At 35.5% G+C, this 57,671-nt stretch carries 49 protein-coding genes and 2 tRNA genes (2 of these 51 cut by a window edge); 24 read left to right on the forward strand and 27 right to left on the reverse strand.

The features are described 5' to 3' along the window. On the reverse strand, window positions 1–348 hold the 5' portion of the coding sequence (locus tag ACJJVT_RS11665; protein ID WP_405398847.1) for a DUF1599 domain-containing protein. 198 nt of this gene lie to the left of the window's left edge; only the first 348 of its 546 coding nucleotides appear in the window; the start codon lies at window positions 346–348; its stop codon lies off the left edge, out of view. Between the two features lie 103 nt (window positions 349–451). Here ACJJVT_RS11665 and folP point away from each other — a divergent pair, with 103 nt between their 5' ends. Genes folP through ACJJVT_RS11680 form a run of 3 tightly spaced genes read left to right on the forward strand, consistent with a single transcriptional unit; the run spans window position 452 to window position 2,913 of the window. Continuing rightward, entirely contained in the window at window positions 452–1,276 is an 825-nt protein-coding gene (folP, locus tag ACJJVT_RS11670; RefSeq protein ID WP_405398849.1) for a dihydropteroate synthase, read from the forward strand. Window positions 1,277–1,330: 54 nt separating this feature from the next. Beyond that, the gene (locus tag ACJJVT_RS11675) at window positions 1,331–2,116 is read left to right on the forward strand and encodes a diadenylate cyclase (protein ID WP_405398850.1); all 786 of its coding nucleotides are present in this window, start codon (window positions 1,331–1,333) and stop codon (window positions 2,114–2,116) included. After that, window positions 2,116–2,913 carry a DUF3667 domain-containing protein gene (locus tag ACJJVT_RS11680; RefSeq protein ID WP_405398851.1) on the forward strand — a complete coding sequence of 266 codons (798 nt, stop codon included), beginning with the start codon at window positions 2,116–2,118 and terminating at the stop codon, window positions 2,911–2,913. Before ACJJVT_RS11675 ends, ACJJVT_RS11680 begins: the two co-directional genes overlap by 1 nt. On the opposite strand, the gene ACJJVT_RS11685 is transcribed toward ACJJVT_RS11680, so the two are convergent. Beyond that, window positions 2,914–4,680, reverse strand: a complete 1,767-nt coding sequence (locus ACJJVT_RS11685) for an ABC transporter ATP-binding protein (RefSeq protein ID WP_405398853.1) — start codon at window positions 4,678–4,680, stop codon at window positions 2,914–2,916. It lies immediately after the preceding gene. After that, complete coding sequence (gene truA / locus ACJJVT_RS11690) at window positions 4,673–5,422, reverse strand: tRNA pseudouridine(38-40) synthase TruA (protein WP_405398855.1); 750 nt, start codon at window positions 5,420–5,422, stop codon at window positions 4,673–4,675. Before truA ends, ACJJVT_RS11685 begins: the two co-directional genes overlap by 8 nt. A 135-nt stretch (window positions 5,423–5,557) precedes the next feature. On the opposite strand from truA, the gene ACJJVT_RS11695 reads away from it, so the two are divergent. Beyond that, window positions 5,558–6,052 carry a metallophosphoesterase family protein gene (locus tag ACJJVT_RS11695; protein WP_405398857.1) on the forward strand — a complete coding sequence of 165 codons (495 nt, stop codon included), beginning with the start codon at window positions 5,558–5,560 and terminating at the stop codon, window positions 6,050–6,052. A gap of 43 nt (window positions 6,053–6,095) precedes the next feature. Here ACJJVT_RS11695 and ACJJVT_RS11700 read toward each other — a convergent pair whose 3' ends face one another. From ACJJVT_RS11700 to ACJJVT_RS11710, 3 genes are all read right to left on the reverse strand, one after another. Continuing rightward, window positions 6,096–6,956: a hypothetical protein gene (locus tag ACJJVT_RS11700; protein WP_405398859.1), complete on the reverse strand. Its 861-nt coding sequence runs from the start codon at window positions 6,954–6,956 to the stop codon at window positions 6,096–6,098. A 118-nt stretch (window positions 6,957–7,074) separates the two neighbouring features. After that, window positions 7,075–7,572 carry a hypothetical protein gene (locus tag ACJJVT_RS11705; protein ID WP_405398860.1) on the reverse strand — a complete coding sequence of 166 codons (498 nt, stop codon included), beginning with the start codon at window positions 7,570–7,572 and terminating at the stop codon, window positions 7,075–7,077. Between the two features lie 264 nt (window positions 7,573–7,836). Further along, window positions 7,837–8,247, reverse strand: coding sequence for a DUF4293 domain-containing protein (locus tag ACJJVT_RS11710; protein WP_133686632.1), 411 nt, complete (start codon window positions 8,245–8,247; stop codon window positions 7,837–7,839). A 195-nt stretch (window positions 8,248–8,442) separates the two neighbouring features. On the opposite strand from ACJJVT_RS11710, the gene rho reads away from it, so the two are divergent. The 3 genes from rho to ACJJVT_RS11725 all read left to right on the forward strand — a co-directional run bounded on the left by rho (window position 8,443) and on the right by ACJJVT_RS11725 (window position 11,695). Beyond that, window positions 8,443–10,089, forward strand: coding sequence for a transcription termination factor Rho (gene rho, locus ACJJVT_RS11715; protein ID WP_405398862.1), 1,647 nt, complete (start codon window positions 8,443–8,445; stop codon window positions 10,087–10,089). Window positions 10,090–10,276: 187 nt separating this feature from the next. Next, window positions 10,277–10,978 (forward strand): hypothetical protein, encoded by a 702-nt coding sequence (locus tag ACJJVT_RS11720; RefSeq protein WP_405398864.1) that lies wholly within the window; start codon window positions 10,277–10,279, stop codon window positions 10,976–10,978. Window positions 10,979–11,134: 156 nt separating this feature from the next. Further along, window positions 11,135–11,695 carry a hypothetical protein gene (locus ACJJVT_RS11725; protein WP_405398865.1) on the forward strand — a complete coding sequence of 187 codons (561 nt, stop codon included), beginning with the start codon at window positions 11,135–11,137 and terminating at the stop codon, window positions 11,693–11,695. A gap of 82 nt (window positions 11,696–11,777) precedes the next feature. Here ACJJVT_RS11725 and rpsT read toward each other — a convergent pair whose 3' ends face one another. From rpsT to proS, 4 genes are all read right to left on the reverse strand, one after another. Further along, complete coding sequence (gene rpsT / locus ACJJVT_RS11730) at window positions 11,778–12,029, reverse strand: 30S ribosomal protein S20 (protein WP_405398866.1); 252 nt, start codon at window positions 12,027–12,029, stop codon at window positions 11,778–11,780. A gap of 48 nt (window positions 12,030–12,077) precedes the next feature. After that, window positions 12,078–12,149: transfer RNA gene (locus ACJJVT_RS11735), tRNA-Glu, on the reverse strand. A gap of 41 nt (window positions 12,150–12,190) precedes the next feature. After that, window positions 12,191–12,262, reverse strand: a tRNA-Glu gene (locus ACJJVT_RS11740). Between the two features lie 78 nt (window positions 12,263–12,340). Further along, complete coding sequence (gene proS, locus ACJJVT_RS11745) at window positions 12,341–13,816, reverse strand: proline--tRNA ligase (RefSeq protein ID WP_405398868.1); 1,476 nt, start codon at window positions 13,814–13,816, stop codon at window positions 12,341–12,343. Window positions 13,817–13,954: 138 nt separating this feature from the next. On the opposite strand from proS, the gene ACJJVT_RS11750 reads away from it, so the two are divergent. Both ACJJVT_RS11750 and ACJJVT_RS11755 read left to right on the forward strand, forming a co-directional pair. Beyond that, a complete protein-coding gene (locus ACJJVT_RS11750) occupies window positions 13,955–15,232 on the forward strand; it encodes a hypothetical protein (protein WP_405398869.1) in 1,278 nt (425 codons plus the stop codon). Window positions 15,233–15,264: 32 nt separating this feature from the next. Next, the gene (locus tag ACJJVT_RS11755; RefSeq protein ID WP_405398871.1) at window positions 15,265–16,770 is read left to right on the forward strand and encodes an OmpP1/FadL family transporter; all 1,506 of its coding nucleotides are present in this window, start codon (window positions 15,265–15,267) and stop codon (window positions 16,768–16,770) included. A 53-nt stretch (window positions 16,771–16,823) separates the two neighbouring features. Here ACJJVT_RS11755 and ACJJVT_RS11760 read toward each other — a convergent pair whose 3' ends face one another. Both ACJJVT_RS11760 and ACJJVT_RS11765 read right to left on the reverse strand, forming a co-directional pair. After that, window positions 16,824–18,260, reverse strand: a complete 1,437-nt coding sequence (locus tag ACJJVT_RS11760) for a T9SS type B sorting domain-containing protein (protein ID WP_405398872.1) — start codon at window positions 18,258–18,260, stop codon at window positions 16,824–16,826. A 124-nt stretch (window positions 18,261–18,384) separates the two neighbouring features. Next, window positions 18,385–20,184, reverse strand: coding sequence for a T9SS type B sorting domain-containing protein (locus ACJJVT_RS11765; protein ID WP_405398874.1), 1,800 nt, complete (start codon window positions 20,182–20,184; stop codon window positions 18,385–18,387). 134 nt (window positions 20,185–20,318) lie between these two features. Between ACJJVT_RS11765 and folE the strand changes: the two genes are divergently transcribed. Both folE and cysS read left to right on the forward strand, forming a co-directional pair. Continuing rightward, complete coding sequence (folE, locus tag ACJJVT_RS11770) at window positions 20,319–20,999, forward strand: GTP cyclohydrolase I FolE (protein ID WP_405398875.1); 681 nt, start codon at window positions 20,319–20,321, stop codon at window positions 20,997–20,999. 14 nt (window positions 21,000–21,013) lie between these two features. Further along, window positions 21,014–22,492, forward strand: a complete 1,479-nt coding sequence (gene cysS, locus ACJJVT_RS11775) for a cysteine--tRNA ligase (protein ID WP_405398877.1) — start codon at window positions 21,014–21,016, stop codon at window positions 22,490–22,492. 2 nt (window positions 22,493–22,494) lie between these two features. On the opposite strand, the gene ACJJVT_RS11780 is transcribed toward cysS, so the two are convergent. After that, window positions 22,495–23,418, reverse strand: coding sequence for an AraC family transcriptional regulator (locus ACJJVT_RS11780; protein WP_405398878.1), 924 nt, complete (start codon window positions 23,416–23,418; stop codon window positions 22,495–22,497). A gap of 199 nt (window positions 23,419–23,617) precedes the next feature. Between ACJJVT_RS11780 and ACJJVT_RS11785 the strand changes: the two genes are divergently transcribed. The 7 genes from ACJJVT_RS11785 (at window position 23,618) to ACJJVT_RS11815 (ending at window position 29,395) form a co-directional block, all read left to right on the forward strand. Then, window positions 23,618–25,141, forward strand: coding sequence for an aldehyde dehydrogenase family protein (locus tag ACJJVT_RS11785; protein WP_405398879.1), 1,524 nt, complete (start codon window positions 23,618–23,620; stop codon window positions 25,139–25,141). Window positions 25,142–25,153: 12 nt separating this feature from the next. Next, on the forward strand, window positions 25,154–25,528 hold the full coding sequence (locus tag ACJJVT_RS11790) for a DUF779 domain-containing protein (RefSeq protein ID WP_405398881.1): 375 nt from the start codon (window positions 25,154–25,156) through the stop codon (window positions 25,526–25,528). A 114-nt stretch (window positions 25,529–25,642) separates the two neighbouring features. Then, complete coding sequence (gene yidD, locus ACJJVT_RS11795; protein ID WP_405398882.1) at window positions 25,643–25,864, forward strand: membrane protein insertion efficiency factor YidD; 222 nt, start codon at window positions 25,643–25,645, stop codon at window positions 25,862–25,864. A gap of 293 nt (window positions 25,865–26,157) precedes the next feature. Further along, a complete protein-coding gene (gene lgt / locus ACJJVT_RS11800) occupies window positions 26,158–27,120 on the forward strand; it encodes a prolipoprotein diacylglyceryl transferase (protein WP_405398884.1) in 963 nt (320 codons plus the stop codon). 2 nt (window positions 27,121–27,122) lie between these two features. Beyond that, window positions 27,123–27,614 (forward strand): DUF192 domain-containing protein, encoded by a 492-nt coding sequence (locus ACJJVT_RS11805; protein ID WP_405398885.1) that lies wholly within the window; start codon window positions 27,123–27,125, stop codon window positions 27,612–27,614. 33 nt (window positions 27,615–27,647) lie between these two features. Next, window positions 27,648–28,172 carry a GNAT family N-acetyltransferase gene (locus ACJJVT_RS11810; RefSeq protein ID WP_405398887.1) on the forward strand — a complete coding sequence of 175 codons (525 nt, stop codon included), beginning with the start codon at window positions 27,648–27,650 and terminating at the stop codon, window positions 28,170–28,172. Further along, entirely contained in the window at window positions 28,169–29,395 is a 1,227-nt protein-coding gene (locus tag ACJJVT_RS11815) for an ATP-binding cassette domain-containing protein (protein ID WP_405398889.1), read from the forward strand. Before ACJJVT_RS11810 ends, ACJJVT_RS11815 begins: the two co-directional genes overlap by 4 nt. Before the next feature lie 72 nt (window positions 29,396–29,467). Here the strand turns inward: ACJJVT_RS11815 and secDF are convergent, their stop codons facing one another. The 3 genes from secDF to ACJJVT_RS11830 all read right to left on the reverse strand — a co-directional run bounded on the left by secDF (window position 29,468) and on the right by ACJJVT_RS11830 (window position 34,244). Next, complete coding sequence (gene secDF, locus ACJJVT_RS11820; protein WP_405398890.1) at window positions 29,468–32,452, reverse strand: protein translocase subunit SecDF; 2,985 nt, start codon at window positions 32,450–32,452, stop codon at window positions 29,468–29,470. A gap of 109 nt (window positions 32,453–32,561) precedes the next feature. Continuing rightward, complete coding sequence (locus tag ACJJVT_RS11825; RefSeq protein ID WP_405398892.1) at window positions 32,562–33,179, reverse strand: hypothetical protein; 618 nt, start codon at window positions 33,177–33,179, stop codon at window positions 32,562–32,564. Between the two features lie 138 nt (window positions 33,180–33,317). Further along, the gene (locus ACJJVT_RS11830; RefSeq protein WP_405398893.1) at window positions 33,318–34,244 is read right to left on the reverse strand and encodes a malate dehydrogenase; all 927 of its coding nucleotides are present in this window, start codon (window positions 34,242–34,244) and stop codon (window positions 33,318–33,320) included. Window positions 34,245–34,534: 290 nt separating this feature from the next. On the opposite strand from ACJJVT_RS11830, the gene ACJJVT_RS11835 reads away from it, so the two are divergent. After that, window positions 34,535–34,912, forward strand: coding sequence for a hypothetical protein (locus tag ACJJVT_RS11835; RefSeq protein ID WP_303597907.1), 378 nt, complete (start codon window positions 34,535–34,537; stop codon window positions 34,910–34,912). Between the two features lie 183 nt (window positions 34,913–35,095). Here the strand turns inward: ACJJVT_RS11835 and ACJJVT_RS11840 are convergent, their stop codons facing one another. After that, complete coding sequence (locus tag ACJJVT_RS11840) at window positions 35,096–36,112, reverse strand: DUF6588 family protein (protein WP_405398895.1); 1,017 nt, start codon at window positions 36,110–36,112, stop codon at window positions 35,096–35,098. 71 nt (window positions 36,113–36,183) lie between these two features. Then, window positions 36,184–38,124 carry a DNA topoisomerase (ATP-hydrolyzing) subunit B gene (gyrB, locus tag ACJJVT_RS11845; protein ID WP_405398896.1) on the reverse strand — a complete coding sequence of 647 codons (1,941 nt, stop codon included), beginning with the start codon at window positions 38,122–38,124 and terminating at the stop codon, window positions 36,184–36,186. A 395-nt stretch (window positions 38,125–38,519) separates the two neighbouring features. Between gyrB and ACJJVT_RS11850 the strand changes: the two genes are divergently transcribed. After that, window positions 38,520–38,705, forward strand: a complete 186-nt coding sequence (locus ACJJVT_RS11850; RefSeq protein WP_073242819.1) for a CsbD family protein — start codon at window positions 38,520–38,522, stop codon at window positions 38,703–38,705. 83 nt (window positions 38,706–38,788) lie between these two features. Here ACJJVT_RS11850 and asnB read toward each other — a convergent pair whose 3' ends face one another. Further along, a complete protein-coding gene (asnB, locus tag ACJJVT_RS11855; RefSeq protein ID WP_405398897.1) occupies window positions 38,789–40,462 on the reverse strand; it encodes an asparagine synthase B in 1,674 nt (557 codons plus the stop codon). 245 nt (window positions 40,463–40,707) lie between these two features. On the opposite strand from asnB, the gene ACJJVT_RS11860 reads away from it, so the two are divergent. Then, window positions 40,708–41,247, forward strand: coding sequence for a DUF2911 domain-containing protein (locus tag ACJJVT_RS11860; protein WP_405398898.1), 540 nt, complete (start codon window positions 40,708–40,710; stop codon window positions 41,245–41,247). Window positions 41,248–41,318: 71 nt separating this feature from the next. Here the strand turns inward: ACJJVT_RS11860 and ACJJVT_RS11865 are convergent, their stop codons facing one another. From ACJJVT_RS11865 to ACJJVT_RS11880, 4 genes are all read right to left on the reverse strand, one after another. Continuing rightward, on the reverse strand, window positions 41,319–42,944 hold the full coding sequence (locus ACJJVT_RS11865; protein WP_405398900.1) for an amidohydrolase: 1,626 nt from the start codon (window positions 42,942–42,944) through the stop codon (window positions 41,319–41,321). A gap of 99 nt (window positions 42,945–43,043) precedes the next feature. Beyond that, on the reverse strand, window positions 43,044–43,421 hold the full coding sequence (locus ACJJVT_RS11870; RefSeq protein ID WP_405398902.1) for a hypothetical protein: 378 nt from the start codon (window positions 43,419–43,421) through the stop codon (window positions 43,044–43,046). A 128-nt stretch (window positions 43,422–43,549) separates the two neighbouring features. Beyond that, a complete protein-coding gene (locus ACJJVT_RS11875; RefSeq protein WP_405398904.1) occupies window positions 43,550–45,373 on the reverse strand; it encodes a DUF885 domain-containing protein in 1,824 nt (607 codons plus the stop codon). Window positions 45,374–45,450: 77 nt separating this feature from the next. After that, a complete protein-coding gene (locus ACJJVT_RS11880; protein ID WP_405398906.1) occupies window positions 45,451–46,212 on the reverse strand; it encodes an NYN domain-containing protein in 762 nt (253 codons plus the stop codon). 315 nt (window positions 46,213–46,527) lie between these two features. Between ACJJVT_RS11880 and ACJJVT_RS11885 the strand changes: the two genes are divergently transcribed. Next, window positions 46,528–47,310 (forward strand): NIPSNAP family protein, encoded by a 783-nt coding sequence (locus tag ACJJVT_RS11885; protein WP_405398907.1) that lies wholly within the window; start codon window positions 46,528–46,530, stop codon window positions 47,308–47,310. On the opposite strand, the gene ACJJVT_RS11890 is transcribed toward ACJJVT_RS11885, so the two are convergent. The 4 genes from ACJJVT_RS11890 to ACJJVT_RS11905 all read right to left on the reverse strand — a co-directional run bounded on the left by ACJJVT_RS11890 (window position 47,307) and on the right by ACJJVT_RS11905 (window position 55,505). Continuing rightward, window positions 47,307–48,413 carry an OmpA family protein gene (locus tag ACJJVT_RS11890; RefSeq protein ID WP_405398908.1) on the reverse strand — a complete coding sequence of 369 codons (1,107 nt, stop codon included), beginning with the start codon at window positions 48,411–48,413 and terminating at the stop codon, window positions 47,307–47,309. The genes ACJJVT_RS11885 and ACJJVT_RS11890 overlap by 4 nt on opposite strands. Before the next feature lie 131 nt (window positions 48,414–48,544). Beyond that, window positions 48,545–50,557: a YncE family protein gene (locus ACJJVT_RS11895; protein ID WP_405398909.1), complete on the reverse strand. Its 2,013-nt coding sequence runs from the start codon at window positions 50,555–50,557 to the stop codon at window positions 48,545–48,547. Window positions 50,558–50,703: 146 nt separating this feature from the next. Then, a complete protein-coding gene (locus ACJJVT_RS11900) occupies window positions 50,704–52,458 on the reverse strand; it encodes a TonB-dependent receptor (protein ID WP_405398911.1) in 1,755 nt (584 codons plus the stop codon). Between the two features lie 29 nt (window positions 52,459–52,487). Next, entirely contained in the window at window positions 52,488–55,505 is a 3,018-nt protein-coding gene (locus tag ACJJVT_RS11905; protein WP_405398912.1) for a tetratricopeptide repeat protein, read from the reverse strand. A 155-nt stretch (window positions 55,506–55,660) separates the two neighbouring features. On the opposite strand from ACJJVT_RS11905, the gene ACJJVT_RS11910 reads away from it, so the two are divergent. Then, entirely contained in the window at window positions 55,661–56,344 is a 684-nt protein-coding gene (locus ACJJVT_RS11910) for a cell division ATP-binding protein FtsE (RefSeq protein ID WP_303597894.1), read from the forward strand. A 38-nt stretch (window positions 56,345–56,382) separates the two neighbouring features. Further along, window positions 56,383–57,671, forward strand: the 5' portion of a protein-coding gene (locus ACJJVT_RS11915) for a HEPN domain-containing protein (RefSeq protein ID WP_405398913.1). Its footprint extends 22 nt past the window's final position; 1,289 of the gene's 1,311 nt are visible here — the first part of the coding sequence; its start codon is at window positions 56,383–56,385; the stop codon falls past the right edge of the window.

Consider the following 57,671-nt stretch of genomic DNA (forward strand, 5'->3'; position numbering starts at 1 on the left):
ATTCTTGTTCAACATCAATTCTTTGGTAACCTTAATATGCTTTGCATATAATTCTACCGCTTTTTGGGTATTTAAATCGGGCTGATCTGCAACACCAAGTTCTAATTGAATTAATGCCATTACCGAATAATTGATGATACCGATAAACTCTGAACGTTCACCTTCATCAACCTTACGAACATCGTTCTCTTGAAGACTACGTATACGTTGTGCCTTAATAAATATTTGATCTGTTAGCGATGGCAATCTTAAAATTCGCCATGCGCTACCATAATCTGTCATTTTTTTCTCGTACAGATTTAAACAAACCTCAATAACCTCATCGTATTCCTTTGCCGTATCTAGCATGTAATTCTATCTAATTTGTGTAAATTTCGCTTAAAAAATTGGAACCATCAAGATTGACGGTTTAAACTTGGAAAATGCCACAAATTCCTTTTAAAAATTGATAATGACCATAAATTGCAACGGTAAACTTTTATCATTAGAACAGCCCAAGGTAATGGGTATTTTGAATGTTACTCCTGATTCCTTTTTCGATGGCGGAAAATACAAAGACGAAAAGAGTGTTCTAAATCAGGTTGAAAAAATGCTGAACGAAGGAGCTTGTTTTATTGACATTGGCGCTTATAGTTCAAGACCAGGTGCTTTAGAAGTTGATGAAGCTACCGAGTTAAAACGGATAGTACCAATTGTCAGCTTAATTCTTAAGAATTTTCCAGAAACCATACTATCTATAGATACGTTTAGAAGTAGTGTTGCAAAAGCATGTATTGAAAATGGCGCTGCCATAATTAATGATATTTCTGCGGGATTGCAGGATGATAAAATGCTAAGCACTGTTGCAAAATTACATGTGCCTTACATTATGATGCATATGCGTGGCACACCACAAAACATGCAGCAACAAACAGATTACAAAGATATTTTGAAAGAGGTTCTTTCATTTTTTTCTGAAAGATTGGTGGCTGCTAAAGCATTAGGAATAAAAGATATTATCATTGACCCAGGTTTTGGCTTTGCAAAGAATTTAGAACAAAACTATGAGCTTTTGAATCATATGGAAGTCATGAATATCATTGAACACCCAATATTAGCAGGCATTAGCAGAAAATCAATGATTTACAAAACATTGGACACCACTGCTAGCCAAGCATTAAATGGCACAACAGCATTACATATGGTCTGCTTACAAAAAGGAGCAAAAATAGTACGAGTTCATGATGTTAAAGAAGCCATGGAATGTGTAAAACTCTATGAACAATTAAATGCCTAAGTTTATATTAATTTGTTGTCATCAATTTTCTTAATTTTACTAAAACGGTACTGATTGGATTTTTTAAATTTTATTGACTTTAGGATTACAGATGTTTTAGACATCATATTTGTTGCCGTACTACTATACTACATCTACAAACTAGTTAGAGGATCGGTTGCCATCAATATTTTTATCGGTATTGTTATCGTATGGGCTTTTTGGAAACTGACCGAATTGCTAGACATGCAAATGATCAGTAGTATGGTCGGTGCATTTATGCAAGTCGGACTTATTGCACTAATTATAGTTTTTCAGCAAGAGATTAGAAAGTTCCTATTAATGATAGGCTCTACCAATTTCGCGAACAAGAGAAATTTTGTGAAGCATTTTAAATTCTTAAAGCAAGAAGGCTTATCGACAGACACAGATGTTGATGCCATATTAAAAGCATGCGAGAAAATGGCGAGTACCAAAACAGGTGCTATTTTGGTTATCGAACGTAGCAACTCCTTAGATTTTATAAAGAGTACAGGTGATCGCATGAATATTGAGATTAACCAACCTATTCTTGAGAGTATCTTTTACAAGAACAGTACACTACATGATGGTGCGGCTGTTATTGTTGGGAATTATATTGTTGCTACAAGAGTAATTTTACCAGTTTCTAACGAGCGTAATATTCCGCTGCGTTTCGGGTTACGACATAGAGCTGCAGTAGGAATAAGTGAAAAGACCGATGCATTAAGTATTGTAGTTAGTGAAGAAACCGGATTAATCTCTTATATAAAAAACGGAGAATTTGTGCTGTACGACTCCATCACCCAATTAGGGAATATGCTTAAACAAGATTTGATATAGTGGAATGCAAAAACTGCCATACCAACCTAAGAACCGATTTCAGTTATTGTCCCGATTGTGGTGCTAAGGTAATTCGCAATAGACTTACAGTAAAAAATCTTTGGTATGATGCTACTGAGCGTTTTTTCAATATAGACAACACTTTTCTAATAACATTCAAACACCTTTTCACAAAACCTGAGGAAGTAATTGGCGGTTATATAAATGGTGTTAGAAAGAAATACCTAAACCCCATTAGCTATTTTACTATAGCCATTACCCTTGGAGGGTTATTTGCTTATGTATATTCTGAGTTTTTCCCAAATGCTCTAGATTTTGATTTTCTATATAAATCTGGAGATTCAATTACCGAAGCAGAAAAATTAGGACAGGATTTTCAAAAACAATGGAATGCTTACCTAATAAAATATCAAAGTCTCTTTTACATGGCTATGCTGCCATTTTTGGCATTAATTTCTAGACTTGTGTTTATCAATAAAAAGCAATTTAATTTAAGTGAGCATTTTGTAATTAACATTTATGCTTACTCACATTTATCTATAATTATAAATATTGCCTACTTACTGACCATTTGGAACTCTAAAATTATTTATTATGTTTCTATGGGTAATATGATATTCCAAATAGGATTCTTTACTTGGGTATTTTACAAACTATTTAATCTGACCATAAAGCAAACCATATTAAAACTATTTCTGTTCCTAATTTTAATAGGTACCTTATTTACAATTATTACAATTGGTATAGGCATTTATTTAGCTTTTTTCACTGACACCTTTCAGAAAATGGCTCCATAATTAAGCTACTTCCTCAGCTAAGAACTGAGCTTCATAAAGATTACTGTAGTAACCACCTTTTTTAAGCAGTTGTTTGTGTGTACCTGTCTCTACAATATTACCGGCATCCATCACAATAATTTTATCGGCTTTTTTAATAGTAGCTAAACGGTGGGCAATAACTATTGAAGTTCTTCCTTGCGTAATTTTATCAGTCGCCGACTGAATTAACTGCTCAGAATACGTGTCTACAGATGATGTAGCCTCATCTAAAATTAGAATACTAGGATTACTCACATAAGCCCGTAAAAATGCAATTAACTGACGCTGACCACTTGAAAGCATGGTACCTCTCTCTTTTACATTATACTGATAACCGCCTGGTAAACTCGTTATAAACTCATCTACACCAATAGCTTTAGCTGCATTTTCAATATCAGAAACACTTATTGCTGGGTTTTTTAAAGAAATATTATTTGCAATCGTATCTGCAAACAAAAAAACATCTTGCAATACCACCGCGATATGCGAACGTAATAAAGATAAATTGTACTCTTTAATATCTACACCATCAACCAAAATAGAACCAGAGTTAATCTCGTAAAACCTATTCAATAAATTAATTATCGTACTCTTACCTGCACCTGTAGCACCTACAATAGCAACTGTTTCTCCTGCCTTTACATCAAATGAAATTCCGTGTAAAACCTCTTCATCTTCCAAGTACCCAAAATGAACATTATCAAATTTGATATCGCCATTAACTATATCTTTCTCAAAAGAACCTATATTTTGAATATGACTATCGGTATCTAAAATTTTAAAAACTCTGTTGGCGGCAACCATCCCCATTTGTAGGGTATTAAACTTATCTGCAATTTGACGAAGTGGTCTAAAAAGCAAATCGATCAACATAATAAAAGCGAAAATTGTACCAGCTATATCCGTAGATATATTAGCAACATTTTGCAATCCGCCATACCAAACAATTAACCCCACGGTAAGTGAAGAAACAATTTCAGCAATCGGGAAGAAAATGGAGTTATACCAAACCGTTTTCAGCCAAGCTTTTTTATGCTTTTCGTTAATTTCCCTAAACTTATCGCTCTCAATTTTTTCACGAGTAAATAGCTGAACTATTTTCATACCCGTTATACGCTCTTGTACAAAAGAATTTAGATTAGAAACCTCTGCCCTAACTTCTGTAAAAGCCACTTTCATAGCCTTTTGAAACCATCTTGTAGCGTACATTATTATAGGTAATAACGCAAAAACTATTAAAGCGAGTTTCCAATTTATGAATAGCATAACAATGGCAGCAACTACCATTTTCAGCAAGTCTGCCACAATAACGAAAAAACCTTGACTAAATATCTCGCCAATTCGTTGCATATCTGCAACAGCTCTCGTTACCAATACGCCTAACGAAGAATTATCGAAATACTTCATTTTAAAAGAGAGCATTTTCTTGAAGAGACTTATACGAACATCTTTAATGACAGATTCGCCTAACCAGTTTGCGTAATAATTAAAAGCCAGCTGACAAATTACTTGACCAAGCAACACCACCAACATAGCAATGGTTAAGTAAAGCAACATTTCTGCATTGCTTTCTTTTATGGCTTCATCAATAATTTTCTTGACAATTAAGGGAGTAAGAATCGCAAAACAAGACAATAATATGGCAGCCAAAGCAACGCCATAAAAAGTAATTTTGTACGGTTTTGTGTAGGCGAGTAAGCGTTTAAAAAGACGAGTGTCAAATGCTTTGCCAGAATCCTTATCCATTCTTTAAAATAGTATTGGGGTAAACAATAGAGGTCAAATATAATCCTTTTGCAGGAACAGAAACGCCTGCTTTTGTTCTATCCTTGCTTTTTAGTATGGTATTAACATAGTCTGCGGGGTATTTTCCCAATCCTACATTAATTAATGTTCCGACAATGGCTCTAACCATATTACGCAGAAATCGATCTGCTGTAATCGTAAAAACAAGTTTATCATTTTTTAGCTCCCATTTTGCCTCTCTTAGGTCGCAAATATTAGTGTACACATCTGTATTCGATTTTGAAAAACATTCAAAATCTTTTTTACCCAACAACAACGCTGCAGCACTATTCATTTGAGCTATATCTAAGTCCTTCTTTACGAAATGAGCTAAATCTGTAGAAAAAGGATCTTTCTTTTTATCGATATGATATTCATAAGTTCTTGCCGTAGCATGAAAGCGTGCGTGTGCATCATCTTCTACTTCAAAAATTCGATCAACCGCAATATCGTTTGGTAAGAAAGAATTTAATCTAAAAATATATTCAGGAATATTCTCAAGAACATCAACATCAAAATGGGCGTACATTTCTTTGGCATGAACACCAGTATCTGTGCGACCTGCACCCATAAGCGAAACAGGCAAATTTAAGAGTTTAGACATGCCGTTCTCAAGCACTTCTTGAACAGTTATGGCATTAGGCTGATTTTGCCAGCCATGATAAGCTTTACCGAAGTATGAAAATTGAATGAAGAATCTCAAAAGTATGTGCTAGTTTTGTACTTCGCAAAGGTATTAAAAAGGATACGTTTTAACATTCGATCCAGCAAAGTCAAATAAGAATATTAGTTGTTCTATAAAACGAATCTATTTCCCCAATCAAATTGAAATCTAAAAATGACCAAAATCCTCTTACTTTCTGATACTCATTCTCATATTGACGATGCCATATTAAAGCATGTAAAATGGGCAGATGAAGTATGGCATGCCGGTGATATAGGGTCTTTAGACGTTACAGATGCCATTGCGAAATTAAAACCTTTAAAAGGAGTGCATGGTAATATTGACGACCATATAATTCAAAAAGAATTTCCTGAGAATAACCGTTTTTTTTGTGAAGGCGTAGATGTTTTTATAACTCATATAGGAGGATACCCACCTAAGTATAATATGAGAACTCGAGATATGATTAGAGAAAATCCGCCGAAATTATTCATTTGCGGGCATTCACATATTCTAAAAGTAATGATGGATAAGAAATTAGGAGTATTACATATGAACCCAGGTGCATGTGGGAAACATGGTTTTCACCAAGTACGTACCATGTTACGTTTTGTTATAGAAGGTGATAATATTAAAAACCTAGAAGTTATAGAGCTAGGAAAAAGATAAAATACAGGATGTTCTTCTCTATCCACATCCTGTATTCAGCTAATTAATATTCAAACGAAACGCCTAAAGAAAATGTACCGCCATCATAAATATTCTTACGATCAACTAAAAAGCCGGCATAATCAGAATATTGGGCGACCACATTAAAATGATCAGTCACTTTGTACATAGAAGTGACACCATAATTGGTAAAAGCAGTACCCTCGCCAAACAAGAACGATCCGCTTTGTACATTGTTTTCTGAAGATAATCGCTCTTGAATTTTTAGCTTACCGATTAGATAGAGTTTGTCAAAAAACAAATGACCCAGTTCTACCCCAGCCTGAAATTGATTACTAAAATCTTCTGTTCTAAAATTAACACTTGAGAAAGCAGAAGCGTAAGTTTTACCATTTTTAAAGCCGTGCGAAGCCGCAAGGGTTGTCCACACATTAAACTCCCCATCAGAAATTGGCAGGTTAATTTCATCAAACTCACCAAGTGCATTCGCATTCTTAGATTGTGCAAAATTACTACCATCGTTAGTGGGTATATCTAATGCTACTTGTAAAGACAACGGGAAGCTTTTTAATAATTTATACTTTACCCCTAATTGTATATTACCTACACCGCCAACAGTTTCCGTCGTACTAAAACTGTTTAAACGCACCAATGGCAAATCAACAATCGCCGTAAACCTATCTGAAATACCGTATTCACCATAAATTAATAGTGCACTCGTATTAAAAGTACTTCCTTGATCAGCCAATCTACCTTCTGTAGTATAATACTTATTTGACGAGAAATGTGCCGCCGATGCCTGAAGGTAAAATCCTTTAGCCTCTCTTGTCCAGCCACTTTGCGCTTGGGCATAAAAAGTGAAGACGCAACAGCATATAAATATGATGTTTTTTATTTTTTTCATAATTCTGTTATATTAAAGTAAAGCGGGTTGTTTTAAACCACATAATAAAAAAAGCCTTTGGGAGACATAGAAAAACAGAATCATGTGTCTCTATTCCCAAAGGCAGTAAAAAATTATATTAGTTTAAAGCAACATTACCAAATGGTATGTTAGCTGTAGCACACCAAAGAACAATGTGTGTATATTTAGCATCGGGTGTTTCGCTCAATTTAATAAACATCTCACCGTTATCGGCTACATTACCAATAAGCATTAAATCTGGATTTCCGTTAGCTGGATCTGGCGTAAAAACTTCAGAAGTCGATAAAAAGATACCAACCGTACCAGTACCTAATTCAGTAGTAAAGTCATCTGCAAAACGAACAAAACTTGTATCATCGGTATCGACACCTACCTCTACTAAGCCTTGTGTTGGTGTACCACTCTCTGCAACCAGGTTACCACTTAAGGTTACCATTAAATCGCCGACAGGTAATGACGAATCTACTTCTACCGTTTCTGTTTCAACTACAGTTTCTGTAACTGTCACTACTTCACCATCATCATCTGAACAACTAATAAAGAAAGTTGTCATAACACTAGCCAATAATACAAGAGTAAATTTTCTGTTTTTCATAATCGTAATTTTTAAAATGTTTAGTTTATAAAACAGTGTAACTAACGACTATCGTTAGCCTTGCTGTTTCTTGGGACAAACATAGAAATGTGGTATCACGAAGAATTCAAGAAAAAGTAAAGAGTGTATCACAGCAGATAGAAAAACTGCGATGTTTTTGTGATAATTAAAGAAAGGAGTGTTTTGAATTTAAAAAGTAAGGACATAAAAAAACCCGGAAACTACCCCGGGTTTTAACGCACTAATACTACTAAGATTATAGGTTTAACGCAAGCGATCAACAGATTTTACAAGATCTTCATCCTTTTTTATAGCCTTGTTAGCAAGAACCAAAAAAATGATAGAAAATACTGGAATCAGCATCCCAATACCCTTCTCAGAGACCAAAGTCTCTCCGGATAAGTTTAGTGATCGGTAAACGAAAAATCCTAATAAAAAAACATTCAATATCATGTTCAGCCTGTTTATGACAAACTGAGATTTTCTATTTTTAAATTGTACCATAGCCCATATTGCTAGAACAGTACTTACATAAAAGGCAATAGAAATAAGCATTTCATTATTTGCAAATACTTCAGTACCATCGACATGTATCCATAGGTTAAAGAAGAACGGTAGAATACCCGTAAGTATTGCTACAACTATCAAATAAAGGCTCTGTATTCTTTGAATCATAAATCAATTACCACTTTACACTGCAAAAATACATGTCTTTTCAAAAAATATAACCCTTTTATTCAAAATAATTTGTAATATTGCTACGTTATCACGTCATAACGCCTACCAGTAAGGAAATTATCTCCTTTAGATTATCCAAATAAAATATTTACTTCTTACAATACAAACTCTTATAATTTATTCTACTACTTAATGTTTGAGATTTCAGATTTAAAATCAAAAAAGCTACCTGAATTACAGGAAATTGCGAAAGGACTTAAGGTTCCTAAATTCAAAACCTTAAAAAAACTAGATTTAGTTTATCAGATTTTGGACTTACAAGCCGCTAATCCGAAGGTTGCCGCAGCGATAGCTCCAGCTACTACTGAAGAAGTTAGCAAGCCTGCAGAAGTAAAGCCAAAACCGAAGCCAAAGCCAAGACCTAGACCTCGTGTTGAAAAAAATACGAACAAAGAAACTAATGCTCCAGAGAAAGTGGCAGCAGAAAAGGTGGCACCTGCAAAGGCTAATGTAGCTAAAACAGAAAATTCTCAAGAAAGTGTTTCTAAGGAACCTGTTGAGCAAAAAAGGCCAAGACCAAGACCAAAAGCTGCAAACCAACCTAACAAAAAGAATTCGCCTCAGAACAACAATCATAAAAATAAACCTAATCCGAGACCTACTCACGACAAAAGTAATTTTGACAAAGATCTAAAGAATAGGTACAAAGAACCTGAGTATGAGTTTGACTCTATTATCGCCAGTGAAGGTGTTTTAGATATCATGCAAGATGGATACGGATTTTTACGCTCATCTGATTACAACTACTTATCATCACCTGATGATATTTATGTTTCTCAATCGCAAATACGTCTTTTCGGATTAAAAACAGGAGATACCGTATTAGGTAACGTAAGACCACCAAAAGAAGGAGAAAAGTATTTTCCACTTATTAAGGTGAATAAAATTAACGGGATAGACCCACAAATAGTTCGCGACCGTGTGTCATTCGAGCATTTGACTCCGTTATTCCCACAAGAAAAATTTAATTTGGCAGAACGCCAAAGCTCAATATCGACGCGTATTATCGATTTGTTCTCCCCAATCGGAAAAGGACAAAGAGGTATGATCGTATCTCAACCAAAGTCTGGTAAAACCATGCTTTTAAAAGATATTGCCAATGGTATTGCTGCAAATCACCCAGAAGTTTATCAAATTATATTATTAATTGATGAACGACCTGAGGAGGTTACCGACATGCAACGTAATGTACGTGGCGAGGTTGTCGCTTCAACTTTTGACAAAGAACCAACAGAACACGTACGTGTAGCCAATATTGTTTTAGAAAAAGCTAAGCGCTTAGTAGAATGTGGTCATGATGTTGTAATTCTTTTAGATTCGATTACACGTTTGGCAAGAGCATACAACACAGTGCAACCAGCATCTGGTAAAGTATTAAGTGGTGGTGTTGATGCCAATGCTTTACACAAGCCTAAGAGATTCTTTGGTGCTGCCCGAAATATTGAAAATGGCGGATCCCTTACCATAATTGCTACCGCATTAACAGAAACTGGATCTAAAATGGACGAGGTTATTTTTGAAGAATTCAAAGGTACCGGTAACATGGAACTTCAATTGGATCGTAAGATTGCGAACAGAAGAATTTTCCCTGCCATTGACCTTACATCTTCTAGTACACGTAGAGACGACATATTATTAGATGAAGCGACACTACAACGTATGTGGATCATGCGTAAGTACCTTGCAGACATGAACCCAGTAGAAGCGATGGAATTTATCGAACAACGCTTTAAACAAACTAAAAACAACGAAGAGTTCTTAATGACGATGAATCAGTAGAGCAATTCTAACCTATATTTTAAAATCCCGATTTCATATAGAAATCGGGATTTTTTATACCCTATAAATTCTGGCTTTATATAAAAATAGACGACTATTATTCTTTTTAATATCTTTAACACATTACAAAAGAACTCTCCCCCAGTCTTTTACCAATTTTCGTATTAATAATTTTAATTCTAAGAAAATGAAAAGACCAACCACCTTAAGTATCAAAATCGCCCTATTCTTCGCCCTAACAGCTATCGTTAGTTGCAATCAACCGCAAAAAGAAAATGATCCCAAAAATGAAAAACCAACAGTAGTTAAAGCACCTGCACAACTTATTGCCATACCTGAAGCTCAGAATATGTATGATTCTTATAGCAAAAGAAGAGTGCCATTAATTCAACACTACGAAGATTCTATAAATAGAACTCTTAAAAAGGACAAAGAATTTGATGTTGGTAGATTTGTATACTATGACTACAAAACAATCAAGCAATACTTAGCTTTTATAGAACAAGAGGCTGCAGATGCCGATGTAGAAATTTCGACTTTAAGGTTCTATTTCTCTAATTATCCAGATGAAGTTGTTTTTAAGAATACAAAAGATTCCATTAAACACCCTAGGCAGAATTCTATAATGCTTTCCCCTACCTACAATGATGGAAAACGAGATTACCTTTTCTACATTGCACAAGGTGCAAAAGGCAAGCAAGCAGTACCACTAACAAATGACTTTGAAGATATAAAGGGCTACAGCACTAGTATGCAAGAAAGAAACAAAGTTTACGCATCTATTGTGCCTAGCTCAAATTCAACAACCGTAGCACCGTTTAATCTACAAGGATCACAAAGTTTAACCCTAAATAGAGGATCAGGCGTTCCTCCACCAAAGAACCAATAATTTTACAAAAATAAGGTTGAAATTATGCTAGCGTACCTTTTGGACAATTACTACATGCCACTCTATTTTATAGCATTGGTGTTATGTATACTAAAATATCAATTATACTACGATACAGTTTTAAGGTATTTTCCAATACTACTAACCTATACCTTCATGTCAGAAGTATTAGGGCTAATAGTAAGAGACGTAGATGACATTCAATTAGTGTACAGACAAGAATATTACAATTACAACACCATAATTTTCAATATATATGATATTATTTTCTTTCTATATTTCTTTTTCGTCTATTATCAGTTGAGCGATAGTAGACTCACTAAAAATTTAATTAAATATGGCGGAGTAACTTTTTCACTAACGTGTATTGGCAATCTATTTCTTCAAGACTTTTTTACAGAGCCTCAAAATTTTGCCATCATTGTTGGATCGATAATTTTAATATACACAGCATCGACCTATTTATATAAACTAATAATTACCAAACATAGATTACCTATTTATAGAAATCTTTTATTTTGGCTATGTATTGGTATTTTATTTTTTTATATATGTTACCCTATAAGCATGTATATCTTATCTTTTGAATACGACTTTTTCATCCTCAATAATTTATCTAAATACCATTACATTTCTATAGGTGTATTTTACGCGTGCATTATCATTGGTCTTATATTAATGAAAAGGCTCAGAATAGCAAACGAAGTACTTCAATAAGATAGGCTATTTACAAAAAAGATAGAACAAAAAAAGCCTTCCTAATTAAAGGAAGGCTCTAAATTTTTACTTTAAAGCTAAATTATAGTGCAGATACGTGCTTAGCTAACTTGCTTTTTAAGTTGGCAGCTTTATTATCATGTATGATATTACGTTTTGCTAAACGATCGATCATACTAACAACACTTGGAAAAAGAGCCTCTGCATCTTTCTTAGATTCTTCTGAACGTAATCTTTTAATAGCATTACGTGTAGTTTTATGCTGATATCTATTTCTTAAACGAACTGCTTCGTTTCTTCTGATTCTCTTTAATGCCGACTTGTGATTTGCCATTTTATAATTTATTATAATTTCTTCGGATTCTCATCCATTCAATTTTTGTAGTCCGTAGGGGAATCGAACCCCTGTTACCAGGATGAAAACCTGGCGTCCTAACCCCTAGACGAACGGACCATTATGTCAATACTTGGAAATACATCCAACGGTTTAATTAGTAGTCCGTAGGGGAATCGAACCCCTGTTACCAGGATGAAAACCTGGCGTCCTAACCCCTAGACGAACGGACCATACTTTGCGCAATTGCGGATGCAAAAATACAAATATTTTTTACTATCACAACACCTACTTATTATTTTTTGAAAAAATTAATAAGCTTTAGCAAATAACACTCTTTTATTCGACGGTTTACCCGTTACCATACAAGTACCTTCTTCTTCTTTTGCATCTATGGGAATGCAACGTATAGTTGCCTTCGTCTCATTTTTAACACGTTCTTCAGTCTCTTTACTACCGTCCCAATGTGCAGAAATAAATCCACCTTTTTCTTTTAAAACTTTTTTAAATTCATCGTAAGAATTTACTTCAGTAATATGATTAGTTCTATAATCAAGTGCTTTTTGATACATATTCTGCTGAATATCTTCCATCAAAAACTCAATTTTAGCAACAACATCTGTTGCCGCAACGGTCTCTTTTTGCAATGTATCTCTTCTTGCCAACTCATAAGTACCATTTTCAAGGTCTCTTGGCCCAATTGCCAACCTTACCGGTACTCCGCGAAGCTCATACTCATTAAATTTAAAACCAGGCTTGTGCGTATCTCTATTATCGAATTTTACAGAAATACCCTTAGCTCTTAATTCTTTCACTAAAGGATTAACAGTCTCAGAAATTTGATCCAACTGGTCTAATCCTTTATAAATTGGTACAATAACAACTTGTATAGGTGCTAATTTCGGAGGAATCACCAATCCATTATCATCACTATGTGTCATAATCAATGCTCCCATTAATCGTGTTGAAACTCCCCAAGAGGTAGCCCAAACATATTCTTTACTACCTTCTTTAGTTGCAAATTTAACATCAAAGGCTTTTGCGAAATTCTGACCTAAAAAGTGAGAAGTACCAGCTTGTAACGCCTTACCATCTTGCATTAAAGCTTCAATACAATAGGTTTCAATAGCACCTGCAAAACGTTCGCTTTCTGTTTTAGTACCTTTTATGACAGGTACCGCCATATGGTTTTCTGCAAAATCGGCATAAACGTTCATCATTTGTTCTGCCTCTTCAATTGCTTCTTTTTCGGTTGCATGCGCCGTATGGCCTTCTTGCCATAAAAACTCTGCCGTTCTTAAAAACAATCTTGTACGCATTTCCCAGCGAACAACATTTGCCCATTGATTAATAAGCAATGGTAAATCTCTATAAGACTGTATCCATTTTTTATAGGTATCCCAAATGATGGTTTCAGAAGTAGGCCTAACAATTAGTTCTTCCTCTAATTTAGCATCTGGATCTACGATTATACCGCTTCCATCTTCAGCATTTTTTAACCTATAATGCGTAACTACAGCACATTCTTTAGCAAAACCCTCAACATGGCTTGCCTCTTTACTTAAATATGATTTAGGTATAAATAACGGGAAATAGGCATTCTCATGACCAGTTTCTTTAAACATCTTATCTAAACCTGCTTGCATTTTCTCCCAAATACCGTAACCATATGGTTTAATTACCATGCAGCCTCGTACACCAGAGTTTTCGGCTAAATCTGCCTTAACCACTAATTCGTTATACCATTTGGAATAATCCTCGCTTCTCTTCGTCAAATTTTTACTCATTATCTGGACTTTGGCACAAATTTTGTGAATATTAGTATATAATAATTGAGTAAAACTAGTTATTTTTAATATGTTCAACAATATAATTTTGATCCGATGATATATTCTATACCCCACAACAAACTTCGAAACATAACAATGTTGGTAACCTTAGCTGTCATAACAGCTTCCTGCGGTTCATATCAACAATCATCTTACTACGATAATGATGGTATTTATTCCGATGATGTTTCAACGACGGTCGAAAGACAACCTCAACAAAGAAATTACACACAGAATAATCCTGAAACGGATACGTACACCAACTATTTTGGTGAAAAAGCTGACCAATATGGCGAAATATTAGATGAAGAAATTTTTACTGATGTAGATTCTTATTCTAGTAATGATTTAAATCAAGATGTTCCAGAAGAACAATTAACAGATTATTACGCTACTGCAAATGACTATGAAGGTTATGGCAGCTGGGGAAGTAATAATGCTGATGTAAGCATTTACATTCATAACAACGGATGGAATAACTGGAACAATGGTGGTCTTTACGGATGGGGCTGGAACAATGTCGGTTATGCAGGTTTCTATGGTAGTGGCTGGGGTCAACCATGGGGCTGGAACAGATGGAATAGATGGAACAATTGGGGTTATGGCGGATTCGGATTCGGTTGGAACAACTGGGGATACGGATGGAACAGACCTTATTACGGTAACAATTTCGGATATGCATATGGCTACGGTTATGGCAACAGATACTACAGTCGCAACAATAGATATTCTAACAGAAACTATGCATTAAACAATTCTAGAAGAGGAAACTACACAAGACAAACGTCTAATAATAGTGGGCTTTCTTCAACAGCAGCAAGAGGTCGTTCAAATGTGAACACTAGAGGTAATTCTTCTAGATATAGAACTACTACCGGCAGAGCATCAACAGCTAGAAGTTCTGCAAACACTCGTAGTTCAAGAACCTATTCAGGTAATACATCGGCAAGAAGATCTGTTGGCGTTGATCAGAATAGAGCTTATAGAACAAGTAGAAGCACTAGAGCAACACCTAGATACAGCAGTAGCTCTTCAAGAAACTACAGTAGTAGATACAGTAACAGCCCTAGAACATCTAGTTCTAGCACCGCAAGATCAAGCAGTAGGGTTGCAGTACCTAGAACTTCGACATATAGAAATTCTGGTTCTAGCTCTAGAAGTTATTCTTCAGGTAGAAGTTCTGGCAGCAGTTCTAGAAGCAGTAACTATAACTCTGGTAGAAGTAGTTCTAGAAGTAGCAATTATAGCTCTGGCAGAAGCAGTTCAAGCGGTAGTTCTTACAGAAGCTCAGGTAGCAGCTCTAGAAGTTCAAGCAGTGGGTCTTCATCTAGATCTTCTGGCTCGTCTAGAAGTAGTAGTGGCCGAAGAAACTAAAATCAAACATTTATCACCTTTGAATTATTGATATGAAAAGATATTTAACTTTCGTAATACTAATGGCATGTGCCGTTATTAGCGCACAAAATATAAATGAAGCTTTACGTTACGGTACTGAAAACCTACAAGGCACAGCTCGCTTTCAAGCGATGGGCGGAGCGTTTGGCGCATTAGGTGGAGATTTGTCATCTCTAAATATTAACCCTGCGGGATCAGCTGTTTTTAACAACAGCCTCTTTACCATTAGTGGATCTAACTACCACACCAATAATGATGCACGTTATTTTGGCGATGCATTGATCACCAAAAACAATAACATTCAACTAAATCAAATTGGTGGTGCGTTTGTTTTTAAAAATACAGATTCTAATTCTGACTGGAAAAAATTTACTTTAGCTTTCAATTACGATTTGGTGAACAATTTCGATAACGAATATTATGTTTCAGGAAGCGCTACTGAAGGTATCGATACTTATTTTCTAGAATATGCAGGCGGCACTCCTTTTGGTTCTATTCTTTTACAAAATGGCGAGTTTTTAGAAGAAGCATATCTAGATATTGGCTCAGCACAAGGATTTAGAGATCAACAAACTTTCTTAGGATACTATGGCGGAATTCTTGATCCAGAAACCGAAGATGACAACAACACCAATTACATCAGCAATTCCCTTTATGATTTTATTGATCAAGATTTTTTAAGAAGAACCACTGGCTACAATAGTAAGTTTACTGTTAATGTTGCTTCTCAATATAAAGAGAACCTTTATGTTGGTGCCTCATTAAATTTTCATAGCGTACTATACACTCAGTTTGATCAATTTACTGAAGATGGATACGAACCTAATTCAGAAATTCGAAGAACAACTTTTGATAATTATTTAGAAACAGAAGGTAACGGCTTCTCTTTTACATTAGGCGCTATTGCTAAACTAAATGAAACTGTTCGTTTAGGTGGTAGCTACCAATCTCCTACTTGGTATCGTTTAGAAGACAATACTTCTCAACGTGTAAATTCAGATTTAGCAGATGAAGATATTAATTTCATCAATTTTAATGTGGTGAATTTATTCGAGAAATACACTGTAAAGACCCCTGGTAAACTAACAGGTAGTTTAGCTGTAATTTTTGCAAAAGACGGATTATTAAGTTTTGATTACGGATATCAAGATTTTTCTCAATCGGAATTACGCCCTACCAACGACCCAAGTTTTCAGACTGTAAATTCTCAAATTGCAAGTGATTTAGGTGCTGTTTCTACATTTAGACTTGGTGGTGAGTATAGAATTCAACAAGTAAGCCTTAGAGCGGGGTATCGCTTTGAACAGAGTCCGTATGCAAACGGAAATACAATCGGTGATCTAAACGCCGTTTCTGGTGGTATTGGTTATAACTTCGGTGGCAGTAAATTAGATTTCGCGCTTAGCCGTTCTCAACAAGATGTTAGCGAAAGACTTTTTAATGCCGGTATTACAACACCTGCTATGATTGATAGAGGTATTATGAATGCAACATTGAGTTATACGATCAATTTCTAAAGGATATAAAATTAAATCATAAAAAAGGGGAGCAATTTGCTCCCCTTTTTTGTTTATCTCTTTAATGAAAAATGTGTCTTTCGGGTTTTTGCTACGAGTAGCCCCTCTTCCATATCACCATATTCAAACCTGAACCAGTAATCTGTAGAAGTCATTTGCTGTCCGTTGTAATTTCCGTCCCAGCTATCATTCGCCCCAAGCTGCTTCAACAACTTACCGTATCTATCAAAAATAAATACCACAGGGTTATTTAAAGTTTCAATTCCCTCCACATTCCAATCATCATTTATTCCATCACCATTTGGAGTAAAGAATTTCGGATAACCAACAACTAAAAATTCTATAGGGTTTGTAATTCCGCATCCATTTTTATCATTGATAACAACTGTATTCACACCCGGAGGCACATTCATAAAAACAGGATTGTCTTGAAATACGCCGTCGTTAATCGCATATTCATAATCCCCATCACCTTCAACAAAAAATTCAATATTATTTTGATCAGGATCAATAGACAGGTTACTATCTAATGTTTCAACACGGTCTAATATAGGTGTTCCAAAAAAGGTTATCAATACTCCGCTCTCATCAGCCACTGTTGGCGGTGTGCCCGTTATGGTAGTAATTGTAGCAAAATAGCGTCCGGTATTCGGGCTAGCTACTACCAATTCAGCACCAAAATCTCCAGAACCGGTAAGCGTATCATCAACCACACCGTCATCTTCATAATCTACCGTCCACTCTACATTGGCAATATCTGCACCTGCAGGTGAATTCAATGCACTAATAGTTATTGGGTCATCGCCCTCACAAGCAATAATATCCAATCCTAAAAACTCATCTCTTAATGTACAATCTAATGCAGTATCTTGACTATCACTTACAGAACTACCCGTAAACGTCAACATAAAAGGCTCAGGATCTCCAGTAAAATTATCTGCAAAATTATTTATCAATATGTAATAAATCTCTCCGGGAATAACATCTAGATACTCATCATAAGTATTTTGACTACCCGTTAAAGATGCACGACCTTCTTCACCGCTTTCTGGGTTAACCCCTAGTCCCGTAAAATTAGTATCGTTTACTTCATAATTACAACGAATAGGTTGTGCTGTACCATTACTTATATCGGCACAATCAACATCTGGACCATAAACAGCAAAATCCCACTCGGCAGTTGGCGTAGAACCTGAAGTCGCCAATGCCTCAATATCAAAACCAACCTGACCACCTGTGCCCGCTCTAAAAACGAACCAAGAAGTATTGAATTCAATATTTGCAGAAGAAAGACTACCTTTTTCTAAACACCCCGTTTGAAGTATTACGTCTGGGTCAAAATCATCAACATCACCTGTTCCGCCGGCAAGACCCATAATAGGTCGATCGGCACAAACTGGTATAGCCGTTCTACAATCGGCTGAATTCTGTGCAGTTAGGTTCCAATAAAAAAGAAACAAACAACATATAGAACAAAGAAGTGTTCTCATAAAAGTGTAGCTTATTAGTATACGTGATGTATATTATAACTACACATGACTTGCTTTAGTATCTTACAACGGATATTCTTGCGTTTAATCGATAAAATGCACTAATTAAGCCTAAACAACAGAGTTAACGCTTTAAAGTAAAATGATTATTAATGTAAGATGCGTCTGTATCTTCACCTAAAGAATTGGTGTAAGATAGCTTGAACCAATAGTCAGATTCCGGCAATAACGTACCATTAAAAGAACCGTTCCAACCACTAGAGTTTTCAAATATCTGATGCAATAATTTACCGTAACGATCATAAATAGTAATTACAGGATTATCTAAAGCAGATAGACCATCAACTTTCCAAACATCATTTACGTTATCTCCATTGGGAGTAAAGAACTTTGGAAAACCAACTACTACAATATCCCTAGTATCAGATCCACAACCATTAATATCACGGACCGTAATGGTATGCTCTCCAGGAAACAAATTATTGAACACCCCACTACTCTGTGGCGCATCATTATCTACTTGAAACTCAAAATCGCCGCTTTCTTCCAAGAAAACATTGACCACATTAGAAGCATCATTTTCATATTCTATAGTAATATCTGAAATTACCGGCGGACTAGAAAAAACCACAGTAACAGAACGCACGGTAATACATTGTATCAACCCTCCTATGTTCGTTACAGATAACGTATACACACCAGGCTCTGCAACGGTAATTAATGATGATGTTTGACCAGAGCTCCATTCATATGTAAAATCATTATCGGGTATACGTTGCCCAATAGTTACAATCGGCTCATCGCCACAAATAAATACCTCTGTTTCAAAATCTAGAACAGGAAGTTCAATTCCGTTAATATCAAAGGTTTCAGAAGCATCAAAACATATAGAATTTTCTATAGATGTCGTTCTTACATAAATGGTTTCTAAAACTTCTGTTGGTATAAATTCTTTTGAAAGTGCGTTTGCACCGTCAATTGCATCTTCAAAACTTTCATGATAAGAAACACGAAACTCCATAGGACTCTGCCCTCCTAACGCTTCAGCATCCTTTACATTTAAATCGATAGCTGTACCATCTAAACATGCCGTTTCATCTTCTAAAGAAAATGTTTCTGGCGATGGAGCATATGCAACTTGGGTTTCGCTTGTTAAAGGATTACCTGAATTTCGCACTATTATTACACGATACATGCCAGAAACGGCAATAGAGAGTTCTGGGTCATTTTCACCTGGTATCCGTTGGTAACCTGCTCCAGCATCCAATTCCCATTGATAATTTTTGGCATCTACAGTAGTTGCATCTAAAACCACAGTATCGTTATCACATGCTATTATTGGCGGACCTAATAAATTATCTATAATATTACAATCTAGCGCAGAGTTTGGGAACTCCACAAATATGTTACCTGAAAACTGAATAGAAAATCCTGTATTGTTGTTACTGAAATTATTGATCATGAGAAGATATTCTTCTCCCGGTTCAACATCTAACCAATCATCATATTGTATATTATCTATACCTGTAGGGTCCTCTCCTACCCCAATAAAACTACTACCATCATCATTATCAAAGTAATTACACCGCACAGGGTCACCTAAAGCACTGCAGTCGTTTGTTTTGTATAAGGCAAAATCCCAATCTTCGCTTGTATCAAATCCGATATTAAAACCTAACTGACCTATTTCACCAATCTTAAACTTATACCAAGCAGAATTAGTTTCTATAGTAGAACTACCAATTATACAACCAGAAATAAATGTACCGTTGAAATCGTCAATACCATAACCATCAGTACCACCATTTACTGGGGTATTATAGCAAATAGGAACCGCATTGGCGCAATCTGCCGACACCTGTGCAAAACAAGTGAAGATGCTAAAAAAGCAAATTAATAAAATGGATATACCATACTTGATCATAGAGGCCTTCTCATTTGAAAAATTAAAATTAACTAGACCTTAACGTTATGGCTAATTTATGTTGTGTAATGCCCGTATTTGGTTATAAAGTGGCACATATTGTATATCTTTGCAGCTTCTAAAAGATAGATAAAATGAAAATTGAGGATACACTGGAAGATCAATTTGATGAATTAGGAAACGATCATATTTCTACATCAGAGGATACTCCTTTACGTTCAGATGCCTTTGATTTGGATGATGCCGAAAAGATTGAACGCATTCGCGAAAACGTACGCGAAATTATGCTAACCTTAGGTTTAGATTTAACCGACGATAGCCTAAAAGGCACTCCGAACCGAGTTGCTAAAATGTATGTAAACGAAATATTCGGTGGCTTAAGCCCTGCAAGAAAACCTAAGGCTTCTACTTTTGATAATAAGTACAAGTATGGTGAAATGTTGGTTGAAAAGAATATTACTCTTTACTCTACTTGCGAACATCATTTACTACCCATTGTAGGTCGCGCACATGTTGCCTATATTTCTAATGGTACCGTTGTTGGTCTTTCTAAGATGAATCGTATTGTAGACTATTATGCTAAACGTCCACAAGTTCAAGAGCGCTTAAATATTCAAATCGTAAGAGAATTACAAAAAGCTTTAGGCACGGAGGATGTTGCTTGTGTTATAGATGCAAAACATCTTTGTGTAAATTCTAGAGGAATTCGCGATATTGACAGTAGCACCGTAACTGCAGAATATGGTGGTAAGTTTAAAGAAGAATTAGTACGCCGCGAGTTTTTGAACTACCTTAATTTAGATACCCATTTTTAATAGCATATAGCTTCATGCAATTATACGAAAGTCAAGAAATCAAAGTATATAATTCCCTAACCGGAAAAAAAGAAGTTTTCAAACCCATAAACGAAGGCCACATAGGCATGTATGTTTGTGGACCAACAGTGTATAGCAATGTACATTTAGGAAACTGTAGAACTTTCATGTCTTTTGATATGATTTTCAGATACTTTAAACACCTAGGTTACAAAGTACGTTATGTTCGTAATATTACAGATGCCGGTCACTTAGTTGATGATGCGGAAGATGGTGAAGATAAAATTGCTAAAAAAGCACGATTAGAAAAGCTAGAACCGATGGAGGTTGTACAGCGATATACTGTAGATTTTCATAATATTTTAGAGAAATTCAATTTTCTACCTCCAAGTATTGAGCCCACAGCTACTGGACATATTATAGAACAAATTGAAATTATTAAGGATATTCTTAAAAAAGGATTTGCCTATGAAACTAATGGTTCTGTTTATTTTGACGTTGCAAAGTTCAACCAAGAACATGAGTACGGTAAATTAAGTGGCCGTAAGCTTGAAGACATGATAGCTAACACTCGTGATCTTGCCGCTCAAGACGATAAGCATAATCCGCAAGATTTTGCTTTATGGAAAAAAGCTGAACCACAACATATCATGAGGTGGCCTTCGCCATGGGGCGACGGTTTCCCAGGGTGGCATTTAGAATGTACTGCGATGAGCACAAAATACTTAGGCGAGACATTTGATATTCACGGAGGCGGAATGGATCTTAAATTCCCACACCATGAATGTGAAATAGCTCAGGCTGAAGCTTGTAATGGTCAAAGTCCTGTAAACTATTGGTTACATGCCAATATGCTGACCTTGAACGGAAGAAAAATGGCTAAATCAACGGGTAACAGTATTTTACCTGGTGAGATATTTTCTGGTGAAAACGAGATTCTTAGCAAGCCCTTCTCCCCTTCTATGGTGCGTTTCTTTATGATGCAGGCACATTACACCAGTATTTTAGATATAAGTAATGATGCTTTACTAGCATCTGAAAAAGGATTCAATAAATTGATGGAGGCAATCAATTCAATTAAATCTTTAAATACCGGTAAGACTACCGATTTTGATGTTACAGCTTGGAAAACATCTTGCTATGCAGCCATGAACGATGATTTTAATTCGCCTATCTTAATTGCAAAACTGTTTGATGCCGTTAAGCACATCAACCTTATTAAAGAAGGTGCTGAATCTATTACTGAAGAAGATAAACTTGAGTTGGAGAACACCATACACGGTTTCGTTTTTGATGTTTTAGGCTTAGAGAACAAAAGTAGTTCTGATGCCGATACCGAAAAACTAGGTGGTGTTGTAGAGTTATTGATTGAATTACGTAAATCAGCGAGAGAAAATAAAGATTTTGCCACATCTGATCAAATACGTGATCAATTATCAGTATTAGGTATTCAATTAAAAGACGGTAAAGAAGGTACTACATATAGCCTGTAATCTTAATCTAAAAATCTAGATTTCTGTATTTTAGACTGGTATTCTCCAGGAGCTACTTGTTGCCTTGTTTTGAAAACTCTATTAAAATAAGACCTACTTTCAAACCCGCAATCGAGATATACATCTTTTATGCTTCGCTTAGGATCTTGCAGTAAGCCAACGGCTAATTTTATACGTTCGTTATTAATAAACTCAACAGGAGAAATACCCAACTCCAATTTAAAAGTCCTATAAAAATGTGAAGGACTCATACAAGCTATCTTACTAAGCGCATCTACCGTTAATGATTTATGCACATTATCTCTAATGTAACGTATAACTTCTGTCAGCCTACTTTCTTTTTTAACCGATAAAGTAGCATTACTATAAATTTTTCGTTCATTAGTCTGTAGAATTCTAATGATAAGTTCACGCAACATATTATCTACAAATACATCTTTAGATGGGTGATCTTCAGAAAACAAGAACAAAAGCCGTTGTATAATTTGAAATATGCCTCTATCATTTACAAAGTGAAAATTGTAGTCCATTAATCCCCATGCATCCTTATTACTTTTAGGCATGTTCTCATTCATGAATTGCAATACCTTATTTATTTTATCCTCAGAAATAGCCATTGCCAAACATCTAGTCGGGTTTTTCGCCATTGCCTCTGGAAAATCAATACACATACCTTCATTCGCAGGTAAAACCAAAGATTCACCAGGTAAAAAATCAAAAGACTCATAATCGCGCAAGTGCATAATCTTCTTCCCTTGAATCATACTGGCCAAAACAGGCTGTTCAAATTTCAAAAGAACACTTGCAGCTTGCTCATGCGTTTCAAAAACATGCATAGCCGCATTATTCATCGTATAAGAGGTTTGGTTCTCTACCATAGTCTCTAGACGTCTTCCTTTTAAGAAACTCTCAGCTAAACGAATCACACTTATATTGATTTAATTTTAAGAAATTTACAAAAAAATATACTTAAAAAAATCATAATATCATTAAATGATAGAATAGTTCACACTATTCATAGAATCGGTCAGACAATCTAAGAAAGTGGTAGTTACATTTAGAACAACAAACAAAACATGCTCCCACTTAGGAGTTCTAAATCTATTAATACTTAAATCATATATTATGAGCACAACAGCAACTGTAGAAAAAGATGTACTTCAAAAACCGAAGTTTAAAAACCAATATGAAAATTTTATTGGGGGCAAGTGGGTAGCACCAAGTAAGGGAGAATATTTTGACAATATTTCACCTGTAGACGGTAAGTCTTTCACAAAAATACCTAGATCAACAGCGGAAGATATAGAAAAGGCTATAGATGCCTCGTGGGAAGCTGCTAAATCATGGAATGCATCTTCAGCGACCGAAAGAAGTAATATGCTTTTAAAAATTGCCGATAGAATAGAACAAAACATTGAGGTATTGGCGAGAGCTGAAACGTGGGACAATGGCAAAGCCATTCGTGAAACTATGGCTGCAGATCTACCATTAGCAGTCGATCACTTTAGATATTTTGCAGGTGTTATTAGAGCAGAAGAAGGATCGGTCAGTGAGTTAGATTCTAATACAGTTGCCCTAAACGTCACCGAACCATTAGGCGTCGTGGGTCAAATTATACCATGGAACTTTCCCTTATTGATGGCTACTTGGAAATTAGCCCCAGCATTGGCTGCAGGTAACTGTGTTGTTCTAAAACCGGCAGAACAAACCCCGGTTGCAATTTTAATATTAATGGAAATTATTGAAGGTATTCTACCTGATGGTGTTCTTAACGTGGTAAACGGTTTTGGTGCAGAAGCTGGCAAGCCATTGGCATCTAGCCCAAGAATTGACAAAATTGCCTTTACCGGAGAAACTACAACCGGACAATTAATTATGCAATATGCATCTAAAAATATTACTCCCGTTACATTAGAACTTGGTGGTAAATCTCCGAATGTATTCTTTGAGAGTATTATGGATGCCGATGATGAGTTCTTTGACAAGTGCTTAGAAGGGGCAAATATGTTCGCATTAAACCAAGGCGAAGTTTGTACTTGTCCGTCACGTATGCTAGTTCAAGAAAGTATTTATGACAAGTTTATAGAACGTGTAATCGAACGTACCAAGGCAATTAAAATGGGACACCCATTAGACCCCAATACTATGATGGGCGCACAGGCTTCTAACGATCAATTTGAAAAAATTCTTAACTACATACAAATAGGTAAAGAAGAAGGTTGTGAAGTACTTACTGGTGGTGAGCAAGCATATAACGAAGGTTTAGAAGGTGGCTACTATGTTCAGCCGACGATTCTAAAAGGAAATAATAAAATGCGCGTTTTTCAAGAAGAAATATTTGGACCTGTACTCTGTGTAACTACTTTCAAAGATGAAGCAGAAGCTATTGAAATTGCCAACGACACATTGTATGGCTTAGGTGCCGGAGTTTGGACACGTGATACACACCAAGCATATCAAATTTCTAGAGCTATTAAAGCAGGTAGAGTTTGGGTAAACTGTTATCACTTATACCCTGCACATGCACCTTTCGGTGGATACAAAAAATCAGGTATCGGTAGAGAAAACCATAAAATGATGTTAGCTCATTATCGTCAAACGAAAAATATGCTAATCTCTTATGACAAGAAGAAAATGGGATTCTTTTAATAGCCAAAAAACATGAAAACTAAACGAGTATTAGTTACCGAAAAAGCAGCTGCTGTAATAGCAGAACTTAAACAAAAGCATGGCGAACTCATGTTTCACCAAAGCGGCGGTTGCTGTGATGGCTCTGCGCCTATGTGCTTTGAGAAAGGTGATTTAATGCTAGATGATAACGATGTCTGGTTAGGAAATATTGAAGGGTGCGATTTTCATATGTCGCGAGACCAATTTGAATATTGGAAACATACTCAACTCACCCTTGATGTGACACCAGGTATTGGTTCAAGTTTTTCATTAGAAATACCCATGGGTATTCGATTCTTAATCAAATCTAGACTATACTCTGAAGAAGAGGCCGAACATTTAGAACCGATTAGAATAGGTGCTTAAAAACTAATTTATTTGATAGAAGTCCGGATGTAACTCATCCGGCCTTCTTCTTTTAACCAAGTTGACACTTTTGTAGTAAATTTGCACTATCAATTTATAGCTGTGAAAATTTCATTGAAAAAAATACTGATTGCCCCTTTTGTATTTCTAGTTCGTTTTTATCAAGTGGCAATATCTCCATATACTCCTGCAACCTGCAGATACTCCCCCACATGTTCTCAATACACATTAGAAGCGTTAAAAAAACACGGCTTATTTAAAGGAGGATGGATGGCGATTAAACGTATTTTCAGCTGCAACCCTTGGGGTGGAAAAGGATATGACCCAGTTCCTTAAATAAAGTTCAAGTTGAAAACTCAAGTTCAAGTTCAAGCTCAAGACGCAAGTTCAAGTCAAAAAAACGTTAGTTAAAATTAAAAGTTCAGTTGAAAAAAACTTTTGACATAGTCAAATAAAAAAATCTCTTTTCTAATATCTAATTTCTCTACTCTATATTCTATTCTCTTTTTTCTATCTTCTCGTTCACCTATAATCTTAACCCTCTTTTAACTAAATGCAAAACCGATTTTCCTATTCTAAAGCCTAGGGAGATTTCTATTTTATTATCTTAGCCTTTCAAAATTCAACACATGCATTTCTTAGGAATTACTTGGAATCCGAATGAGACACTTTTCAACATCGGATTCATACAAATAAAGTACTACAATCTTCTTTGGATCACCGCCTTTGCTTTAGGTTGGTTTATCATGAAAAAGATATTCCTTAACGAGAAAAAATCTGTCGAGCAACTAGACTCCCTTTTCATATACACTGTTTTAAGTACCATGTTAGGTGCCAGATTAGGTCATGTTTTCTTTTACGATTGGGCTTACTATTCTAATCACCTTATAGAAATTTTGATTCCTGTTCGCGAAAGTGCATCAGGCAGTCTATTGTTTGGTTTAATAGACGGGTATGAATTTACAGGATTTGCCGGTTTAGCTAGTCACGGTGCTACAATTGGTATTATTATAGGCACCTATTTATACACTAGAAAATTCCCTGAATTCAAAATGCTCTGGATATTTGACAGAATGGTCATACCTGTTGCTATTGGTTGTTTTTGTGTACGTTTAGGAAACTTTTTCAATTCTGAAATCAATGGTAAAATTGTAGATGAGAATTTCATATTCGCTACCAAATTCATTCGCGACTCAGACGACTTACATCCATCAAAAGCACTGGGCATTACACAAGAAAAAACTTTAAATGCCGCTTACGCTGCAATTGAGAACAATCCGCAGTTTTCGCAATACTTAGCTGAAATACCATATCGTCATCCGGCACAATTATACGAAGGTATAGGCTACCTTTTAATATTTGTTCTACTATACTTTCTGTACTGGAAAACTGATAAAAAGAATAAGCCAGGGTATTTATTTGGATTGTTTTTTGTGTTATTATGGACCGTTCGTTTCTTAGTTGAATTCGTAAAGAAAAGTCAGGGCGGATTCGAAGAATCTTTAGGGCTACTATCAACCGGTCAATGGTTAAGTATTCCTTTTATCCTAGTTGGATTATACTTCATGTTCAAAAAAACTAAAACTGCATAATATTGAAAACAATACATAAAGGTTCGGTTATTCTAATAGTTGTAGCACTGCTACTTTTCTCTTGTAAAGAAGCGTCAAAAAAAACTATAGCTACGCAAAGTATAGATTTCACTCATGAAGGAGACTTATCTGTCTTTTTAAATTCAAGTGACACGTTAAAAACCAAATTCAATATTGAGTTTGCAGAAACTGATTACGAGACCCAAACCGGACTCATGTACCGAAAGGGAATGGATAGTAACCAAGGAATGTTATTTATTTTCCCTGATGAGCGAGTACATTCTTTTTACATGAAGAATACAGAGTTTCCCTTAGATATTATTTACATAAAAGAAGATTTAAGAATTGCCAGTTTTCAAGAAAATGCACAGCCACTTAATGAGTCTGGGCTAACATCTCAAGTGCCTATCAAATATGTACTTGAAATCAACGGAGGTTTAGCACAAGAATTAGGGTTATCTATAGGCGACAGCATTAGCTTCAGCAGAAAATAGAGCTCTTGCCCTTTTATATTTTATAGTAATACAATGCCAGTACACGTACTATTTAACGAAGAATCTAAACGGTTACTTTTTAAAGAAGTACAGCCATCAGATTTCGAAACCTGGCTATCTTTTCATGAAGAACCTTTAAGTAGTCAATATTGGGTAGGATTACCACAAGATCCAAAAGAAGCCTGTCAACAACAGTTTAATAGAATTTTCGAGCGCTACAATGACAACTTGGGCGGCATGAATGCACTATACCTAAAAAGCACAAATACTTTAGTAGGTCTTTGTGGTTTGCTGATACAAGAAGTAAATGGTAAAAAAGAATTAGAAATAGGGTATTCTATACTGCCAAAGTACTGGCGACAAGGCTTTGCGTTTGAAGCAGCCCAAAAATGTAAGCAAGTAGCTTTTGCAAAAGAATGGACAACTAGTTTAATATCCATCATTCAAGTTGATAATGTTCCTTCGCAAAAAACAGCTTTAAAAAACGGTATGTTTTTAGATTTTACGACTACCTACCACAACAATACAGTTCATATTTTTAGAATAAATGCATCATGAATCATTGGGTAATTTACTTAGATAATAATTCTGATAAAAAAGGCTTTTTAAAAGATTTTCAAAAAGGGAGCATACCACAAGAACTACAGGAGTTTGAAAATAAAACCGGAAGCTTATTTTCTCCTTTCACCTTAGAAAAATTAATTGATGAAGAAGATAAGCACGATAAAAAAATTATCAGTGCTGAGCATCAAGCACTAGAAACTATGTCTAGTGGTGAGCAAAAGAGAGCCTTACTATATTACTTACTGAACGAAGAACCAGATTATATTATTCTAGATAATCCTTTTGATAATTTAGATATCGCCTTTCAAGAAGCAATAAAAACGATACTTAAAGATCACTCTAAACACATTTCATTTATTCAGTTAGCAAGCCGAAAGTCAGACACGCTATCATTCATAAATTGTTTTGGGAATTTGAATAAGAATATATTCGCAATCACCGAGAGTACATCCTCAAATGATAACGAAATCCACAGTGCTTTCAATGCCATTCGTATTCCACAATCTAACACAACCTACCCAAATATTGAATCTCCATTAATAGATTTCAAAGATGTCAGCATATCCTACGAAAGTAAAAAAATATTAAATGCTATTAACTGGACCATAAAGAAGGGAGATTTTTGGCAATTATCGGGCACCAACGGAAGTGGAAAATCAACTATACTCTCCATGATATTTGGGGATAACCCTAAAGCATTCGGTCAGGAAATCTATCTATTCGGGAATAAAAAAGGAAGTGGCGAGAGCGTTTGGGATATAAAACAAAAAATAGGCTATTACGCCCCTGCAATGACACTTAAATTCAATGGCAGACATTCTATTGAAAACATGTTGATCTCAGGTTTAAACGATTCTGTAGGGCTTTATACCATCCCAACAGAGCTACAAAAGAGAATCATTAAACAATGGCTGCTCTTGTTAGATCTCTATCCTATAAAAAATAAGTATTTCAATACGCTGTCAACAGGTCAGCAACGTTTAATAATGACAGCGCGTGCCATGGTCAAAAGACCACCAATTCTAATTTTAGATGAGCCTACGGCAGGCATGGATGACGAATCTGCTAGCTTATTGGTTTCTTTAGTGAATAAATTTGCAGAAGAAACCGATACCGCAATAATTTTCGTTTCACATAGAAAAGAAAAAGGTCTAAAACCCAAACGGACTTTAGACCTTATACCCAGTGAGCATGGCTCATCGGGAATCATTAAATGATTACAAACTTTTATAAAGCAAAAAAGCCGTTCATTTCTGAACGGCTTTTTCTATTTGAGTTAGTTGTATTATCTACTCTTCAATTTTTACTTCAGCTTCACCAGAAGTAACTTTCTTACTCAATGCATCGAACATTACAGGAGTTGCAATAAATACAGATGAGTATGTACCCACAACAACACCAACAATCATTGCGAACATGAATCCTCTTAACGACTCACCTCCAAAAATGAAGATTGCCAATAATACTACCAAAGTAGTTAATGAAGTATTCAATGTTCTACTTAACGTACTATTAATAGCATAGTTAATGTTAGAACCGCCTTTCCAGCCGCGTTCTGCCAAAGTCTCACGAATACGGTCAAATACTACCACGGTATCATTCAACGAGTAACCAATTACTGTCAAAATCGCTGCAATAAAAGCTTGATCAATTTCCATGCTAAAAGGCATTAGTTTTCCGAATATTGAGAATACACCAAGTACAATCAATACATCATGGAATACTGCAGTTACAGCACCCAATGAGAATTGCCATCTTCTAAATCTAATTAAGATATAAAGGAACACTACAAGTAATGAACCTAAAATTGCTAAGAATGCATTTTTCTGAATATCATCTGCAATCGTTGGTCCAACCTTTACAGATGCTAAAATACCAACGGCTTCTTCATCTACACCACCTAATACAAAAGCTTCTTTACTAAAACCATCTGGTAAGTATTTTTGAAGCGAAGTATATAATTTATCTTGAATTTCAGTATCTACTTCGATACCTTCTACATCTACTTTATAAGGAGTTGTAATTTTTACTTGGTTAGACTCACCGTATGTTTTCACATTAGTTCCGCTACCAAATACAGTATTCAATTCTGATGTTATTTCAGAAGGATTTACAGGGTGCTCGAAACGTACAGTATACGAACGTCCACCAATGAAATCTACACCTTTCTGTAATCCTGGACCTGCTAACAATGAGAATAAACCAATTGCTATTAAAATTCCAGATATTACATAAGCAATCTTTCTTTTCGCCAAGAAATCAACATTGATTCCCTTGAAAAGGTTTTTAGTGATGCCAGTAGAGAAATCTAAGCTTCTACCTTTTCCACTAATATACCAGTCGATTAATAAACGAGTAATGAATATTGCAGTAAATAAAGATGTTACAATACCGATAAGTAATGTAGTTGCGAAACCTTTAATCGGACCTGAACCAAATATGAATAAGATAATTGCAGTTAAACCAGTAGTAATGTTCGCATCTAAAATAGAAGATAGTGCATTACCAAAACCGTCAGCTACAGCTTGACTCTTGCCTTTACCTTTCGCTAATTCTTCTTTAATACGCTCAAAGATCAGCACGTTGGCATCAACCGACATACCAAGTGTTAAAACGATACCAGCAATACCAGGCAATGTTAACACCGCATTTAAACTAGTTAAGACACCGAATATCAATAAGATGTTCAACATTAAAGCAATATCAGCAAATACACCTGCTTTACCATAATAACCAATCATCCATAAAAGAACGATTACAAAAGCAATTAAAAATGACATAAAACCACTATCAATAGCTTCTTGACCCAATGAAGGACCAACAATTTCTGATTGAATAATTTCTGCAGAAGCAGGTAATTTACCAGCTCTAAGAACGTTTGAAATATCTTTAGTTTCATTTACTGTAAAGTCACCCGTAATTTCTGAACGACCACCAGAGATAGGACCAGAAGAAACACCAGGAGCAGTATATACTTTATTATCTAAAACAATAGCAATACCAGTCTGGTTCGTGTAAGCGTCACCTGTTAGTTTTTCCCATTCTTTAGCACCTTTCGTATTCATGGTCATAGAAACAGCAGGCTTGCTGAACTGATCGAAATCTGCTCTTGCATCACTTACTACATCACCACTAATTCTAGGTGTACCGTCACGATTAGATTTTAAAGCATACAAATCGATAACTTCAGTTTCTTCAGCCGATGGTCTCTCCCATACAAATTTTGTAAACTGAATATCAGCAGGCAATAACCTTCTAATTTCTGGCATTCTTAAGTAAGAACCAATAGTAGCAGTATCTTTAATAGCCGCACGAAACATTGCATTTGATCCTGGATTAGCAGGAATCAATAATTCGTATAAAGGATTTACCTGTGTCGCTAAATCTAAAGAATCAGCAGAAACATCAGATAATAAAGAATCTAATTCAGATTCTTCTTTAATTTGTTCTGGTTGCTTAACCTCAACAATCGTTTTTAATTTCTCATTCGCTTGAATAAGGAATGTACTAAAGCTAGTATTACTTTGCTTGTACGTTTCCCAAAATTCTAATTGAGCAGTACTTGATAATAAATCTTGTGCACGAGCGATATCTCTAGCACCAGGCAATTCAACTAGAATACGACCTGAGTTACCTTCTCTTTGAATGTTTGGCTGTGTTACACCAAAACCATCGATACGTTCTCTTAATACTTCAAATGCAGAAACGATAGATTCATCTATTTTTCTTATGATGATAGGCTTAACCTCATCATCAGACATTTGAAAGTTGATTTCATCACTAAGACCTTTATTTGCAAAGATATCTGGTGAAGCCAATTTAGTATCTCCTTTTATCTTATCGAAAGCTTCAAAGAACAAATCGATATATGTATCATCACTATTTCTAGAAGCTACATCTGCATCAGCTAAAGCCTTGTTGAAAACTGGGCTTTTAGTGTTATTTGCCAATCCTTTAAGGATATCCTTAATTGAGATTTGCAAAGTAACGTTGATACCACCTTTAAGGTCAAGACCTTTGTTAAGTTCTTTCTTTTTAGCCTCATTGTAATTGGTATAACCAAATACAGGATCGCTACCAATAGAATCAAGATAGCTTGCTGCTGCAACTTCTCTTTTTGCTACATAACCTTCTTCTGATTCAGAAATACGGCTAACCGCGAATTTATTCGCTTCTTTTTCTACTTTACTAGTTACGAAAGTATAGGATAGCTGGTAAATACTAACTAACCCAAATAATAAAGCAAAAAGCTTTATAAGTCCCTTGTTTTGCATTTGTAATAATTTAATTTATGTTGATTATTATTTTGAATATTATAAAAATCTAAGGCAAATCACTTTTACGTAAAGTAATTACGTCGCTTAGAAATATTTTTAAATGGAATTAACTATTCCCATAAACATAAGGTCCTGCCCTTACTTCTGGTATTGTTCGTGAAGAGTTTTCTATTGCTATTGCAATAGTTCTATTTATTTTAAATGCTGTATCTACAATTGCGTCTTGCTCAAAAACTATGGTTTCACTAAACGGCAAAACTACTGGATAAGAAAACGTTTTATCATCGTGCTTCTGAGGCACAACCAGTGTAGCGTTTAACGTAACACCGTCATCAGCTTGCTGATGAAGATCAGAAACTACTAAATTATAGGTCTCAGGAAATTCTTTTTTTGGAGAATCGGAAGGAGATTCTTCTTCATTAGATATTGACTGATGGTTTTCTTGAGAAAGAAACTCCTTAACACTAAGGGCATCAACATCGCTATAATAACGAATACTTAATTGTGCACCGTCATTTTCTACTATTTCTATAGCATCAACACCTAAGACTTCTAACTTCTTGGTGATAACTGCCAAAACATCATCATGAGCAGTACCTGAAGCTAATTCTACATCTGCAAATTGTAATGATATTTGCTGATTAGAAGCTTTCTTTTGCTCTTGACTTAACCCAAATAAGGCTAGAATAATAAATAAAGTACTTACGCACCATTTTGCATTCATGCGGCAAATATAAAAAGAAAGATTATTCTAGGTAGTATATTTTTTACAATATATATTTCTAAAGCATACCTTATTAAACTAACAAAGCCTTTATAGTTAGACTACAAAGGCTTTGTTTTATATTTAAGAGTTTATAAACTACAACTCTAAAAGACCATTAGTTTTAGTTACACCAGCGGCACTTTCTTTCATTTTTGCTTTTTCAGCATCACTTAAAGGAATATCGATAATCTTCTCGATACCATCTTTTCCTAATATCACCGGTACACCGATACAGATATCATTCAATCCGTATTCACCATCTAACATAGTCGAACATGGAAACATTTTCTTTTGATCACAAGCAATTGCCTGTACCATAGAAGAAACTGCTGCACCTGGAGCGTACCATGCGCTAGTACCTAATAATTTAGTTAATGTTGCACCACCAACTTTGGTATCATCAGCAACTTGCTGTAATCTATCTGCAGATAAAAATTCTGATACACGTATACTGTTTCTAGTTGCGTGAGATGTTAATGGCACCATACCAGTATCACTATGACCACCGATTACCATACCGTCGATATCAGAAATAGGAGCTTCCATAGCTTCTGCTAAACGATACTTAAAACGAGCGCTATCTAAAGCACCACCCATACCAATTATTCTATTTTTAGGTAAACCAGTAGTTTTATGTACCAAGTATGTCATCGTATCCATAGGGTTACTAACAACTATAATGATAACATTCGGAGAATGCTTTAAAAGGTTGCTTGAAACTGTTTTTACAATACCAGCATTAATACCTATTAATTCTTCTCTAGTCATACCTGGTTTTCTTGGAATACCAGAAGTAATTACAGCAATATGGCTATCAGCGGTTTTAGCATAGTCATTTGTACTACCTGAAATCTTAGTATCGAACCCCATCAATGATGCAGTTTGCATCAAATCCATAGCCTTACCTTCTGCATAACCTTCTTTAATATCCAAAATAACCACTTCTGAAGCAAAATCTTTAATGGCAATGTATTCTGCACAACTAGCACCTACTGCACCAGCACCTACAACTGTAACTTTCATTTATTTCTATTTTATGAATTATTATATATAAAATGGTACGTCCACTTTATGTTTATTGAATTTTCACTCCAAAAATAGGTATTTATTGACGAAATATGCTATTGAACTATTGATTTAATTAGCTCTCAAAGCCTTTAAAAACATCGATAAAATGCAGCTTTTGTTAAAAAAAATTGCGCTTTAACGAAGATATCGTGAATTAGTTACCATACATCGAATTAAAGTAATAACCCAAAATTAGTCACGTTAATTACTGTGGATCCCAAATCCAAAATTAAATTAACCTACTTATGACTAAGAAGTTCCTCTCTTTGTTGGCGATATGCGCCATAGTGTTTCTTGCGAACTGTTCTAGGATCGAACAAAACAACGATCCTATTATAGGAATATGGTCGCAATCTGAATTAATAGTAACCGAAAATTCTTCGAAACAAACTGTTCGTAAAGAATGGATTTTTAATGATGTTTTCTTAGGAAGATATCATGAAATCGATGGTTCTACAACTACCCTAAAAACAGATTTCAATTGGTCCAAACAAGGCGATATTTATACAGTTGAGTATAAAGGTCTTGACGGCAAACCCAACAATATAATCACTATTAAATCTACTGATGATGGTTTTTATCTTCAGAAGAAAGATGGTGCTACATTGGCAATAAGGGAATAAACAATTTTAACAGGGCCATGGGAAAAAGGCTGTCCGGAGGGATCTGGGCAGTCTTTTTTATACCCATTGTTGTTCTAAAACAGCTTTTAACAAGTATTACCTACGCTTATTTAAAGCACAAAAAAAGGTCCGACGGAATTAGAGATAATTCCTATCGGACCTTTTTAAATTTAAAACTTCTCTTTATCTAAAACCGAAGTTGATACCAACGGTAGCAGTATTGAATTCTCCTAAGTTATATTCCGCATTCAATCTAAAGAAACCTAATTTAAGTTTCGTACCTAAAGTACCTGTAACCCCATTTACTTTTTCAGTGATTGAAAAAGGATCTATATATGTTTCAGAAGCAAAAGGTCCACTCGTTACTCTGTACGTACCTAATACATCTGTTACCGATTTACCAGTAATATAATTGACACCACCATAAAAATTAATGATCGGTAGTTTTGTAGATACCACAGCACCGAATGCCCAACTACTAATTTCAGCTTCTATTCTTTGATTTTCACCATCAACTAAATTGGCATTTGCCAAATCATAATCACCGCTAATATTGGTATACCCAATAACTGCTGAAATAGCTACGGGTAATATCTTATCTGCCGGTAATAGTTTTGTGAAATCATGCTGAATGCCTAAACCGAACAAACCAATAGAAGCATCTTCATATTCCATTTTAGGAAGAAATCTTGCTTTTACCTCTGTACCTTTAATCAAACCTACACTTGCTTGCACATATCCTGAAGGAACGAAATCGATATCTTCTCCCGATAGACCAGATGGCAGCTCAAAAGTCTCACGAACCGTTACCCCCAATACTTCGCCTTCCACAAATACTTCTGTACCAGAAATATCGCCTAAGGCAGTTGAAACCGGTCTTGCCACACCTGGGTTATCAACAAAATCTAAATTCTGATAATCATTAGCATCTAAGATAAATGTCTTCTTATCTTCTTTATTCTTAAAACCGGTAATATTACCAATGATAGAAATTTCAAAACCACCTAAGGGTTTTGCATCAGCGGTATTATACCAACCTGTTGACATACTATACACCACACTTTCAGAAAGCGGAGCCATGTAATCTGTTGTAAAGCGTTCTGCATCTTCAACACCGGCCGAAAGCACATTATTGAAATCTGCTTGAGCAGAAGCCGTTAAGCATGTTCCAACAAAAATACAAGTAAGTAGATTTTTCATATTTCTAATTTTACCTAAAACTAAAAAACCTGCGCTGTAAGCGCAGGTTTTTGTTGTGTAAGTGGTATTTTCTATGTGTCAATGTTTGCATAAACAGCATTCTTCTCAATAAATTCTCTTCTTGGCGGTACTTCGTCACCCATAAGCATAGAGAAAACACGATCCGTTTCGGTCGGGTTATCAATTTGTATTTGACGTAAAGTTCTAAACTCTGGGTTCATAGTAGTATCCCACAATTGAGATGCATTCATCTCCCCAAGACCTTTGTATCGTTGAATACTAACACCACCACTGTAGCTATCAGCAATTTCATCACGCTCTTTATCACTCCAAGCGTATTGTTTTTTCTGACCTTTCTTCACTAAGTATAAAGGCGGAGTAGCAATATAAATATGCCCTTGCTCTACCAACTCTTTCATGTAACGGAAGAAAAAGGTTAAAATAAGTGTTTCAATATGGCTACCATCGACATCGGCATCACACATGATGACTACCTTATGATATCTAAGTTTGTCAAGATTCAATGCCTTACTATCTTCTTCGGTACCAATAGTTACCCCCAAAGCAGTATACATATTCTTGATTTCTTCGTTTTCAAAAACCTTGTGTTGCATGGCTTTTTCAACATTCAAAATCTTACCTCTTAAAGGCAGAATTGCTTGAAAATTACGATCACGACCCATTTTTGCAGTTCCACCCGCCGAATCTCCCTCGACAAGGAATATCTCACATTTTTCAGGATCTTGTTCAGAACAATCTGATAATTTACCAGGTAAACCACCACCGCTCATTACATTCTTACGCTGAACCATTTCACGAGCTTTAGAAGCTGCATGTCTAGCTTGCGCTGCAAGAATTACTTTCTGAACAATAGTTTTAGCGTCGTCTGGGTGCTCTTCTAAATAATTTGTCAGCATTTCAGACACTGCCTGACTTACTGCTGCAGAAACCTCGCGGTTACCTAATTTTGTTTTCGTCTGACCTTCGAACTGAGGCTCAGAAACTTTCACAGATACAATTGCCGTAAGACCTTCACGGAAATCATCTCCTTGAATTTCAAACTTTAATTTATCTAACATTCCAGAAGCATCTGCATATTTCTTAAGGGTAGAAGTCAAACCTCTTCTAAAACCAGATAAATGCGTACCACCTTCGTGTGTATTAATATTGTTTACGTAAGAATGAAGATTCTCTGTATAACTCGTATTATAGATCATAGCTACTTCTACTGGGATGTCGTTCTTCTCCCCTTCCATAGAAATAACGTCTTTAATCAAAGACTCACGGTTACCATCTAAAAACTTAACAAACTCTTTAAGTCCGTCATTAGAAACGAATGTTTCACTAACAAACTCCCCTTTTTCATCTTTTTGGCGCTTATCGGTAATACTGATAGTAACCCCTTTGTTCAAGAAAGAAAGCTCACGCATTCTGTTCGCCAAAGTTTCGTAGCTATACTCTATAGTTTGAGTAAATATGGTATCATCTGGATGAAAAGTTACCTCAGTACCTCTTTCAGTCGTCTCTCCTATTCTTTTAACAGGGTATAACGCTTTACCTCTAGAGTATTCTTGTTGCCAAACAACACCCTCTCTATATACCGTTGCCGATAAATGATCAGATAATGCATTTACACAAGAAACACCAACACCGTGAAGACCACCAGAAACTTTGTAAGAATCTTTATCGAACTTACCACCTGCACCAATTTTGGTCATTACAACCTGTAATGCAGATACGCCTTCTTTTTTGTGAAGATCGACAGGTATACCCCTACCGTTATCTTTAGTGGTTATTGAATTATCTTCATTGATGATTACGCTAATGGTGTCGCAATGCCCACCCATAGCCTCATCAATTGAGTTATCTACTACTTCATATACCAAATGGTGCAAACCACGGACCCCAACATCACCAATATACATGGATGGACGCATACGTACGTGCTCCATACCCTCTAAGGCCTGAATACTATCTGCCGAATAATTTTTCTTATTTGCTTCTTCGCTCATAAAATTATGGTTGTTTTACTTCAAATTTTGCAATCTTACAAATATACGCAATACCCCGTGAAATATAGCCTTTCTAGGTATTGGACAAATGCAAGTTATCAACAATAATTGTGGAAAATTAGCCCTCAGCTCTTAAATAGCGGCATAAATTATAAAACAGCCCTAAATTGAAGTGAGAAAGCCGAAAAAATCCTTAAAGCCAACCTATTTGACCAATAGTAAATTGTCATAATTCCATCAAAAAAGGCATTAATTTTTACACTATGTTAACATTTTACACCTGAAATTGACGGGATAAAGCTGATTACTTGCGCTATCGCTGTTAATGGGGAAAAATTAAGATTTACTTTAGATATGGATGTTAATTTAGAGTCATAATCTTAAAACAATCTATTATGAACGAGGAACAATTTAAAGGAAAATGGAATATAGCAAAAGGGAAACTTAAGCAGCAATATGCTGACTTAACAGATGATGACCTAACCTACGCGGAAGGAAAATCTGATGAGCTATTAGGAAGAATTCAAGAAAAAACCGGAGAGTCTAAAGAGAAATTGAAAAAAATGATAAACGACTTATAGTCTACTTCATTTTTATAAAAAAGCAAACCCCGTCTACAAAGTAGACGGGGTTTTGACAATAGATATAATGACTAATTCAAACCCTATTGTTTAACATATGCTTCGTCATGTACGTTAGCTATTGCTCTACCAGAAGGGTCGTTCATATTTTTAAACGCCTCATCCCATTCTAAAGCTGTCGCTGTACTACAAGCTACACTTGCCTCTTGTGGTACACTTAAAGCTGCAGCATCACTAGGAAAATGCCCTTCAAAAATTGTTCTATAGTAATACTCTTCTTTGTTTAATGGTGTGTTGATAGGAAAACGGAATGCCGCATTCTCTATTTGCTCATTGGTTACCTCTTTGTCGACCAATTCTTTTAGGGTATCGATCCAACTGTAACCAACACCATCACTAAACTGCTCTTTTTGTCTCCATGCTACACTTTCTGGTATCATATCTTCAAATGCCTTACGAACTACCCATTTCTCCATACGTTCGCCGTTGATCATTTTATCTTGTGGGTTGATGCGCATAGCAACATCCATAAACTCTTTATCTAAGAATGGTACACGACCTTCAATTCCCCAAGCAGCTAAACTCTTATTAGCTCTTAAACAATCGTACATATGCAACTTATCTAATTTACGTACGGTCTCTTCGTGAAATTCTTGTGCACTTGGCGCTTTATGAAAGTATAGGTAACCTCCAAACAACTCATCTGCACCTTCACCAGACAACACCATTTTTATCCCCATAGACTTAATAACACGAGCCATTAAGTACATTGGCGTAGAAGAACGAATGGTGGTAATATCATAAGTTTCTATGTTATAAATAACATCTTTTATAGCATCTAAACCTTCTTGTATAGTAAACTTAATTTCGTGGTGTACGGTACCGATATGATCAGCAACTTTTTTTGCAGCTGCCAAATCTGGTGATCCTTCTAAACCAACAGAGAAAGAGTGTAATTGTGGGTACCATGCATCTACAGTATCGCCACTTTCAATTCTTTTCTGCGCGTATTTTTTAGCAATAGCAGAGGTTACAGAAGAATCTAAACCACCTGATAATAAAACTCCGTAAGGCACATCAGACATTAACTGTCTGTGAACTGCAGCCTCTAAAGCCTCTTTAACTTCTTGTATGCTTGTTGCGTTGTCTTTAACGGCATCATACTCCATCCAATCTCTAGTGTACCATTTTTTTAATTGTCCGTCAGAACTATGTAAATAATGTCCTGGAGGAAATAATTCTATTTTAGTACACGTACCTTCTAATGCTTTTAATTCTGATGCTACGTAGAATGTTCCGTTTTTATCCCATCCCATATATAATGGAATAATACCCATATGATCACGAGCAACAAAATATTCATCTTTCTCAGCATCATAAATAGTGAAACCGAAAATACCGTTCAATTCATCTAAGAAGTCAACTCCTTTTTCTTGATACAAAGCCAATATTACTTCACAGTCAGACTCTGTTTTAAAATCGTATTTGCCTTCAAATTGCTTACGTAACTCTCTATGATTATATATTTCACCATTAGCCGCTAGTATCAATTTACCATTCGGACTCAATAATGGTTGTTTTCCAGAAGCTGGATCTACAATAGCCAAACGCTCATGCGCTAAAATGGCTTTATCATCTGCATAGATACCACTCCAATCTGGACCTCTATGTCTAATTTTCTTCGACATCTCTAAAAGTTGAGGCCTAAGTACTTCAGTACTTTCCTTAACATCAAATGCACATACTATTCCACACATAATCTAATAATTATATCATTTCGAATACAAATATCAATTTATTGTTTCAATTAACAAACACATATGTCAATTATGGTTACATATTGTAATTATAAAATACATTTTAAGTTCGATTTGACATATATTGCTATAAATTCATGTTTAAAACGTGATGAAATGTAACAATCAAAAATTTAACTTCTTTTTATTAACACTAGTGTAAGGAACTGCTTAGTTTTATGACCTAGAAAACCAAACAAATGATTATGAAAAAAGTATTTACACTAGCTACACTAATGTTAGCCTTAGTTTTAACCTCTACAGTATCTGCTCAAGAGTTCTCTGGAATAGACAAAAGCCCAATGGATATGGCTGCCTACCCTACAGATTACAAAGTTTCTGAAAAGGCAGTACGTATTATTTACGGAAGACCACAATTGAAAGGTCGTTCTATGGAAGAATTAGCTCCAACAGGAAAAGTATGGAGAACAGGTGCGAACGAAGCTCCTGAAATTACATTTTATAAGGATGTAAAATTCGGCGGTAAAGATGTTAAAGCTGGAACATATTCTTTATTCACGATACCTGGTGCAGATGAATGGACAGTTATTTTGAATAAAAACTTAAACCAATGGGGTTCTTATTTCTACGATGAAGCTTCTGATGTTGCTCGTGTAACTGTACCTAACGGTTCTGATGATGCGTCGCTTGAAGAATTTTCTATCGCTTTCAAAGAAGCTAACGGTGGTGCTCAATTAGTAATGGGTTGGGACAAAACAAGAGTTGCTGTTCCAATTACTATGTAATTAGAAACACGATATAATAAAAAAACCTCGGTCATTGACCGAGGTTTTTTTTTGAACTTTTTTTTATTCTTTTATCGAACGATACCGTTTACAAAAGTCTGCTCGGCACGAATGGTAGGTATTTCTGCTACAGGCACCGTCATCATATCTTTATCGTAAATGACAAAATCTGCGACCTTACCTGGTTCTATACTCCCTTTTTCATCTTCTTCAAAATTAGAGTACGCTGCCCAAATCGTCATACCTTTTAAGGTTTCTTCTCTTGACAAAGCTTCTTCCATTTGAAAGCCTCCTTTTGGGTATCCGCTAGTATCTTGTCTTGCTACGGCTGCATAGAATGTCAAAAACGGACTCACGTCTTCTACAGGAAAATCGGTACCTAGTGCAATTGTACCTGCTTTATTCAATAAAGTTTTATAAGCATAAGCTCCTTTTACTCTTTCTCCCAAGCGGTCTTCTGCCCAATACATATCACTTGTAGCGTGAGTAGGTTGTACTGACGGAATAATACCATCTTCAAAATAATCGAAATCGCTTTGTGTCAGTACTTGCGCATGTTCAATTTTCCATCGCCTATCAGATTTACCTTGTAGTACGTTTTTATAAGCTCTTAATACTGCAATATTTGCAGAGTCGCCAATAGCGTGGGTATTCATTTGATATTCTGAATTTGCTAGTTTTTGAGCTAAAGCTTCAATATCTGCAACGGGAGTAATCATCGCCCCGAAGTGCTCAGGCAAATCACTATACTCTTCTCTTAAAGCAGCTCCCCTAGAACCTAAAGCTCCGTCACCATAAACTTTAATAGACCGCACATTCAATCGATCGGTTTTAATTGGTCCTTTATTTATAAAGTAATCAACATCTTCTTTATTATTGCTCACCATAGCATATATTCTAATCGATAATTCACCTGCCTGTTGCAAGCTATCAATAAGCTCAATAGTACTTCTATCTAAACCTGCATCATTTACAGTTGTTAGTCCGTGGTTCAAACTAATACGCTCTGCATCTTTCAAAGCCTTAATTCTATCTTCTAAACTTGGTGCCGGCATAATACTATCTATAAGTGACATTGGGTTATCTACCAAAATTCCTGTAATACCAGAATAGCCATTTTCCCATTTTTTTACAATTTCGCCACCTTCGACTTTGGTGCTCCAATCGATACCTGCCATATCTAATGCTTTCTGATTCACCAAATAAGCATGACCGTCTACACGCTCTAAAGCCACCGGTATATCAGGAAAAATAGTATCTAATTGTGCTTTGGTAGGGAATTCTTTGATTTCCCAATCGTTTTGATCCCAACCTCTACCTCTAACAAAAGACTTAGGGTTGGCAGTATGAAATGCTCTTACACGCTCCAATACTTCATCAAAACTTTTAGTACCCACCAAATCTACCAATTGTTGTGTAAGTCCTAATCCGTAAAAATGACAATGTGCATCAATTAAACCGGGAGTAATCGCTCTACCATCGGCATCGATTAATTGATCAGAAGTATAAACATCTCTTATTTCATCTGTAGTCCCTACAGCTATAAACTTACCATCTTGCACAGCAAACGCTTGTGCTTCAGAAAAAGAATCATCTACGGTATAGACTTTGGCATTTACGATTACGAGGTCGACTTTCTCTTTCATGAGTTCGCAACCAGATAATAACACAAGTAGTATTGGAAGTAGTTTTTTCAAAACAAAAATAGTTAGTTAGTAAAATCGTCAAATAAGGCTATAAGTGCCTTTTTAAATAATTACTGAAAACTAAGTATTTTTTCGGAAAGATTTAAATCTTTATTCTAGAGGTAATTGGCGCTTTGCTAAAACATCGCTTGAGCCACTCTCAGAATAAAATTCGCCAATCATCTTATCACCTTCTACTTCAAGAACAAAAGAGGTACGTTCTATACCTTCTATATTAATATTAAAATTGATGCGATTATCATCAACCCTAATATCTTGACCATTTAAAGAACCCGTTTTTAAGCTAATGACAACTTGGTAAACATTATTTGGTTTCGATATGAAAATACGCCCCTTTCTATAAGGTGCATCAGCATCTGGCATTAAAAATTCCCAAACACCCAAAACAGGGCTTTTATCTATTATTTGCTCATGCTTTATACCATCGAATGATGAATTTACCGAACCATTTTCGATAAACGAATTCATAAATAAAACATTTGTAAATAAGACAATTTTTATTAAAACATGGTTAGTGTTCATTTTATAAAGTATTGTTTTATGTGCATTAGTAACGATACTAATTTAAATATATTTTATAGATTGTAAGGTTTTTACTACTGCAATTTATTTTTCGCTACAATCCAATTGTTTAATTTTTCTTCTAATAATACCAAAGGTAAACTACCAGAATCTAATATTTGACTATGAAATTCCCTAATATTGAATTTATCTCCTAAGGCTTTTTCTGCTTTTGTTCTTAATTCTCTAATTTTCAGTTGACCCATTTTATAGGATAGGGCCTGACCCGGAGTAGCCATATAACGTTCTATTTCGGCTATAATACTTTCTTCTGACTCCGCCTCATTATCCAATGAATATTGAATGGCTTTTTCTCTAGACCAACCTTTTGCATGAATACCTATGTCAACTACTAAGCGAATTGCTCTATGCATCTCCATACTCAACATACCAAAATACTGATAAGGGTCTGTATAAATTCCCAATTCCTTTCCTAATGATTCTGCGTATAACGCCCAACCTTCTACAAATACACCCATACTCTCAGGATGCAAAAATTCAGGAAGCTCATTATTCTCTTGCTGTAAACTTAATTGAAAGTGATGCCCAGGTATGGCTTCATGTAAAAACAAAGCCTCATCATGCACCATATTATAACTCTTAACATCAGGAATCGGAACATAGAAAATACCAGCTCTCGATCCGTCTTTTGATCCTGGCACATATTCTGCACTTGCCGATGCTTCTCTAAATGCTTCTGTTCTACGCACATTGAAACCCGCTTTTGGGGTCAAGGCAAATAACGAATCTATACCTAAGGCAATGCGATCATTTATAGCATTAAAACTTTCAATGACTTCTTCTGGTTTTGAAAAAGGCATCAGTTCTTTTTTATTACGCAACGAATTGAAGAATGATTTTAAGTCTCCTTTAAACCCTATTTCTTTTTTTACTGCTTCCATTTCTTTAGAAATACGAGCTACTTCAGACAAACCTAATTCATGAATTTCATCAGCATTCATGTTTGTAGTGGTATGTAATTTTATTAAATATTGATAGGTTTCTTTTCCGTTGGGCAAGTCTAACATGCCATCTGTATCTCTACAAGCAGGCAAATATACCTCGGTTAAAAACTTATTTAATTCTATATACTTAGGAGTTAATTTTTCTTGAATGAAATCTTCATAATTACTTTGCAGTATATCCATATCAACATCAGACAGTCCCTCAGGGAAATTCATTATCGGCTGATAGAATAGATTTTCTTCAAGCGGAACATCAATAAACGACTGTATCTGTGGCAACATTTTTAAGGTCAGCACTTTTGGCAGCACAACACCTTTATCCATACCTATTTTCATCTTTTCGATAGACGTATCTAAAAATACCAAGTAATCTTCTAACCTACTTAACCAATTATTATAATCTTCAATACTTTTAAAGGGCTGTACACTGGTACCACCTGCCAATTGGGCAACATACAAATGCAACGATTGTATCTGAAAAAGTGGCATTAACTCAAAATTCGGCAAATCATAAATTGGTGAAGCAACCGTTACTATAGGGTTCATAACGCCTTCTAACTTCACAGTACAATCCCACTGCATAACACGCATGCTCATATAATCGGCAGCACTAACGTTCGTGGAATCGTATTTACTTAATTCATCTAAAAAATAAGAGTATCGATCTTTTAGATGTAAAATGTAATCATCAGAAATGTAATTGGCTATGGTATCATTATATGCCGAAAAACCAGCTTTGGTAGCCTCTATAGGGTTGATGCTTTTCTTAAACTCATAAAACTCGGTAAAAACCTCAGCAATAGGTTTCGTTGTGGCGATCTGTTCTTCTTTTGGAGATTCTTTACATGAAGTAATAACAGCAACGAATAATAAAAGCCAAAGTGTACGAATCATAGTATTAGAATTTGTACTGAAAAATACAAAACTAATACTATGCAATGAAGTCTATTTTACGGAATTTCAGAAACCGTTTACTTTTTGGATTTGGAATTCGCCTTCTCCTTAATTTTTACGTAAATCAGCTTTTTACGTCCCTTAGAATCTTCTCTTCTTTCAATTTCGAAATGAGGAATGGAATTGATTAGCGGAGTCAGTTTTTGAAATCCGTAATTACGAGAATCGAAATTAGGTTGCTTCTTTTGTAATAAGCTACCAACATCGCCCAAAAAAGCCCAACCATCATCATCGGCAACATCATCTATAGTTGTTGAAATAAAACGTAATGCTTTAGGCGTAATCTTATCAACCGTATTCTTTTCTGTCGGAGTTTTATCTGTAGCATCTGAAGTTTCTTCTTCTGATCTACCCTTAAGAATTTCTATATAAATGAATTTATCACAAGCTACAATAAACGGATTAGGAGTTTTTCGCTCGCCAATACCAAATACCTGCATACCTGCTTCTCTTAATCGTGTAGCCAAACGTGTAAAATCACTATCACTACTAACAATACAGAATCCGTTTACCTTACCAGAATAAAGCACATCCATAGCATCGATAATCATGGCAGAATCGGTGGCATTTTTACCTTGCGTATAGCCGTATTGCTGAATAGGTGTAATAGCATTTTCAAGCAATACATTTTTCCATTTCCCTAAGCGTGGGTTGGTCCAATCGCCATAAATACGTTTAATGGTAGGATTACCATATTTAGCAATTTCCTCCATCATTTCTTTTACATAAGCTGACGGTATATTATCGCCATCTATCAATACTGCTAAATTCAAATCCATTTTTGTAGTGTTTTATGTAAAGATAAATTGATTTCTACTTGAACAGCAAGATGTTAACCAATAAAGTTAAAAATGATTTTTTTTACTGTCTATTATCCTCTTTTTTAGAACTGATTATTAAAAAAGAAAAGACTAGATAAACGTATTTCGAGTACTATATCAAAAATCCATCATCAATTAAAACAACACATGAAAAGGGTGCTTTGGTACTTTTATCAAGGTGTTTTAACATAGAAATATTGTTAGCAACAAAGTCTAGTATAGCGTTCACTCATTTTATGATTAACTTGTTTACCGAAAAACAAATCAGAATACATGAAAAATAAATTCTCAATATCAATACTTCTATTTTTGCTTGCAGCAATCACTTCTTTTTCAAGCTTAGCACAAGAAAAAGAGTACTACGAACTAAAAACCTACACCATTAAAAGTGATGCGCAAGAAAAAATGGTCGATGACTATTTAAAGAACGCCTATATGCCTGCTTTAAAAAGAATGGGTATTGATAATATCGGAGTATTCAAAGTAAGACTCGACAAGTTTAAAGTCAGTAATAAAATTTATGTGCTAATTCCATTTCAATCTTTGACCGAATTTGATAAGCTAGAAGCCATGTTGGCGGTAGATAAGACCCATCTTTCGGCTGGGGCTGAATATATACATGCCACTTATGATAAAAAACCATATGAAAGAATAAGTTCAATACTACTTCGTGCTTTCTCAGATATGCCTAAAATGAAACCTAGCGAAGTAGAAGGTGAACGCGCTGACAGAGTGTATGAACTAAGAAGCTATGAAGGGCCAACCGAAGCCATGTACAATAGAAAAGTAGACATGTTCAATGAAGGCGGAGAAGTAGAACTTTTTGAAGATTTAGGATTCAATGCTGTTTTCTATGCTGATGTCATTTCTGGAGATAAAATGCCCAACCTTATGTACATGACAACCTTTACAAATATAAAAAAGAGAGATGCGCTTTGGAAAGACTTTGTTGATTCTGACAAATGGAAAGAAATTTCTGTGATGGATAAATACCTAAATACGGTCAGTCATGCAGATATTGATTTATTGTACCCAACTGAGTATTCTGATTATTAATCGGCTTTACTCAATATAAATTCTACGCGCCGGTTGAGAAATCTACCGGCTTCTGTTTCGTTGGTAGAAATTGGTTTTGAACTGCCAAAACCTTGAGCGGTAATTCTGTTTTTATGTATTCCGTTTTCAGTCAAATAGGTAACAACTTCGTTAGCTCGCCTTAGTGATAATCGCTGATTAAAAGAAATTGACCCAACAATATCGGTATGCCCTAAAATTTCAATATCAATAGCTATATTCGTTTTTAAATAAGCAAGCAGCGATTCCATTTCTTGCTGATGATCTCCTCTAATTTTAGCTTTATTAGAATTGAAATAAACATCTTTAAATACATGTACCCTATCCAATTCATATTCTTTAAGTACGGTAACAGCTGAGTTTTGAAGATTTGATTTCACTTTTGATACCGAAACCATATCTAAATAGTAATAAGAGCCTTTGGTAATTTTTCTTTTCGTTTGATATTTCTGCGTCCGTTTGTTGTTCTTAAAATTACCGATGATCATATAGTTTTCGGTACCTGTGGCTTCAAATTCCGTCGTCAATTTCACCCATTTGATTTCATCGGAATAATATTTGGAATAGGATATTTCTAGTGCTGCGGATACTTCTCCTTTCATCTTAGAAAAATGCAAGCCAGATAACACCTTGGTAGTTTCAATAGCAACAGGAAACTCAGCAAACCGGATACCAAATTCTTTCACCGCAAAATCTGACCGTTCTGCCAAACTCACATAGAATGAAATAGCATACCGTTCTCCTTTCGTCAATGTTGTACTTAGTTTTGCTTGAATATATTCTCGATAATCATTAGGTGCATACATGTAGAAACCAACATAACCCACTCCGAAATCTGCAGGTTGTTTCCCATTAAAATTTTCGGGGGTACCCATAGCAATACTGCAACCATTGAAATAATCTGTAGAACCCAATGTGGGCATATTCCAGTCTAAAACATCCTTTTCAAGATTACCAAGTTTAACCGGACAATCTCTATACTTTTCAAAGCTAGGGTTCACCACCAAATTTTGTCCGAATCCGCAAAAATGAATGCAAAGCATAAGCATACTTATAATTCCGAAATGTGGTATTCTAGTAGACATGTGCATTGTACAGAATCTCTAAAATACAGAAATCTTATAAAATTATACCATTGGTCAAAAATGCAAAAACCCCTCCTCATTTCTGAGAAAGGGTTTTTAACACCAAACAATCTAACCTAAACTATATTTTTTTAATTATTATATAAGTAAATAGATGCCGCAGCCATTAAGTCATTACTAACCGCTGGCGCTATATTACCACTCGCATTCAAAGCATCTGAAAAGGCAAGTACTTTACCATTACCGATTTCTGCAATAAATACTGTTTTTGTTTTATGATCATAAGCTACATCAATAGGGTTACCCATTTCTGTTGAAGAACCTGCAACTCTTGTTTGATCAGAAAGTGCTAATGTTCCGCCATTGTCTGCAGCAGCCAATTTAGTAGAGAAATCTTGAGTTACTTGAAATCCGCCATCTGTATTTGCATCAGCAGCATCACCTATATCGGTCATTATCAATACATCATCTGCTTCGCTATAATCTATACCATGTGTTCTAATAATACCATCAACAGTAATTCTTTTAGTTGGTGTAATTGCACCATCTGCAGAAAAGTCTGTTAAGAAATTATTGTACACCGCTAAATCGCTAGTGGAATCAACTACAGCTAAAAGAGTATTCCCCATAAACGTGATACCCCAAGTATCGAAACCGGCATCAAACGTATTTAATAGACTAAAGCTAGAACCATTGTACTCGTATACATAGAACTTATTCTCTGTATTACTAGATACTACCACCTTGTTACCAAAAACAGCAATCTCTCTCGGACTAGCCAATTCGGCACCACCAGCAAAATCAGCAACGATATTCGCTAAATCTGTAACTGCTGCAAAACTACCGTAGTATTCTAATGCCATTCCTGACCTTGAAGCTTGAACAATTGCATCGTTCATTGCATTGTAATAAATACCTTCAGTAGCATCAGAACCCGTAGCAACTGTTTTTACCAAAACACCAGAACCGTCATACACACTTACACTACCATTTGCAGTACTTGTTGCGTATAGTCTTGTTGCTCTAGCGCTACTAGAATCGCCTGTATTACCATCAGTTTCATTACTACTAAATTGAATTGATGAAGCCATCGCTAAATCTTTATTGAAAGACGGAGTTAAATTTCCACCAGAACCAATAGCAGTAAATCCTAATACTTTACCATTTCCTATTTCAGAAACATAAACAGCATCGGTTTCAGAATCATAAGCAACATCGATTGGGTTACCCATTAATGTTGAAGCACCCGCTACTCTTACTTGCATACCTACTGGTAATAATTCACCATCAGATAAGGCATCGAATTTAGATGAGAAATCAGAAATTACATGAAAACCACCATCTGTATTTGCATCTGTAGCATCACCGATATCGGTCAATACCATAACATCATCAGCACCATCGTACGTAATACCGTGTGTTCTTACAATACCTTCAACAGTTACTCTTTTCGATGGTCTCAAAACACCATTCGCAGCATTAGAAAGAAAATCGTAATACACTGCTAAATCTCCTGTTGTATCAACTACCGCATATAAATCATCACCTTTAAAAGTGATACCCCAAACTGGGAAAGGAACCTCAACAGTACTTGTCAATGTGAATCCGCTTCCTGTATTTTCATAAACGAAGAATTTGTTGGCACCGTTATCGGCAACTACGAAAGAAGAACCGTTAACCGCTAATTCCCGTGGGCTCTCCAAATCAGCTCCACTTGTATAAGCAGGGGCAACTGCATCACCGTCCATTAAAGTACTTACATCTGTAAAAGCTTCTAATTGCAATGCACTTCTAGATGCTTGGAAAACTACGTCTGTTGTAGCATCAAAATAAATACCTTCAGCAGCAGTAGTTGTTGTCATGAATGTAACCAAAGAATCTCCGGTTACGCTGTAACGTGAAATATTTCCGTTATCGTTGTTGGTTACGAAAAGGTCTGTTCTACGACCTAAAACCGTCATTCCTTCACCGCAGGGCTCACAAAAAGAACCACCACAGTCAATACCTGTCTCATCACCGTTCATTACTCCGTCTTCACAAGTGGCATCTGGTGTAACATCTACCATGGCATCGTCATCGTCACTACATGAAGCCACAAATAGTGCGCTTGCTAAAATTGCTAAATAAATTATAGATTTTTTCATATGATATTATTGATTTTATTAGTTGAATCAAGAATACCTACGAAGTAATTTGAAGAGGGTTTGGTTTTAAATGTGAAAAAATAAAAAAACGCCTAAAAATCAGTAAAACCGACTCTTAGGCGTTCAAATATTTTAATAATTGTTTTCTAGAAATCGAACTTATAAGTTGCTCCTCCCAAAATCTGAATTCCTTGCACTTGAAAATTAGCCCATCTTTGGTAAGCGTTATTAGAAAGATTTGCTCCTTTTATAAAGAACGACCATTGATCTGTATAACGATACCCAACATGTGCGTTAGCATCAAAATAACCATCTAAAGTTATTAAGGCTGCCGGAAAATCGCTTGATGGCACATTTTCTAATGCAGATGATGAAAAATCATCTCGCTCGCCTACATAAAATAAATTTGCACCGGCATACCACTTCTCTCCTATTTGGTAGTCCATAAACAATGATGCCTGTAAATTTGGCAAGTTCCAAGCTGGGTTACCGGTTTCTGTATTATAATCATACACGGCTACATTTACACCTGCAGTAAAATTACGGTTGACATCAACATTCAACTCTCCAAAAATTCCCAAGGTTTTGATGTCATCATAAAACACATCAAATGAATTACCATAATAGTACCCTTTATCATCTGACCTAAAATCGTTTCTAGGATTCAATGTATACAGCGGTCTGTTGTTCTCTGCAGAATACGACCCTTTTACATTATAACTCAAATTAGGTAACAACTGACCCTTAAAACCTACATAAGCATTATACTGACTATCTGTAGGTGCTATATTCAAGGTCGGAGAAACAAACGGATTACCCTCTACTAAATCATAATAAGAGTTCTGCTTTAATTCTCCCGTTACTCCGCCATAAGCGATTACGGTTTCATCTAATAATCTGTATGAAGCTGTTACGGCCGGGTAAATATAGAAGTTACTTTCACTATTCTCTAAATCCATTCCATAGACCACATTTACTCCTAAATTCAACGAAAGATCATCGCGTAGCATTTTTAAAGACGGATTAATACCTACTTGTAAATTACTATAAGAGATTCCGTTGTCATTGGTCGTACTGCTTACAGACGCATTTTCAAAAGTACCGCCCACATAATCTACATTTACTTTTGCATTTAAAGTTTCTTCGTTAACCGGAAACTCAAATCCGGTATTGAATATAGCTCTGTTTTCCCCTGAACTTACTGCGTCAAAAAATCGTCGGTATTTTAAATCTGCTCTTTTAAAATAAGCGTCTTCCACATTAATATGACCACTAGCTTCGCCCATGTAATAGTTTTGGCGTTCATCAATACTATTTAGTACCGTTTCACTGAATACTCCTGGCTCAATACCATACCAATTGTACAATTGATGTTGTAAACCTATTGCTGCACCCCAATCTAAATCGCGATCACGCTTTGCGTATGATGCGTCTAATTTGGTATCATAGAACGTATCGCTCAATTCTACACCATCAATACCGCCACGAGACGATAAGTGATTGAAGCCAATATCGAAATTTTCATCTCTATTAATGGTTCTACTGGTATAAAATTCGCCCAACACATTACCATACAATCCCGCACCTAAGGAGGCATACGAATTATATAGTACCGGTGGTGGCAATCTTTCAACTTTAGATGCCGTACCCTTATTAGGTGTAAACGTAGATGCTACGGGAACGGAAAAAATACTATAATTAATAGGCTTTTTCTGCAGCACGATAGAATCGTTCATGTTAGGAACCGACTTAATCTTAAAAGCATCTGAAACGGTTGGCGTATATGCTTTAGTTACCGTTACGGTCTCCGTACCCAAATCTTTTTCCTCTTCTTCTTGAGCAAAAACAACTTGAATGCCAAGCGTTAAAAATATAAGCGTAAATATATGTTTGTTGTACATAGATGTTCTTTTACTGGTGTACGTAATTTTTAGTTAGGATCAACCGATGAGTTACTTTTCGCCTCTTTCGATTTAATGATAGCAAGCTCTGCTCTTGCTTCAGTGACAATTTCTGGATACTGTGTAAAGTTTGTTATAACGCTTTCTAAAATATAGGTTGCTTGGTAAGCATCATTTAACGCATAATAGTTTTTAGCCATTAACACTAAACCTTTACCTCCCCATTCTTTATACGCTGCATAATCTTTAGCTAATTTTTGTACGGCAATATTAGAGTTCTCATATGACCCGTCTAAATTTTCAAAATAGGCATTGTAATACAGTGCTTCTGCCGCTGTTGCCCCTGATGCAATTTTCAATACCTCGGCGTAGGCAGATTTTGCTTTTGCTTCGTCATTTGTTGCAATGGCAGATCTTGCGATCATAATTTGCGCATCACTCTTAATTCTATTGTCGATATTCGAAGTTGCCAATACCTTATCGGCATATGCTATAGTTTTCGGATAATTCTTTTGCTTGTAATACCCTTTCATTAGGTTAGATCGTGCAAATGTTCTGTTCTGTGAGATGTTTGCCTGGCTTTCTAATTTCAATAAATATGGCAGTGCAATTTGATAATCATCTTTAGAAATATAAACTTCACAAACACGAGTTAACGCCTGTTCTGCATATTCGCTCGTGCTTCTATCGGCAACATATTTGTAATACGGTAAAGCCGATTCTTTTTCTCCTTTCCCGAAGTATAATTGCGCTAAGCTAAAATTAGCATCTACGGCATGTAAACCAGTTGGGAACTGTTGAATGTAATTTTTATAACCTTTAATGGCTGCATCAACATTGCCTTCTAAATTCTGTTTTTGCGCAGCATCGAAAGTAGCGTTGTCCAATTCCGCATCGGTCACCTCAACAAAATCGAGTCCGCGAACCCATTCAGCATATTCGTTTACGCGACCCATATCCACATACACCAATTTAGCCGTTGCAACAGCCTGTATGGCTTCTTGTGTTTTTGGAAAATCGCGTACAACCGTTTTAAACTTTGCCAAGGCAGCTTCGTTTCTAGCGGCATTATAATTTACCAATCCCTGTCTCATTAGCGCCTGTGGCACCAATGAACTTCCTCTATACTCACTGATCAAACGATCGTAAGCAGCAAGACCTTTGTTCTCTTGACCTTGAGAAACATAGGTGTTTCCTAATTCAAACAAGGCATCATCTTTAAAACTAGATCTTGGATATTGAACTACAAATTCTTCTAAGTTTTCAATTTTGCTATCACCTTTATCAACATAACCGTAACTCATCGCTTTTTGGTAAAAAGCGTAATCTTTCTCTGGTCCCGTTAATGCCAAAGCTTTATTATAGGTCTCAATAGCTGGCCAGTATTTACTAGTAGCGTAGTAGCTATCACCCAGTCTTAAATAACCATCATGTAATTTTTCCACTTCTGCATTTCCGTTGGCTGTAAACGAATTGAAATAGGTAATGGCATTGGAATAATCTTTTTGTTTAAAATAGCCATATGCCAAATTGTAATCTACATCGGCATACATTTCTGTATTCTTTGCGGACGGATTATTCTTGAAAGCCGTATAGCCCTGTACCGCTTCATTGAAACGATTAGATAGATAATCAGATTCTGCTTTCCAGTAATTAGCTCTTGCTTTAAATAGCATATCTTCCGCACTATTTAAAGATTTATTGAAGTTTTCAGCTGCAGCATTATAATCGCCTTCCATAAAAAGTTCGATACCTCTGTAATAAGCTACTTTTTGATAGACAGCTTTACTAGCGTAATTCTTATTCTCCTCTAGCAACGTCATTGCACCTTCAAAGTTCTTTGAAGTAATGTATGAATCTACCAACAAGGTCTGCATCTCATCTTGATGCTCATCTTTAGGGTATGTTTTTAAATAATTTGTAATTACCTGCGGAACCGGTTCATAGGCATTACCCACCTCATAACTTAAACGTGCATAATTAAGAAATGCATCTTTTTGGATCTCGGCACTATAGTCCATTTGAGAAGCATTACGGAACGCATTTAAGGCTTCCTGCTTCTTATCCAACTTCAAATAACATTCTGCCAAGTGGTAATATGCATTTTGAGCAACGCTATTGGTACCTCCTATAATTTTATTGAATTGAGCTATGGCACTGGCATAGTCGCCACCTTTATAATAGGCGTAACCTAAGTAGTAATAATCCGTATTATTCCACTTACCACCTTTACCGTTGTATTCCGTTAGATACGGAATCGCATTTTCATATTGCTTCAAGTTGAAATAACTCTCCCCAATAATCTTGTTCAATTCAGATACTTCTCTTCTGTCAGCTTTTGGCAGTTGTTTTTTCGCCAAAGCAATCGCCTCATCGAATTTACCCAACTTAAAATTCATATCGGCCTGATAATAACTTAGCTTCTCTTCTAAAACATCTTGATCGGTAATTTGATCAAAACGCTGATTTGCCGTTTCGTAATCATCTTCTTGATATGAGATATAACCCAGGTAATATTTTGCTTGAGATCCATACACTTGTGAATTGGCAACTTTTTCTAAATACTTTTCAGCCTCTTTCGTTTTTCGTGATGAGAATAAAGAGTAGCCATAATTAAAATTGAACTTATCCATCTCGCCACGAGAAAGTGAGTTCTGATCTACCTTGTCATACCATTTTAAAGCATACGGATATTTACCTGTTTGAAAGTAGTACTCTGCCACATCTGCAAAGGCAGAATTACGCTTGGTAGAAGTCGGGTATTTTTCCACGAAATCTTCCATCAATCGGTCTGCACCCATCTGGTTTAAGCGTACTGCCGCATTGGCTGCGTAGTATGCACTATTGGCAGCGGTCTCCTCATCTTTTGTAGTCACTTTGACCTTTTCGAAAATGGTCTGTGCCGCTTGATATTGTTCGTTGTTGTATAACGCGAGCGCGTCTTGGAATGCTTTCTGTTCGTGGGTATAAATCTTAGTTTCTTGGGCACTGGTCATAGCGACCAAACCGAATACCAATGGAATAAAAGCTGTGATTTTTTTAAGCATAGTGTTCTGTACCTATTTTGAATTACCAGTATCACATGTGATAACGGCAAAAATTGTACCTAAGTATGTGTAATACGCACTCAAAATAAAAGATTTTAAAAAAGGGTTCTCTAATATCAAATGGAACTTATTACTTTTATAACAACATTTGCGTTATGGAAGAGATTGTTTTAGAACTTAAGGATGCCTCTATTTTTCAAAAAGAGAGTTTGGTGTTGAGTGAAGTAACTATAAAAATTGCCAAGGGAGAGTTTGTATACCTTATTGGTAAGACCGGCAGCGGTAAAAGTAGCTTCATGAAAACGTTATATGGCGATTTACCTTTGCAAAAAGGTGAAGGTCATGTGGTTGATTTTGACCTTAAGACATTGAAAGAAAAAGATATTCCGTTTTTACGTAGAAAACTGGGTATTGTTTTTCAAGATTTCAAGCTATTACCAGACCGAAATATCAACCAAAATATGGCTTTTGTTTTGAAGGCAACTGGCTGGACAGATAAGGTTAAAATGGACACCCAAGTATCTAACGTGCTTGAAAAAGTAGGTATGAAAACTAAAGGATTTAAGTTTCCGCACGAACTTTCAGGCGGAGAACAACAACGTATTGCCATTGCACGTGCATTATTAAATGATCCAGAACTAATTATTGCCGATGAGCCAACAGGAAACCTTGATCCACAAACCAGTGTAGAGGTCATGAAGGTATTGCAAGAAATCAATAAATCTGGTAGAACCATATTAATGGCGACCCATGATTATGCGTTGATTCTAAAATTCCCTTCTAAAACCATAAAGTGCGATGCCAATAAGGTGTTTGAGGTAGTGCAAAGGGCGGTTTAGGTAAAAAATCATCCTATTATGACGTAAATAGAACTTTGATGCAAAATTATATCGGAAAAATAGTCTCGCCTTATAATAATGAAGGTTTCATTGATTCTGTTAGACTTTCTTTATCACAAGATACTATAGAAATAGAGTTTCCTTCAACAGAACGCAATTTCAATAACATAAAAACAATTATTGGTGTTTTCAATGGAATTGGAAAAATCACATTAGTAAATTGTCAAAACACAGGAAGATCTAGTGGTGCTGGTGGAGTTATTAAAAAGTATAATGTAGAATACTTATTTAAGGGCGGACATATTCATAAGCCAGAGTCTATTTATTTTGATAATGTGAATATAAAGATGTCGGGTTTACTTGATTGGACCAAAATTTCGTCTTTAAATTTTGATGGAAAAGATTTATATGTTAAAGATGTTGACAGAATAACGATTTACAAATCAGATAATTATACCATAGAAATTTTTCCCTCCCACAATATAAGTTTAAAACGAGAATTTAATGAAATCAATTTTACAGAAAATATTACTTTAAAAATCAGCTCTTTAAATAAAGATATTAATGTTTGGGATTACCTCCATTTAATAAAAGAATTAAAAAAAATACTTTTTATTTTAACAAATAGAGATACTAAAATTGATGATACGACTTTCAACAAAAAAGAGGAATTAAGCATCACCCTATTTTGGCCAGGTAGTAATTCGTTAGGATCCCCATCCTATATAAATCCTAAAATCACCTTTGATGATATTAGATTAGAATTGAATGAAATCATTCACAATTGGTTTGACAAAAAGGACTTACACACAAGTATAGAATTAATTTTAGAAAAAACCATCAATACTCAATTGAGTCATGAGAATTATTTTCTAAATAATTGTTTTGCAATTGAAACATTACATAGAAGATTCAATAATTACAAACTATTCGATAAGTCGGAATTCAAATCTATTAAAGGAAGTATATTAAAATCAATTGAAAATGATAATTTAAGGAAGTTAATAGAAAATAACCTAGCACATATAAATGAACCCAACTTCCGAAATAGACTAACTAATTATGAAGCTGATTTTTCCCAACTACTTCCTGAAAACGAAAATGCAAAAGATTATATATCAAAAATCGTAAAGACCAGAAACTACCTTGTACATAGAGGAAGTTGCAAGGATATTTTTGAAGAATTCGATATGTTATATGCCTCTTTTTTTATTGAAACTATTGTGAAAATAAATGTTTATAGAATTTTAGGGTTAAAAAACAAATTAATTGAAAAATTACTTATTGAAACAGGTGAAAGAATTAATAGTTTATATCAATCCAATAA

The sequence above is a fragment of the Maribacter sp. Asnod2-G09 genome, from assembly GCF_045063795.1.
GTDB lineage: Bacteria > Bacteroidota > Bacteroidia > Flavobacteriales > Flavobacteriaceae > Maribacter.

Bases quoted from the DNA above. Each gene is read 5' to 3' on its own strand.
- folP (WP_405398849.1), top strand. From the start codon at position 452: ATGACCATAAATTGCAACGGTAAACTTTTATCATTAGAACAGCCCAAG.
- ACJJVT_RS11685 (WP_405398853.1), bottom strand. From the start codon at position 4,680: ATGGATAAGGATTCTGGCAAAGCATTTGACACTCGTCTTTTTAAACGC.
- ACJJVT_RS11695 (WP_405398857.1), top strand. From the start codon at position 5,558: ATGACCAAAATCCTCTTACTTTCTGATACTCATTCTCATATTGACGAT.
- ACJJVT_RS11700 (WP_405398859.1), bottom strand. From the start codon at position 6,956: ATGAAAAAAATAAAAAACATCATATTTATATGCTGTTGCGTCTTCACT.
- ACJJVT_RS11705 (WP_405398860.1), bottom strand. From the start codon at position 7,572: ATGAAAAACAGAAAATTTACTCTTGTATTATTGGCTAGTGTTATGACA.
- ACJJVT_RS11710 (WP_133686632.1), bottom strand. From the start codon at position 8,247: ATGATTCAAAGAATACAGAGCCTTTATTTGATAGTTGTAGCAATACTT.
- rho (WP_405398862.1), top strand. From the start codon at position 8,443: ATGTTTGAGATTTCAGATTTAAAATCAAAAAAGCTACCTGAATTACAG.
- ACJJVT_RS11720 (WP_405398864.1), top strand. From the start codon at position 10,277: ATGAAAAGACCAACCACCTTAAGTATCAAAATCGCCCTATTCTTCGCC.
- ACJJVT_RS11725 (WP_405398865.1), top strand. From the start codon at position 11,135: ATGTCAGAAGTATTAGGGCTAATAGTAAGAGACGTAGATGACATTCAA.
- rpsT (WP_405398866.1), bottom strand. From the start codon at position 12,029: ATGGCAAATCACAAGTCGGCATTAAAGAGAATCAGAAGAAACGAAGCA.
- proS (WP_405398868.1), bottom strand. From the start codon at position 13,816: ATGAGTAAAAATTTGACGAAGAGAAGCGAGGATTATTCCAAATGGTAT.
- ACJJVT_RS11750 (WP_405398869.1), top strand. From the start codon at position 13,955: ATGTTGGTAACCTTAGCTGTCATAACAGCTTCCTGCGGTTCATATCAA.
- ACJJVT_RS11755 (WP_405398871.1), top strand. From the start codon at position 15,265: ATGAAAAGATATTTAACTTTCGTAATACTAATGGCATGTGCCGTTATT.
- ACJJVT_RS11760 (WP_405398872.1), bottom strand. From the start codon at position 18,260: ATGAGAACACTTCTTTGTTCTATATGTTGTTTGTTTCTTTTTTATTGG.
- ACJJVT_RS11765 (WP_405398874.1), bottom strand. From the start codon at position 20,184: ATGATCAAGTATGGTATATCCATTTTATTAATTTGCTTTTTTAGCATC.
- folE (WP_405398875.1), top strand. From the start codon at position 20,319: ATGAAAATTGAGGATACACTGGAAGATCAATTTGATGAATTAGGAAAC.
- cysS (WP_405398877.1), top strand. From the start codon at position 21,014: ATGCAATTATACGAAAGTCAAGAAATCAAAGTATATAATTCCCTAACC.
- ACJJVT_RS11785 (WP_405398879.1), top strand. From the start codon at position 23,618: ATGAGCACAACAGCAACTGTAGAAAAAGATGTACTTCAAAAACCGAAG.
- ACJJVT_RS11790 (WP_405398881.1), top strand. From the start codon at position 25,154: ATGAAAACTAAACGAGTATTAGTTACCGAAAAAGCAGCTGCTGTAATA.
- lgt (WP_405398884.1), top strand. From the start codon at position 26,158: ATGCATTTCTTAGGAATTACTTGGAATCCGAATGAGACACTTTTCAAC.
- ACJJVT_RS11810 (WP_405398887.1), top strand. From the start codon at position 27,648: ATGCCAGTACACGTACTATTTAACGAAGAATCTAAACGGTTACTTTTT.
- ACJJVT_RS11815 (WP_405398889.1), top strand. From the start codon at position 28,169: ATGAATCATTGGGTAATTTACTTAGATAATAATTCTGATAAAAAAGGC.
- secDF (WP_405398890.1), bottom strand. From the start codon at position 32,452: ATGCAAAACAAGGGACTTATAAAGCTTTTTGCTTTATTATTTGGGTTA.
- ACJJVT_RS11825 (WP_405398892.1), bottom strand. From the start codon at position 33,179: ATGAATGCAAAATGGTGCGTAAGTACTTTATTTATTATTCTAGCCTTA.
- ACJJVT_RS11830 (WP_405398893.1), bottom strand. From the start codon at position 34,244: ATGAAAGTTACAGTTGTAGGTGCTGGTGCAGTAGGTGCTAGTTGTGCA.
- ACJJVT_RS11835 (WP_303597907.1), top strand. From the start codon at position 34,535: ATGACTAAGAAGTTCCTCTCTTTGTTGGCGATATGCGCCATAGTGTTT.
- ACJJVT_RS11840 (WP_405398895.1), bottom strand. From the start codon at position 36,112: ATGAAAAATCTACTTACTTGTATTTTTGTTGGAACATGCTTAACGGCT.
- gyrB (WP_405398896.1), bottom strand. From the start codon at position 38,124: ATGAGCGAAGAAGCAAATAAGAAAAATTATTCGGCAGATAGTATTCAG.
- ACJJVT_RS11850 (WP_073242819.1), top strand. From the start codon at position 38,520: ATGAACGAGGAACAATTTAAAGGAAAATGGAATATAGCAAAAGGGAAA.
- asnB (WP_405398897.1), bottom strand. From the start codon at position 40,462: ATGTGTGGAATAGTATGTGCATTTGATGTTAAGGAAAGTACTGAAGTA.
- ACJJVT_RS11860 (WP_405398898.1), top strand. From the start codon at position 40,708: ATGAAAAAAGTATTTACACTAGCTACACTAATGTTAGCCTTAGTTTTA.
- ACJJVT_RS11870 (WP_405398902.1), bottom strand. From the start codon at position 43,421: ATGAATTCGTTTATCGAAAATGGTTCGGTAAATTCATCATTCGATGGT.
- ACJJVT_RS11875 (WP_405398904.1), bottom strand. From the start codon at position 45,373: ATGATTCGTACACTTTGGCTTTTATTATTCGTTGCTGTTATTACTTCA.
- ACJJVT_RS11880 (WP_405398906.1), bottom strand. From the start codon at position 46,212: ATGGATTTGAATTTAGCAGTATTGATAGATGGCGATAATATACCGTCA.
- ACJJVT_RS11885 (WP_405398907.1), top strand. From the start codon at position 46,528: ATGAAAAATAAATTCTCAATATCAATACTTCTATTTTTGCTTGCAGCA.
- ACJJVT_RS11890 (WP_405398908.1), bottom strand. From the start codon at position 48,413: ATGTCTACTAGAATACCACATTTCGGAATTATAAGTATGCTTATGCTT.
- ACJJVT_RS11895 (WP_405398909.1), bottom strand. From the start codon at position 50,557: ATGAAAAAATCTATAATTTATTTAGCAATTTTAGCAAGCGCACTATTT.
- ACJJVT_RS11900 (WP_405398911.1), bottom strand. From the start codon at position 52,458: ATGTACAACAAACATATATTTACGCTTATATTTTTAACGCTTGGCATT.
- ACJJVT_RS11905 (WP_405398912.1), bottom strand. From the start codon at position 55,505: ATGCTTAAAAAAATCACAGCTTTTATTCCATTGGTATTCGGTTTGGTC.
- ACJJVT_RS11910 (WP_303597894.1), top strand. From the start codon at position 55,661: ATGGAAGAGATTGTTTTAGAACTTAAGGATGCCTCTATTTTTCAAAAA.